Consider the following 55,794-nt stretch of genomic DNA (forward strand, 5'->3'; position numbering starts at 1 on the left):
GGGAGGAGACCAACGAGCGCGTCGGCGCGAACTTCGACCCCTCGCATCTGTACTGGCAGGACATCTCGATCACCGACGCGATCCGCTACCTCGGCGAGCGCGATGCGATCCACCACTTCCACGCCAAGGACACGAAGGTCTACGAGGAGCAGGCTCGAGAGAAGGGCGTCCTCGACACGACGGCCTACGACGACGAGCCGAACCGGTCGTGGCTGTTCCGGTCGGTGGGCTACGGCCACGGCGAGGGCCACTGGAAGGACGTCGTCTCGACGCTGCGGATGGTCGGCTACGACGGCGCGCTGAGCATCGAACACGAGGACTCGCTGACCAGCTCCCGGGAGGGCCTCGAGAAGGCCGTCGAGATCCTCGAGCGGGCCGTCTTCCGCGAACAGCCCGGCGAGGCCTACTGGGCCGAGTAGACGCCCTGCGAGCGATCGTGGCGGTTCGAGACGCGTTCCGACCGCGTCGAACTCACTCTCCGAACTCCTCGATCCGTTCGTGTACCTGCTCGCTCCACTCGTCGACCGCCCGATGCATTCGCGATTTGGTCTCGGGGAGCGGGAGCGCGGTGTACTGGTAGACGTAACCGCCGCCGTCGAGCAGGCGTTGCGTTCGTTCGACGAGCGCTTTCTCCTCGAGGGTCCCGAGCGAACGGCTCACGCTGCTTCGGTCGCGGTCGAGATCCGTCGCCAACTCCGCCGTCGTACTTCCCGGCGCCTTCGACAGTGCGGTGTACGTCCGGCTCTCGTGGGGCTGCACGCCGAACACGCACTCGAGCACTCGCTCGAACTCCGGCTCGTCGACGAGCATGAGCGCCTCGAGATCCCGTTCGCCGTCGGTCATAGGGGATACTGCGTGTCCGACCCAGTTAACGGTACGGTAGCCGGGGGTCGAGCGGCCTCGAGAGCGGACTGGGGCGGGGTTGGACGGTGGCAGCGAACGTCGGAGGGGACGTCCGTGAGAGTTCCGAGGAGGGGTCAGGCCGTGGTGCTCGCCGGCTCGGGCTCTCCCTCCGGGCGCTCGCGCCGTGCCAGGTGGTATCGCTCGAGACAGTCGCGAAGCTCGTCGGACGTGTCGTGCGTGAGAAGTTTCATCGGCGTATCGCAGTAGTAGGTCCCGGCGTTCCGTCTGATGACGACGTCCATCGACTGACCGAGGATCGATAGTTCGATGACGACGCGGCCGCCACGTTCCAGCACAGCGAGGATCTCCGCGGCGGTCAGCTCCTTTCGTGAAACGCGTTTGATCTCTGTCATAGATGGGGCGTGTGGGCTCGGTGCGGTGGCCGTCGTTTCGGCGGTCGAACGGGGTCGCCGTCCGCCGGATCGAGCGCGCTCGTGGTAGTTCGAAGGTCGTTTCGACTAATGAAGGTTGTTCAACGAGACGACAAACTTCCTTGCAACTCTCTCTAGAGTTCACGCCGAACATCGCGTCCCCATCGCTACCCAGCGACCGTCGTGATCCGGGCGGTCGCCGGTCGAGTCCCGACCCCGCCGATTCGGATCCCCTCGCAGGAAGCGCCCTCCGTTCGACGAGGGCGTTACACGAAATCGAGGAGAAAGCCCACGACTTCAGTCGTGGGAGAAGTCACTTGAGGGTGACGTAGACGAGCGAGACCAGTGCCAGGAACTGCAGTCCGCGCAGAACCAGCATCACGCGGTGGACGAGCGGTTCGTATCCGTACAGCATCGCCTCCGCGAAAAAGAAGTAGACGGCGACGAGGTTCTCGAGCATTAGAACGAGGCTAAACAGTAGCAAACCGAGAACGAGCGGCGTGCGGAACCGGCGGTAGTTCTGGGCCCACACGTACGTCAACACGCCGAGTAGGACGAGGTTCCCTCCCGAGAGCGCGGTCGCGACCGTAACTTCCGTCGTAATTGCCATGTCACTCACTCAAGTTTGTCCGTGATCGACTCGAACGCGGCCCTGTGGCCCTCGAACTGCTCGGTCAGGAAGTAGAGCTTGCCGTACTCCTGGCTGCCCTCTTCGACGACGTCGTGTTCCTCGAGCAGGTCGAGGTGGTACCGTACCGTGTTGTACTCGACGTCGAGTTCGTCGGCTAACTGGTTCGCGTTTCGCGGCCGATCGTCGAGCTCCCGAATAATTCGTGCTCGATTTTCGCCCCCGCGCGTACCGGCGATGAGGTACCACAGCGCCTTTTCCATCCGAACGGTCTGGCGTTAGTGTGACTGTGCTAAATAGTTCACCCACTCCCACCCGAGGATTCGGCAGCACCGACCGGGATCGGGGTGGGCTTACTTTAGAGGGGGCTGCCGGGGCTATCTGCGGGGAAGGAACACCGTCGACGGAACCGGGGGAACCGGTAACCATAGCGCCTCGGCCGATGTAGGATACCCCAAGGTGAACGTGTCGCTCCGGCGTGCATGCGGATGCACGACCGCCGAACGATTTTACCGGTCCTCGAGTGAGCCGTCTTTCGAGCAGCCCGCCGAAGCGTACTGGGACAGTAACCGCTCCACCGTTCGATCGGCCGCTCGGTAATCGGAGACGCCCCGTTCGATGTCGACACGGTCTCCGACGGACGGTCGAGCCTTCTCGCTCGCGCACAGGGCTTATCTGGCGCGCAGGGTTTGAGTACCATATGAGTGAGCGGAGCGGATCCAGAATGGCGTTCTGGGACGATGCGGCCGAAGACGATGCCCATCAGCGGTACCAGACGCTTCTTCACACGATCGGCGACGGGATCTTTCAGCTCGACGCCGAGGGCCGCTTCGTCGCAGTGAACGATGTTCTCCGCGAATTAACGGGGTACGCGTACGACGACCTTCTGGGGGAGCAGATCGCCGAGATCCTCGACACCGACGGGTTGGGGATCGAGCGCGAAATCGAGCGACTCCGGACGAACCCCGCCGAACAGAGCGCACTCCTCGAGGTTCCCGTCCGGACCGCCGGCGAGAACGCGGTGCTCTGTGACGTTCGAGTAAATCCGTTCGACGAGGACGAGTCCCTGCGGGGTGCCGTCGGGACCGTCCGCGAGATCGCCGGCCGAAACCGAACGGAGTTCGACTGGGACCAACAGCACCGCGAGTTCGAGTACGAGGGAGAGAGCTACGAGATAACGCGGGACCTCCAGGAGAGCGAAGAGCGACTGCGGCTCGCGCTCCAGGCCGGCGAGCTGGGCATGTGGGAGCTCGATCTCCGGACCCGGAAGTCGCCCGTCCGGTCGCCCCAGCACGATCGGATCTTCGGCTACGAGGAGCTCCGAGAGGACTGGAGCTTCGAAACGTTTCTCGAGCACGTCCACCCGGAGGATCGCGAGTTCGTCGAGCGCAGTTTCGAGGAGGCCTTCGAGACGGGAACGTGGGAGTTCGACTGTCGGATCGTCCGAACCGACGGCGAACAGCGGTGGATCGCGGCCCAGGGCGAGTTCTACTACGATACCGACGGGGAGGCGGTTCGTGCGATCGGAGTCGTTCAGGACGTCACCGAACAAAAGGCGAACGCGAAGTCGCGGCTCGAGGCCGCGACCGACGCCGGCGCCGTCGGGACCTGGGAGTGGCACGTTCCCGACGATCGTATGGTCGTCGGCACGTCGTTCGCCGATCAGTTCGGAGTCGATCCCGACGCCGCCCGCGAGGGCGTCTCGCTCGAGCAGTTCGTCTCGTCGATTCACGAGGCCGACCGCGAGCGTGTCAGAGAAAAAATCGAGACCGCGGTCGAGACCTGTGGGAAGTACGAGGCGGAGTACCGCGTCTGGAACGCCGACGACGAACTCCGGTGGGTGTTCGCCCGCGGCCACGTCGAGTGTGACGAGGACGGGAACGCGCTGACGTTCCCGGGAACGCTCACCGATATCACCGACCGAAAGCGAGCCGAGATCGAGGCCGAAAACCAGTCGCGGCAGCTCGAGACGCTGTTTCAGGTCCTGCCCGTCGGCGCCGTCGTCGCCGACGGGAACGGCTCGTTGCTCAGGGCCAACGACGTTGCCAGGGACATCTGGGGCGGCGACGTGTTCGATGCGCAGTCCGTCGACGAGTACGACAAGTACTCGGCGGTGTGGGCCAACACGGGCGAGTCCGTCGAGCCCGAGGAGTGGACGATGGCCCAGGTGCTTCGCGGCGAGACCGTCACGGAGCCGAACGTGTACGAGATCCGTACGTTCGACGGCGAGCGTCGAATCATTATGGAGCACGGCAAACCGGTAAAAGACGCCAACGGCGACGTGATTCGAGCGATCGTGACGCTCACCGACATCACCGAGCGGAAGACGTACGAGCAGAAACTCGAGGAGTCGAACGAACGGCTCGAACAGTTCGCCTACGCGGCCTCTCACGACCTCCAGGAACCCCTGCGGATGATCACGAGCTACCTCGAGTTGCTCGAGGGTCGGTACGGCGACGAACTCGACGACGACGCCGAGGAGTTCCTCGAGTTCGCCGTCGACGGCGCCGATCGGATGCGAGAGATGGTCGACGGGCTGCTCGACTTCGCGCGCGTCGATACGAAAGACGAGCCGTTCGAGCCCGTCGCGCTCGACGACGTACTCGAGGAGACGCTCGATACCCTCCGGATAAAAGTAGACGAGAGCGAAGCCGAAATCGAGGCGGAGTCGCTTCCCCGCGTGCGAGGCGACGAATCCCAGCTTCGACAGCTCTTCCAGAACCTCCTGAGCAACGCGATCGAGTACTCCGGCGACGGGCCGCCGCGAGTCCGCATCGAGGCCGAACGCGCCGGCGACACCTGGACGATAGTGGTCCGCGACGAGGGGATCGGAATCGATCCCGACGAGCAGGACCGCGTCTTCGGCGTGTTCGAACGGCTCCACGGTCAGGAGGAACACTCCGGAACCGGGATCGGGCTCGCGCTCTGTGAGCGGATCGTCGAACGCCACGGCGGCGAGATCTGGGTCGATTCGGAACCCGATGAGGGAACGGCGTTCTCGTTCACGCTCCCCGCGGCGTAAAACATCGTCTCGGTCCGCCGTACTGTGGTTCGCGGAGCCCGCGAGTGAAACGGCAGGAACCGGACTGGCACCCGAAACGTCGAACTGTCCGGACGACCCCGTTACAGAGAAACAGCGCGAAATCCCACGCTTCAGTCGTGGGAGACGGTCAGGCTACCGTCGCGCTCCGTCCCGCGGCCTCGATCGCCTCGAGGAAGATGCCGATCCCGAGATCGATCTCGCGCTCGCTGGAGTCGAGCGGCGGGAGCAGTCTGATCGTCTTCTTTCCGCAGCCGAGCGTCAACAGCCCGCGGCGCAGCGACTCCTCGACGACGGCGCTGCGGCGCTCGGGGGTGTCGAACTCGACGGCGAGCATCAGTCCCTTCCCTCGGACGTCGACGACGTGGTCGGGCGAATCGTCCCGAAGCAGCTCCTTCGCCTGCTCGCCCCGTTCGGTGGCGTTGTCGAGCAGATCGTACTCGTCGATCGCCTCGAGAGTGAACGCGCCCATCATCGAACCCAGTAAATCGCCGCCGCCGAACGTCGAGCCAAGTCGGTTCTTCTCGCTGGGGAAGATCTCGGATCGGGAGATCGTCGCGCCGACGCGCAGTGCCTTCGCGGCGGAGATGACGTCGGGTTCGATCGGATAGTGATCGGCGGCCCAGAGCTCTCCGGTGCGGCCGACGCCGGACTGGATCTCGTCGACGATCAGCGGAATGTCGTACTCGTCGGTGACGTCTGCTACCTCCTGCATGAACGCCTCGCTGGGGAAGCGGTAGCCGCCGACGCCCTGGATCGGCTCGAGGGTCAGGAAGGCGATCTCGTCGGGGTTGATGTGGCCACCCTCCGGAGACAGCGAGTTCCGAAGCTGCGAGCCCTCGTTCGCGAAGAAGCCACAGTCACAGCTGGCGGCGTCACAGCCCCGATCGGCACAGAACGGGACCGTCTCGATCCCGCTTATTTCGGGGTAGTGACGGGTGTAGACCTCCTTGGATTTGGTGATCGAGAGGGTCCCGAAGGTGCGCCCGTGGAAACTGCCGGCGAAGGCGACGCCGTACTTCGCGGGCGCCCGATGGTCGTGGGCGATCTTCATCGCGTTCTCCATCGACTCCGCGCCGGAGTTCGAGAGAAAGACGGTGTCCATCCCGTACTGGCTCGAGACGTCGACCAGTTTCTCCATCAGGTGGCTCGAGCCCGGCACCTCCGAGTCCTCGGGGGTGGGACCCGCACCGAAGTACATGTCCTGGCCGGCGATCTTCATCGGTTCGACGAGGTCGAACTCCCGCAGTTTGCCGGTGAGCTTCTCGTTGTTGTACCCGAGTGGCGCGGCACCGATGTGACACGTGAAATCGAGCAAGACGTTGCCGTCGACGTCGGTGACGAACGGGCCGTCGGCCTCGCGGGTCACGTCCCACACGAACTCGTGAGAGTACTCGCTGGGTGCCGCGTTCTCCCCGTGGAACTCGACCCACTCCTGGGCGTTAGGGCCGGGGAACGCGTCCACGTTCGGTTCGGCAGTGTCCCTGTCCATACACAGATAATGTGTACGTCGTACATTAAATGTTGTTATAGATGAGCACGGGAGTCGGGAGACGAGGATCGCGACGTCGCGGCGGGCGAGTCGCCCGAACGAAAAGAGAGTCGGTCGAAACGGTCCCGTCAGTCGTCGTCGCCCGGCTCCGCGGTCGTCGTCGGATCGTCCGATCGCCGCTCCGTCGAGCCGACGATCACCGTCTCCTCCTGGAGCAACACGCGGCCGTTGGTGCCGCTCAGGTTCTTGATCAGCGACAGCATCGCGAGGAAACAGACGATCGCGAACGGCGCGCCGGTAATGACGACGGCCTGCTCGAGCGCGCCGGCGCCACCCTCGCCGCCGAGGATCATCAGGATCGCGGCGGTCAGCCCGAGAACGACGCCCCAGAAGACCCGGTTGATCGTCGAGGGCGACTCCTTGCCGCCCGTGGTCATCATCGAGACCGCGAGCGTCGAGGAGTCGGCCGACGTAATGAAGAACGTCGTCACGAGCACGAGGAACGCGACCATGAAGATCGCCCCGAACGGCAGAGCGTCGAACAGGATGAAGCCGGACACCTCCGCGCCGACCTCGCCCGCGATGACTTCGCCGAAGTCAGCGCCGCCCGTATCCTGCAGGAAGACGGCGGTCCCGCCGACGAACGTGAACCAGGGAATGGTCGCGGCTGAGGTCGCGACGATCCCGGTGAAGGCGACCTCGCGGATGGTCCGCCCCTTCGAGATGCGGGCGATAAACAGCCCGGCGAAGGGAGACCACGAGAGCGCCCACGCCCAGTAGAAGACGGTCCAGCTCTCGACCCAGCCGGTGCCGCCGTCGCCGGCACCGGTGTACAGGCTCATCGACACGAAGTTGCTGATCATCCCGCCGATCGCCTGCGAGCCGAGTAACAGCAGGAACATCGAGGGCCCGAGGATGAACGTCGCGAGCATGATTACGACGAACAGCCCCATGTTGAAGTTCGAGAGTCGGCGGATCCCCTTGTCGATCCCCAGCACCATCGAGATCGTAAACAGGATCGTCATCGTGGTCACGACCAGCAGGATACCGGTGTCGCCGAAGCTCAGTCCCCACTGGTACTCGAGGCCGCTGACGAACTGGCTGCCGATGAACCCCAGCGAGGTCGCGACGCCGCCGATCGTCGCGAAGACGGCCAGGATGTCGACGACCTTGGCGACGGGACCGTCGAGGTTATCTTTCCCGATGATCGGCGTCAGCGCAGACGAGGCCCGCAGCGGGACCTTGTCGTAGTTGTACGCGAAGTAGCCGATCGCGATCCCCATGATCGTAAACACCGCGAGCTGAGGGAGCGCCCAGTGGAACAGCGTCTGCTGGACCGCGAGCGGTATCGCCTCGGCCGTCCCCCCCTCGACGCCGAACAGCGGGTTCGGATCGTCGTAGTAGAACAGCCCCTCGGTCGGTCCCCAGAACACGACACCCGCGGCGAAGCCGGCCGAGTACAGCATCGCGAAAAACGAGAGGAAGCTGTACTCCGGATCCTCGTCGCCGAGTTTGAGCTTCCCCCAGGGGCCGACGATCAGGTACAACAGGAAGACGACGACCAGGAACACGATCACCAGCAGCGCCCAGCTCATGTAGCTGAGCATCTCCCCGTGAACCGTTTCGATTCCGCCGGCGACGAAGCTCCGGTCGACGAAGAACGCGACGATCACTCCGACGGTGAGCAACGCGCCGAACACGAAGACGACCGGATCGAGTTCGTCGAGGAACCGACCGACCATCCCTTCCTCGCTGTTACTCACGAGATCTCACCTCCGGCTCTCGAGCCGAGTAGCCGGTTCGATCCACGTCGATCCTCCCACCCGCTCGCCGTGCGCTGCGATGGCATACCGAACCAATTGCCAGTATCTTGCATAAATATTTCCTTTTCGTACCCACCATACACAGATTGCGTTTATTGTACGGATCCCGAACGAAGTCCCTCAACAGTATCTATAATCTAACACTCGTGCAGAGTATATAGATATATCTTCAGGTATTCACGACATAGCGTTCGGTGATCAAATCTGTCGGTCAGAGCCGTATCTGGCCGAACTAATCGGTGTCCGAATTACAAATCGTCGTACTCACGAACTGTATTCGATCTCGCCCCGGCGTCTCCGTCCGAGCCGCGATCGATACGGTACCGGTCAGTTCGTGAGCTCCTCGAGGTTGCGCTCGCGAGCCGTCGCGCTCTCGTCGGCGCGGTCGGCGAACTCGTCGACGCGGTCCTTGATCTCCTCGCGGGTCGCCTCCGGGGAGAAGGAGTCGGACATCGTCAACAGTCGGACGAACGCTCGCAGCTCCTCGTCGGTGAGCTCGGCGAACTCCTCGTTCTCGAGCTTCTCGACGACCTCGTCGACGTCGATCTGGCCGACCGGCTCGACGCTGAACTCGACGTTGACCATCCGGTAGTTCGACCCTGCGAGGCGCTGTTCGGCCTTGCCGACGCCCTCCGAGAGCATGTCCTTGAACGGCGTGTGGTATCCCATCGTGCCGAGGTGGAGGAAGGCGAGCATGTCCGTGATCCCCTGAGTGTAGGCGTCCCGGTCCTCGTCGTCGGGGTCGAACACCGTCTCCCGGTCTCGCTCTTCGAGGTACTCGAAGAGAATGCTGAAATCGAGTACCGCGTTCCGGACCCGGCGACGGATCCGGTTTCGCTTCTGTTTCTTCGAGTGGTCGGTGTAGTCCGTCTTCCGACCGAGCAGAAAGTCGCGATCGGACGGCGTGAGGATCCCGCGGGGTCGGTCCGAGTCGGCCGCGGTTCGAAGCGACTGCGGGACGTCATCCTGGCTCATACTGGCTACTGGTGGAGCGCGCGAATTAACGTTTCTGATCGGGGCAACGTGACGACGATCGGACAGCTTCGGCAGGCCGCGAGCGCGTCAGACCGGTCGACGGGAGAGTTCGGCGATCGTCTCCGAGAGCACTCCCACGCCGATCTCGAGGCTCCGCTCGTCGATGTCGAACGTCGGCGTGTGGTGGTTGGTCGGATGATCGGTCCCGACGAGCATGTAGGAGGCGAGCCCGCCACCGTCCTGGACGCGGTTCATCAGGTAGGTGACGTCCTCGCTGACGCCGAACTCCGTCGAAGGGATCACTCGGTCGACCCCTTCGACCTCCCTGGCGACCGATCCGATCAGCTCGCGCAAGGCAGGGTGGCTGTCGGCCCGCGGGGACTCGCTGATGACCCGCGGCGTGACGTCGCAGTCGTGCATCTCCGCGGCCGCGTACAGTACCCGCTCGAGTTCGGTCCGCATGTACTCCATCAGTCCCGTCGTCTCGCCGCGGACCTCCGCGTCGATCGTGATCTCCTCGGCGATGACGTTGCTCGCGGTTCCCCCCTCGATCCGACCGACGTTGACGCGGGTCTGGCCGTCGCTATGGCGCGGGATCGCGTAGGCGTTCTGGATCGCGGTCGCCGCGGCCTGCATCGCGTTGCCGCCCTCGTTGGGCGCCTTCCCCGCGTGGGCGCTCGCCCCCTCGAACGTCGCCGTCAGGTGGGCCATCGCCAGCGGCTTCTCGACGCCGGCGACGATCTCGCCCGTCGGGTGGTCGAGCCCGACGTGGAGCGCCAGCAGGTAGTCGACGTCCTCGAGGTAGCCGCCCTCGGCCATCGCCTTCCCGCCGCCCGAAATCTCCTCGGCGGGCTGGAAGAAGACCTTCAGCGTCCCCTCGAACCCGCCGTCGGAACGGGGTTCCGACGAGGATCGCGACCCATCGAGTCGATCACCGCTCCCCGCGATCGCCTCGATCGTTCCCAGCGCCATCGCGATGTGGGCGTCGTGACCGCAGGCGTGCATGTACCCCTCGTGTTCCGAGCGAAACCCCTCCGCGGCGGGCCGGTGTTCGGCCAGATCGGACTCGGTCATCGAGATCCCGTCCATGTCGACCCGGAGCCCGATCGTCGGGCCCGACCCCTGCTCGAGGACGCCGACAACGCCGGTGTGGCCGTCCGCCGTCCGCTCGAGGAGGTCCTCTCGAACCCCCGCCTCGCGGGCGCGCTCCAGCCAGGGCTCGAGTTCGCTGGAGTCGGGGACCGCCATGCGCTGGTCGGTCGAGAGCGCCTCGCGACCGACGGCGATCTCGTCGACGCCGATCCGCTCGAGCTCCTCGACGATTCGGGCCGTCGTCCGAAACTCGCGCCACCCCGGCTCCGGACATCGGTGGAACTCCCGTCTGAGCTCCGACAGCCTGCTTCGAACGTCGTGCACCATCTTTCGTGGCGGTAAGAAGCCGGTACACTTAACGATAGTCAATACCGGGATTCGGTTCGAATCTACTCGGCTCGAAAACGGAGACCGTACCCGATCCTACTGCGAGCCGAGGTAGGCGGTCGCGTCCATCTCGACCCGGACGTCCTCGGGCAACCTCGAGACCTCGACGCAGACCCTGGCGGGCGGTTCCTCACCGAATTTCTCGCCGTAGGCCTCGTTGACCCGCTCGTAGTCCTCGAGATCGGTGAGGTAGACGGTGACCTTCACGACGTCCGCGAGACCGTCGCCGCCGGCCTCGCTGACGACCGCGGCGATGTTCTCGAGCACGCGGTCCGTCTGGGCTTCGATGTCGCCGTCGACGGCCTCCCCGGTGTCGGGGTCGACGGGACCGTAGCCCGAGACGTGGAGGGTGTCCCCGGCGCGGACGCCCTGGGAGTAGGGGTTGTCGTTGCTCGGTGCACCGTCGGTGCTGATGGGTTCGGTGTCGGACATCGTTCGAGTCCTCAGGCCGTCTGTTTGGTCTCGGCCGTCGCGTGCTCGATCGCGTCGGCGACGACGTCCATCGCCGTCTCCGCGAGCTCCTCGGTGAGCACGAGCGGCGGCAGCAGCCGGAGGACGTTGCCGTGCCGACCGGCCGTCCAGACGAGGACGCCGTGTTCGAAGCAGTACTGCTGGATCTCGTCGACGAGGTCGTCGGCCGGCGCGCCGTCGCCGTCGACGAACTCGGCGCCGATGAACAGCCCCTGCCCGCGGACGTCGCCGAGGTGATCGTTCCCGGCGGCGACTTCGCGGAGCCGATCGCGGATGTGCTCGCCCAGCTCACGGGCGTGAGCCAGCAGGTCGTGGTCCTGAATGTACTCGATGGCACGGCTGCCGGCCCGCATCGCGACGACGTGGCCCCGGTAGGTGCCGGCGTGGTCGCCCGAGCCCCACGTGTCGAGATCCTCGTGGTACATCGTCGCCGACAGCGGGAAGCCCACGCCGCCCAGTGCCTTCGCCGAGGTCATCACGTCGGGCGTGACGTCGGCCCAGTCGTTGGCCCACCACTCGCCGGTGCGGCCGAACCCGCTCTGGATCTCGTCGAACATGAGCGTGACGTCGTTGTCGTCGGCGAGGTCGCGCAGCCCCTGCAGGAACCCCTCCGGGGGCGTGACGACGCCGCCCTCGCCCTGGATCGGCTCGACGAAGATGCCCGCAGGGTTCGCGAGTCCGCCGTAGGGATCCTCGAGGATCGCCTGAACCTCCTCGAGTGCGTGATCGACGGCCTCCTGTGGTGCCTTCCCCTGCTCGAACGGGTTGGGGTAGGGGGCGTGGACGACGTCGGACAGCAGCGGCGAGTAGTGTTCCTTGAACCCCTTGTTGCCGGTGAGGCTCATCGCGCCGGGCGTCGCGCCGTGGTAGGCCCCGCGGAACGCGATCAGGCCGTCACCGCCGGTGTTGTACTTTGCGAGCTTGATCGAGGCTTCGACGGCGTCGCTCCCGGTCGGACCGCCGAAGACGACCTTCTGGTTGCCCTGCAGTCCCGAGGGGGCGATCTCGTCGAGCTTCTCGATCAGCTCGAGCCGGGCCTCGGTCGGGAAGTCGACCGTGTGGACCAGCTTGTCGGCCTGCTCGTGGACGGCCTCGAGCACGTACGGGTTCGCGTGGCCGACGTTGAGCACGCCGATGCCCGCGAACATGTCGATGTAGGTGTTGCCGTCGACGTCGCGAACGGTCGCGCCCGAGCCCTCCTCGAACGCGACCGGGATGTCCTCGGGGTAGGCGACCGCGCTGCTGTCGATCTCGCGTTGCTTCTCGAGTAGTTCCCGCGAGCGCTGGCCGGGGACGCTGTCGACGTTCGGTGCTTCGTCGTAGTGGAGTTCGTCGATCGGTGGACTGCTCGTCATACGTAGGGCCAGGAGGAACAGTGATAAATAATTTGTCCACAGTAACTATAGAGGACGTACACAGAAATCGGTTCGATAACCGTCGGTCGGGCTGCGCGAACGCTCACCTCGGTAGTCACTCACTACCGATGAGAAGCGGCGACATAAGCGGGCCGAAAGACGCCGGCGAACCGCTGTGGGAACGGGGCGACGAGAACGGCACCCCACCGACTCGAGGGGCTACCAGGGCTCGTCCTTCAGTCCGAGCTGGTAGGCGATCATGTTCGTCGTCACGTGCAGGATCGGGGTGAGCACGACGACGACGGCGATCACGCCCCACGTGAACACCTCAAAGAACCACTCGGTCGCGAGCAGCGCCGTCAGGGGAAGCGAGACGACGACGAAGTCGAGCTGGTCCAGTCCGGGGAACATCGCGCCGCGCTGGCGTCCGGTTCGGCGCTTGAGGAACGAAGCCGTAATGTCGCCGAGCATCGCCCCCGCCGCGAGGCCGACCGCCGCAAGCGGCGTAAACGCCGGGACGTCGAACCCGGTCGCCGCGCTCACGTCGTCGGCGACGAGGGTCAGCGCGCCCGCGAGGAGCACTCCCGCGAGGATCCCCGCGGCGGTTCCCCGCCAGGTCTTCCCGTCGCCGAGCACGCGCTTGTCGTCCCACGTCCGTCCGCCGTCGATCGGCCGACCGCCCCCGGCCAGCACCGCGGCGTTGTTGGGAACGTAGGCGGGCAACATCGCCCAGAAGGCGACGACGATCGTCTCGAGTACTGCCATGTTCGGCGGGACGAACCCGCAGGTCTTAATCGGGGGTGGTTCGTCCTCGACCCGTCGCACCGCCGATAACATCAGCTCCATATAAGCTCGGCGACGTAACTACCGTATGATGCTGCCAGTTGCGAATCGGTTCGTCGCCGGAGAGGGACCAGCCGAGGCCCTCGAGCACGTTCGTCAGCTGAACGAACGGAACGTGAAGGCGATCGTGAACCTGCTGGGGGAGCACTACGACGACCGCGAGGCCGCCGACGCCGACGCCCGGGAGTACCGGGAGCTCGTCGAGGACATCGCGCGGTCCGATCTCGAGGCGACGGTGTCGGTCAAACCCTCCCAGATCGGGCTCGATCTGGGCGAGGACGTCTTCCGGGAGAACCTCGAGGGGATCGTCGAGACCGCGGCCGAGCGTGGCGTGTTCGTCTGGATCGACATGGAAGATCACACGACGACGGACGCGACCCTCGACGCCTACGAGGAGCTGGCTCGAGAGTACGGGGGAGGAGTGGGCGTCTGCGTCCAGGCGAACCTCAAGCGGACCCGGAGTGACGTCGAACGGCTCGCGGACGTCCCCGGAAAGGTTCGGTTCGTCAAGGGTGCCTACGACGAGCCGGTCGAGATCGCCTACAAGGGCAAAGACGCCGTCAACCGGGAGTACGAGGCCCTGCTCGAGTACGCCTTCGAACAGTTCGAGGACGGGATCGCGATCGGCAGCCACGACCCGGCGATGATCGACCGCGCGATCGAACTTCACGAACAGCACGGTACCGACTTCGAGATCCAGATGCTGATGGGCGTGCGCAACGACGCCCAGTTCGAGCTCGCCGAGGAATACGAGGTCTACCAGTACGTCCCCTACGGCGATCGCTGGATGTCGTACTTCTACCGCCGCGCGATGGAACGCAAGGAGAACCTCTGGTTCGCGGTTCGAGCCGTCCTCGGCCGCTAAAGGAAAGGGCTCATTAGCCCCTAGTGTGAGGTGGCGTACATGGCTTCGTGGAAGCGGGATTTCGCAAGCGGGCTGATCGTCCTCGGCCCGATTCTCGTGACCCTCTACGTTATCTACTGGCTCTACGGCCTCATCGCGGGGCTGACTCCGGGGCTCATCCTCGACGAGGCCGCGCTCCGACCGCTGATCCCCGGGGACGGCGGTCAGGCCCAGCAGACCCGCGAGGAAGTCGCCCAGTTCCTCCGGGTGATCGTCGCCCTGACCGTCCTCGTGATCCTGACGTTCTCGGTCGGCTACCTCATGCGGACGACTGTCGGCGGGCTGGTCGAGCGACTGGTCGACAACGTCGCCAACCGGGTCCCCGTGATCCGGGTCGTCTACAACGCCTCGAAGATGGCCGCCGAGACCGCCTTCGGCGAGCAGGACTCCCTGCAGAAACCCGTCAAACTCGAGACCTGGGAAGGGCTTCGGATGACCGCGTTCAAAACCGGCAAGGTGACCGAGGACGGCCGAGAGGTGCTGTTCCTGCCGACGTCGCCGAACATCACCACCGGGTTCGTCATCGAGGTCGAGTCGAGTCGGATCACCGAACTCGACGAGGACGTCGAGGACGCCCTGACCCGCGTGCTGAGCGCCGGCTTCGGCGACTCGAAGCGCAACCGAGACATGGGCGCCGGCGTCTCGATCGACGTCGTCGACGAGGCGACGACCGACGGCGGCGAGAGCGAACCCGACTCCGATCGGAGACGGCTCGAGGACTGACTCCGAGCGGTAGCCGAGATCCCCCGGCGCTCGCCGCACTTTCGACGGGGGAACCAGAACCTTTTGCATCGACGGTCCGCTCCGATCGACCATGCAACGACGTGCAGTTCTCGCCGGCGTCTCGAGTCTCGCCGTGCTCGCCGGCTGTCTCTCCGACGACGACGAGATCGACGACCGGGGCGAGATCGAGATCCTGATCGACGACGAACCGGTGAACCTCTCCGAGGATCGGTACCAGGCCGAACACGCGTCGAACCATTCGATCGACTTCCACCTCCACGAGGGCAGCGACCAGTGGTACATGGAGGGCGAGGAGCGGGTCACGTTCGCCGAAGGGATCGATCTCCTGCCGTACTTCTCGTTCGAAACGGACGACGGTAACCACGTCCTCGAGCACGACGGCGACACCTACGACGAGGCCGACGCCGACACCGAGATGACGTTCCTGATCGACGGCGAGTCCGTCGACCCGACGGAACACACGCTCGAGGACGGCGACGAGATGGTCCTCGAGGTGTCGACCAGCGGATGAGAGCCGAGCCGACGGTCGAGCCAAGAGGCGTCCGCCCGGGTTGATAACGGCTCGAGTTCGAGTACGGGTATGCCAGCTGTCGACGACGCCGCGAGGGTAGTCGACTCCGACGTCGGCCGAGCCGAGATCCGGGAGTTCGCGACGATCCACGACGCCGAGATCGGCGACGGCTGTCGGCTCTACGAGCGGGTTTCGGTCAAGAAATCCCGTCTCGAGGGAGACGTCGACGTCAACGCGGGGACGTACGTCGAGAACGCCGAGATCGGACCCGGCGTACAGATCGGCCCGAACTGCAGCGTCGTCGGCGTCACCCACGAGCTACGCGAGGACGGGATGGTGTTTCGAAACGACGTCTTCGAGCGGGTCGTACTCGGTGCGGGCGCGTTCCTCGGCGCCGGCAGCGTCGTCGGTCCGGGACTCGAGATCGGCGAGGGAACGGTGGTGGCCGCAGGCGCGACTGTCACCGACGACGTCGGTCCCGGGAGGATCGTGCTCGGATCGCCGCCGACACAGCAGGTCGTTCCGCTGGACGAGTGGCTGGATCAGTGAGTCGGAAGTGAAGGGAACGGTCGCCCGAGCGAGTTCCGCGAAAGTCCGATTCACCCGGCACGGCAAACTCACGCGTCAGCCGCATCGGAACCGCTGTTCGGGCCGAACAGCGGTAAGTCGACCTCGATTGTGTCGTACCAGACTGTCGGCCGCCTGGCAGTGCCACGTTCCTCGAAGTCGATGAGCCCCAACGATTCGAGTTCGTTTAGATTTCGGTGGACCTGCCGAACGTCACGATTGACCAACCGAGCGGTCTCTCGAATGCCCGCCGGTTCCTCGGTGGCGATCGTTCGGAGCAACTCGAGATTCTTCGGTCGCGTGACCTGGTGAAGTTGCTCCGGATCGTGGAACGTACACTCGAAGTACGGGTCGACGTCGTCACCGTCGTCGATTGCACGGAGCGTCTCCTCAGTTCGGGTCGTATTGCTCCGTTCAAACCGGATATGCAGGACGCGCTCCGTGTCGGTCGGGTTAGTTCCAGTCGTGGCCATAATCGTTTACCTCGGTTTTGAACTGTTGGTACAGGGGTAGTATTCCGTCAAAGTCGACTTCCTCGACGGTACCATCCTGAGTATGCTTGTGGTGGCGTGTCGAGCCGGGATGGTCCGGAAAGTTATCGTATCGGATCAGTGTCTCGCCCTCGAGGGTGCCGTACTGCAAACTGTATTTTACGCCGTCCGGATACCGATCCGATTCGGGGACATCCCACGCTCGGACTTCTGCATATCGCTCACCGAAGTTCTCTCGCTCGCGTAGGAGCAACGTCCCCGACTCGTCGTCTCCCATCGGCTGTTGCTATCATCTACAACAGTATAACTGTTGCTCCCAGCTCCAACACTAGCCGCTGTTCCGCCCGCCACCATCGACTAATCGGAGCCTTCGATTCCGATGCAAGACATGGGACTACCATGGGTAGTACCTGGTCAGGTCTGTCGGGAGTTGCACGTGTGGCGACGCCGCGGCAGCTCTCGACTCGTCTCCTTCTCGACTATTCTGGATCAACTCTGTTAGATGCGTTGTGGATGGCACACCAACAGCAGCGTCGCCGCCACATCGCGTGAAAGCCGCAGAACGGAGGATTGGTCCCTAGACGTACGTGAACCACTCGTCGTACTCGTCGGTGCGCCGTTCGACGACCTCGAAGAACTTTGACTGGATCTCCTCGGTGACCGGACCGCGGCCGCCGTCGCCGATGACGACGTTGTCGACCTTCCGGATGGGGGTCACTTCTGCCGCCGAGCCGGTAAAGAACAGCTCGTCGGCGGTGTTGAGCTCGCCCCGCGAGATCGAGGCCCTGTCGTGGACGGTGTACCCCAGATCCTCCGCAAGCGTGATCACGGTTCGGCGGGTGATGCCGTCGAGGATCGACTCCGAGAGCCCGGGCGTGTAGATCTCGCCGTCCCGAACCATGAAGATGTTCTCGCCGGGCCCCTCGGCGACGTCGCCCTCCTTGTTCAACACGATCGCTTCGGCGTAACCGTTGCGTCGGGCCTCCTCGCCGGCCAGCAGGCTGTTGACGTACAGCCCCGTCGTCTTCGCGTTCGTCGGGACCTGGCTCGAGGCGTGTTTCCGCCACGAGGAGACCATCACTTCGATCCCGTTCTCGAGGGCATCCTCGCCGAGGTAGGCCCCCCACGGCCAGGCGGCGATCGCGATCCGCGTCGGACAGTCGCCCGGCCCCACGCCGAGGGTGTCGTAGCCGTAGAAGGCGATCGGACGGATGTAACAGGAGGCGAGATCCTGACGCTGAATGAGCTCGAGGGTCGCCTCGGTTAGCTCCTCGATATCGTGGTCGATCTCCATCTCGTAGGGTTTGGCGGACTGGTAGAGCCGTTCGATGTGTTCCTCCCAGCGGAAGATAGCGGGCCCCTTCTCGGTATCGTAACAGCGTGCCCCCTCGAAGATCCCCGTGCCGTAGTGAAGTCCGTGAGTCAGAACGTGGATCTGTGCGTCGTCCCAGTCGACGAACTCACCGTCCATCCAGATCGTGTCGACGTCCATCTCGTCGAATCCCATGATCGTAGGTGTTGAAGACCACGGTACTAAGTGTTCGCTATTCGGGAAGCGGAAAGCGAGTCCCCTCGAGCGATTAGTCGCGGTCGCGAACCCGGAGGGTTTCGACGGCAACCGCAACCGTTCCGACGACGGCGACCGCAACGGCGCCGAACTGGAGGAAGACGGCGAACGCCGAGTCGTCGCTATCGCCGCCGTGATCGTGAGCGTCCTCGTGGTCGTGGGCGTCGTCCCCGTGGTCGTGGGCGTCGTCGCTGTCGTGATCGTGGGCGTCATCGCCATGGTCGTGGTCTCCGTGGCCGTCGGGTGAGACGGCAATCACGTCGACCCACTCGCTGACGTACGAGCCGTCGGGCGCACCGGTTACCCGCAGCTCCCAGCGGCCGTCGTCGGCGAGGGGCTGGACCGTGGCGTACGTGCCGTCGTCGGTCTCCTCGAGTTCGACCTCGATCTCGGTCCCGTCCTCGCTGCTCGCGAGCAACCGAACGGCCTGGTCCGAGGCCATCGGCTCGCCGTCGGCGTCGAGGAACGCGACCTCGAAGACGATCGGTTCGTCCGCCTCGAGCACGAAGTAGTCGTCCCCGTCGGCCTCCTCGGCGGCCGGGAACGCGCCGATCTCGAGGAGACCGTCGTCGTACTCGCGTTCGATCGTCGATTCGACGAGGTCCTCCCCCTCTGCGACGGCGGCCGTCGGTGCCGACGTGAGCAGCCCCGACAGCAGGAGGACGGCGACGAGGACGAGCAGCTCGAGTCGGATCGCTCGACCGATCGTCCGCAGCTGGCCGTCCTCCGAAGCGGAGCCACCGTCCGTGCTCGTCGGCCGCGAGGGAGCTGCCGTATCCGCACCGCCCGACGGCTCGAGCCGACTCAGAAGGACGAATCGCGTCGCGCCGCCCAGTCCGAGTGCGATCGCGATCAGCGCCAGCTTCGCGACGAGGGTCAGCCCGTACGTGGTGTCGGTGAGGCCGTCCGCTTCGGGAACGTGCCAGGAGGCGAGGACGAACCCCGTCGCCACGACGAGGGTGACACCGCTCAGTGCGAGGATCGAGAATCGCCGGATCGCATCGGCGACGAGGGTGGCTCGGTCGCCGACCGCAGTCTCTCGGGCCGTCGGAACGACGGCGAGAGCGAGCACCGCCAGCCCGCCGATCCAGAGCCCGGCACCGACGATGTGAACGAAGTCGACGATCGTTCCCTGAAGGCGATCGATCGCCGTCGCCGAGTGGCTCGTCCAGGCGACCGTTCCCGCGAGGGCGAGCGCTCCGACGAACGTGGCGACGAGCGCGGGCCGACGGGCACCGCCTCGGCTCCGTCGGACGACGACCGCGGTGACGAGCGCCGCCACGGCGAGCTGTGCGAGCCAGGCCTGCCCGAGCGGCGTTTCGACGAACTGCGAGACGGTGTCGACAGAGAGCGGACCCAGGTTCGTGCTCCGGGCGAGCCCGAGTACGAGTGCGCTCGCGAAGGTGAGGACCGCGGCGCCGACGAGCAGTCGGCCGATTCGTCGGTCGAGGGAGGCCCGCCGATCGCCGGCGCCTCGAGCGAAAACGGGTCCGGCAGCGACGGCCGCCGCCGCTGGAATTCCGACTAGACCGACGATTCCGACGAGTAACAGCCCCTTCGAACCCGCTTCGATCGGCGCGATCGATTCGTCGGTCTCGTCTTCCTCGTGCGATTCGAGCACCGCGTCGCGATCGAGGGGTTCGTCGCCGACGGCGAAGAAGAACGAGCCCGACGTGGTGTGGCCGTCGTCGGCGAGGATCTCCCAGTCGACCGCGTACATCCCCTCCTCGTCGGCGTCTTCGATCGGCACGCGAACGATCTGGCTGTCGCCGGGGTCGATCTCGGGTTCGGCCGAGACGACCTCACCGTTCGGGCCCTCGACGGTGATGTCGGCGTTGACGACGCCGTCACCCGAGAAGTAGAGGGTGACCTCCTCGGGGACGTCATCGACCTGCTCGCCGTTCGCTGGGTTCGATTCGCTCAGGTAGGCGTGGGCCGCAACCGGCGTCGCCACCAGCGCCATCGCGAGGCCGGCGACGACGAGACACGCGAGTATCGCCGCGAGAAGCGACCGGCGAGGGGGCGAGTCGTGTTCGCCGAGCGACGATATCGCGTCCATCGGTTATCGGATTCTGCTGGTGTATCCGGTGCCGGAATCGCCGACGTACTGGACCGTATCGACGCCCTCCTCGACCTCGACGTGGTCGACGACCTCCTGGGCTTCCATGTCGAGGATCGCGACGATCCCGTCGGCATCGGCGGGGCTGATGAAGTAGCCGCCGCCCTCGACGCCGGATCGGTGGAGGAAGGGGGCGTCCTCCGGGCGCTCGATGTCACCGATCTCGAGGGTTTCGACGACCTCCGCCGCCTCGACGTCGATGACCGATGCCTCGTCGGTCTGAGTGTGTGCGGTGAACGCGTACAGCGTCCCGTCATCGCTCTCGTGGTACCGGAGCGCGTCCGGGCCTTCGTCGACGTCGACGACACCGAGCTCGTCGCTGTCCTCGCTCGTCGCGTCGAGGAATCGAATACTGTTGCCGTCGAGGACGCCCAGTACCGCCTCGTCCGGCGAGAGGTACATCCCGCCCGCGAACTCGAGGTACTCGACGACCTCGTCGCTCTCGGTGTCGACGACGGCGGTCTCGTCGCCGTGCTCGAAGTACGCCAGCTCCGTCTCGGGGGCGTAGGCCTTGTAGTGGGTTCCCTCCTCCTCGTTCTCGAGTTCGATGTAGTCGGTTCGCTCGTACCCCTCGAGGTCGATGACCAGCGCCGCGGGGTCGTTGACGTTCGTCGCGTACCCCATCGAACCCATGTCCTCGTGGTAGAGCAGCTTGCCGTGGCCCTCCGCCTCGAGGCCCGATTCGACGATCTCGGTGACCTCGTGGGAGGTGGTGTCGATGACGTAGAACGTGCCCTCGTCGTCGGCGTGAGCCCACATCTCGTCGTCGTTCGGGTGATACATGTGCGTCGGATCCGGGCCGATATCGACCTCGTCGACGATCTCGTGGTTCTCGGTGTCGATGACGAGCACCTGCGATGGCGACTCTCTGAGGACGTAGATCTCGCCGTAGTCGGCCGTGATCCGCGGGTCGCCCCATCCCTCGTCCTCGAGTCCGTCGGTGATCTCGTCGACGACCTCGCCGTCCTCGGGATCGATGACCGCGATCGTGTTCGGCGCGAAGGCGTAGATCAGTCCCTCGCCGTCGCCGTTCTCGCTGTCGGTCTCCGACTCCTCGTCGTCGCCGTCGTGGTCGTCGTGATCGTCACCCGCTTCGTCACCGTCGTCGCCGTCCTCGCCATTCTCACCAGCACAGCCCGCGATACCGACGACGAGTCCGCTTCCAGCTACCTGTACGAAACGCCGTCGCTTGACCGATCGGTCCATACTCGACTCTACTCCCGATCGACTACGTTCGTTCTGGTGCGATTATCGAAACTACCGCAAGATCGAGAAAATAAAATATTTCCTCCGGATGTATGTTCGCCTGTCGGCTCTCGAGGCGTCGAACTAGACGTTCAACTTCCGTTGCTACTTCGAACTCGGTTCTCCCTCGAGGAGTCCGTCGACGAGGCGAGTAAACCGGTCGAGCAGCCGGTCGGGAACGGTCGGTTCGACCGTCGACAGCAGTTCGCCGGTCTGCTCGGGGTTCGCCAGTCGGAGAACGACTCGATTGCGCTCGTCGTAGCTCTTCTCGACGACCTCTTGCTCGACCAGGCGGTCGAGGTGGTACTCGAGCGTGCTTCGGGCGATCCCGAGCGCGTCGGTGACCGCACCCGGCCCCGTCGGCTCGTGTTCGATCAGGTGGACGACGATCTCGCGGGCGGTTTCGCGCCGGAACAGCGCCAACATCGCCCGCTCGCGTTCGTCGTGCGTCGGCGGGTAGTAGTGGGTCCGGCCGTAGAACTCGCCGCGTACGAGTTCGCCGTCGTCGATGAGCCGGCGGACGTGGTACTGGATCTGCCCCGGCGCGAACGCCGACTCCCTGACGAGTTCGTTGAAGTGGATGCCGGCGTTGGCGTGGACGTGCGTTCTGATCTGTCGTCGCGTATCGGACATATGGAACGGATCACCGAAATTCCGGCCGAACCGGCTGTTACTGCCGGCTAGCCGTCCGGTACTAATAACGGTTTCCGATCCCCCGTGTGGCGCTGAGGCGGTCGGTGCTCCTCCCGTGACCGAAGAACATAGGTAACGTTCCGACCGACGTAGAGATGCGGAGATGCACCACACGAATCCGTTCGATCTCGGATGGCTGGATCCGCAGGTAGCTCCAGTTTTGCTCGTCGTGATCGTTCTGGCAGTGCTCTGTACGGCGGTGCTGTTTTGCTGTGGCGTCGTCGCGTATCTGCGGCGACGGTCGACTCGCTATCTCCTGATTACGATCGTTCTCGGTTTGCTCCTGGTCCGGTCGCTGGTCGGGCTCTGTACCGTCTTCGGGATCGTACCGATGAGCGCACACCACCTCCTCGAGCACGGTATCGACGTCTCGATCGCCGTGTTGGTCCTGTACGCGGTCTACCGGAGCGGGCCAGGAGCCGAGCGGACGCAGTTCGAGACCGACGGTAACTGACGACCGAAATCAGTCCAGTCGCTCGAGGACGTCCCGGCCCTCGAGGTAGACGTAGTCGTAGCGGTCGGCGTAGGCGCGGGCGTCGGCGGGAGTGAGCGCCTTGCCGGTCTGGTCGTCTAACATCTCGCAGACGACGACCGCGGGCGGGAGGTCGGCGGCGTCGGCGAGCGCGAGGCCGAGTTCGGTGTGGCCCTCCCGCTGGGCGAGCAGGTCGGGAGCCGCTTTCAGGAGGTGGACGTGACCGGGGACGCGAAACTCCGTCGCGAACTCGGTCGCCGACGGCTCGCCCGCGGCCTCGCCCAGCGTCCGAATCGTCAGCGAGCGATCCGCGTCGGTGATCCCGGTGTAGGTGTCGCGGTGGTTGACCGTCAGCGAGAACGACGAGCGCTCGTCGTAGCCGAGTTCGTGGTCGGCCGCGGCGGGATGATCGATCTCCTCGGTGTAGAAGGGGAGATCGAACGCCTCCGCGACCTCGTGAGCGAGGGCGACACAGACCAGCCCGCCGGCGTCGTTTCGCATGTGGGCGACGGCGTCGGGCGTGACCGCGTCGGCGTGGTAGATGATATCGGTCTCGCCCTCGCGGTCGGCCGCGTCGTGGACCAGCACCGGCTCGCCGGCACGCAGCGACTCGAGGGCGCGTTCGAACGCCGCCGGGGCCTGTCCGCCCGCGCCGGCGTTCGCGCTGGCGTGGCGCCCGGTCATCGGCGATCACCCACGGTGACCGTCACGCGGTCCCCGTCTTCGAGGTCGATCTCCTCCCGGAGTTTCTCGGGAGCGATGACTTCGAGCTGGTCCTCGTCGTGGTGAGTGCGCTCGGGGGCGATGATGTGAGCCTCCTCGTAGCGCTCCCCGTCGGCGGTCTCGACGATCGCGGGGTGACAGACCGCGGGCCCGTAGGTTCGATCCTCGTCCTCCCAGCCGTCGATCGACACCGGCTCGAGGGAGGCCATCGCGCTCCGGCGACGAACGCTGTCCTCCCGGAGGTCGACGTTCAGGGTGCCGGGAAACGGCTCGTACCCCAAGCGCTCGGCGAACTGGCGTTTGTACCCCGACAGCGAGATGTAGTGGCGACCCTCGCCCATCCCGCTGGTGACGGTACCCTCGAGTTCGACCTCCGGGTCGCTCTCGAAGATCCGCCGGTAGTCCTCGTACTCGGCGTGGAGGGCCCGTTCGCCCGCGTCCGTAACCGCGACCCACTGGCCGTCGCTGACGGTGTCGCGCTCGAGCAGGTCCGACGCTTCGAGGCGCTGGAGTCGGCGCGAGGCCGTCTGGTTCGACGCCTCGAGTCGGTCCGCGAGGCGGGAACAGGAGATCTTGACGTCACCCTCGAGCCCGCCTTCGAGCGCGAGGAGCTTGAGAACGGCGAGTTCGTCGTGGCCGACGGCGGACTCGGCTGACACTGACATACCTAGAAAATTCGCGGGGGAACTCAAAAGCGTATCGGATGTGGAATGCGTAACAGAACTGTGATGCAGTTGGCGACCGTTTATTCGGTTCGGACTGAACGTCAGCCCGACGTCGGTAAAAGACCTCCGGCTAACACCTTCGCCGCCGGGTGCGTCGACGGGCCGACTGTACGGGTCGACAGTCTGCTCAATCCCCCGTGACAGGATCGCGCGCCCAGAACTCGCTGCCCTGCTCGAGCTTGGGCACCCACGTCTCCTCGTCCTTCGCGAGCAGCGTCACGCGCGAGGGGGGAACGCCCCGGAGTTCGGTGAACTCGGGCATATACTCCTGTACTCGCTCGGTGAAGTCGACGACCTCCTCGTGGTCGGGCATCGACGAGCGGTCGAGTCGCCCCTGGGAGTGGCCGACGTGCATGTACGCCTTCAGCTCGATGAAGTCGGGGTCGGCCTGCTGGTAGAAGCCGGCGTACCAGTCGGGGTGGTGCATGTTCTCGCCCTTGACCAGCGTCGTCCGCAGGACGGTCCGCGTTTCGTCCTTCTGCCGGAGGACGTCCATCGTCTCGAGCAGCCGATCCCAGGCGTCGTCCTCGACGGGCTTGACCACCTGGTCGAAGGTGTGGCGTTCGGCGGCGTCGACGCTGACGTACAGCTGGGTCGGGTCACAGTCCCGGAGCACCTCGGGACGGGTTCCGTTCGAGACGAGGAAGGTGGTGATGTCCCGGTCGTGGAAGGCCTCGAGCAGCTCCGGCAGGTAGGGGTACAGCGTCGGCTCGCCGTCCAGCGAGATGGCGACGTGACGGGGCTCCATCGCCTCCTCGAAGACCTCGCGGGGGACCTCGTCGTTCCCCCCGAAGCCCGACAGCAGCTTCTTCTGGAGTCGGATCGAGGCGTCGACGACCGCCTCGGGGTCGTCCCACTCGACGTCGCCCAGCTCGTAGGCGTGGCCCCGGTGGTCGCGCCAGCAGAAGACGCAGCGCTCGTTGCACTTGACGACGGGCGTCATCTGGATACAGCGGTGGGACTGGATCCCGTAGAAGACGTTCTTGTAACACCGTCCCTCTCCCCGGAGGGCGTTTGCCGTCCAGCCGCAGGTCTGGGCCGCGGTGTGGTTCTCGCTGTGGTAGTTCGGGCTCGAGACCTGTGCGGGGGTGTCATCGGTTCCCCCGTCGTCGGCCTCGGTCGTCCCCGACCCGGTCGCGGGATCCGCGGAGTCGCTCATGTTGACCTCCCTTTCGGCGGCGCGGGCAAAAGCCGTGTGGTGTCGGGAGCTACTCGAGGACGACGGGTCCGCTCGAGGACGTCATTTCTGATTGGGCAACGTTCCGGGTTCGACCGGTTCGCCGTCGTCCTCGTCGCTCTCGCTGGCGATCTCGCGCTCGAACGTGTAGAGCACGATGCCGGTGTTGGCGGTCATGATCACGCCCGTCATCGGCGCCGGAGCGAACAGGTAGAGCCCGACGCCGAGCAGGAACGGGACTGCCGCTATCGCGGCCCACAGCCGCGGCCGGGAGATCTCCTGACCGATCGCGTCCCGGTGAACGAGCGCGAAGATCGCGGCCGTCACGCTGAGACCGAATGCCCCGACCGCGACGTCGAATCCGTCCATACCCGAGAGTCGGGGCGGTCGATAGAAAAGCGTTCTGCGACGGCTCGCTCGAGCGACGCTCCCGGTCTCCTGACCCGATTCCCACGGCCCGGGCTCCGGCAGAACTATCTTGTCGGTTCGGACTGACGCCTCGCACACAGATGGCCGATCAGATCGACGATCCCGACGAACTGCCGTCGACGGCGGGCGAGTTCGCAGACGACTACCCCGAGGTCTGGGAGGCGTACTCCGACCTCGGCGAGGCGTGTTCCGAGGCCGGCCCGATCGACGACGAGACGAAACGACTCGTCAAACTCGCGCTCGCGATCGGCGCCGGGTCCGAGGGAGCCGTCCACTCCCACGTCCGACGCGGGTTAGACGAGGACGCCGACCCCGAGGCGCTCAAACAGGTCGCCGCGCTCTCGATCCCGACGCTCGGCTTTCCGCAGGCGATGGCCGCGATCAGCTGGATCGAGGATCTCACCGACGAAGACGAAGGCTGACCCGGTCGCCGGTCCGTTCCCCGTTCTTTCGTGAGCGCACTCGAGGAAGCTGTGGGTAAAGAGATATGTGTGCTGCGTTTGCACGTTCGCTCGAGAACGGATCGAATGCTCGACGGCTGGCTCGGCGACGGCGGGCGGATCGCTCGGATCGAGTGGCGACGCCACGACCGCGAGTTCGGACGCTCGAGGGGCCGTCGGATCGGGCTGGTTCTGTCGTACTGCGTGGTCGCCGTCGTCCTCGGTTCGGGCGCGTGGGTCGTAGGGGACGATCTGGCGACGACGGAGGCGGCGCCCTCCGCCGCAGGGTCGCTCGCGGTGACGCTCGCGTTCGGCTGGGTCGTCGTCCGCAGCGCCTCGTTGACCCACAGACGCTTCGAGGGACTGTCATCCGACGCGTTGCTGACCGCAGTTCCCGTACGGACCGCCGTCCTCGGGCTGGTGTCGTTCGTCTTCGCTCGAGTCGGCGTCGCGATTGTGCTGCCGACCGTCGGGGTCGCGGTCGGCCTCGCAGTCGGCGCCGGAACGCCGTGGATCGCCCTCTCCGCCGTCGTCGCGATCGCGGCGCTCGCTGCGCTGGCCGTCGCGGTCGGCGTCGCGGGCAGGCTCGCGGGCTCGCTCGTCGGTCGACGGCTGGCGCGAGGCGGCCTGTACCGGAACCTGCTCGTCGTGTTCGGCTGGGTGCCGCTCGTGACGCTCTGGTTCCTCCTCCGGGAGCTGTCGGTGTCGGCCGCGGAGCTGGGAGCGTGGCTCGAGTGGCTGCCGCTGGCGCTGCTGGTCGACCTCGCGTTTCTGGGGGCCGATGGGACTGCCGGGGTCGAACCGCTTCGCGCGCTGGCCGCGGTCGGCGCCGTCGCGGTCGTCGTTCCGGCGTTGCTGGGACTGACGACCAACGTCGCCCGACGTCTCTGGGTGACCGAGTCCGTCGGTTCGACACGATCGACAACCCCCTCGCACTCGCGCTCGCTGGCCGGCGGCGGCCGACTGGACCGTCTACTGGGCGGCTCCGTTTCGCGGCCGACGCGCACCGTCGCTCGAGAGCGGTTGCTCGCGGAGCGGCGCGCTCCGCGAGGACTGCTGTCGACGGGGTACGTCCTCCTGTTCGTCGCCTTGGTCGGACTGCCGGTGTTCGGCGCCCTGCTCGGGACCCCCGGCTTCCTGCTGGTGGTGTTCGGCCTCGGGGTCGCGGCGGGGATCGTCTTCACCGCCGAGCCGATCGGCAGCGCCTATCGCGTCCTCCCGATGCTGCTCACGACGGTCCGAGGACGGCAGTTCGTCGGAGGACTGGTTCTCGCGAGCCTCCTGCTCGGCGTTCCACTCGTCGTCCTCGTGGTCGTCCCGCTCGGGATCGTCAGCGACGCGAGTCTCCTCGAGACGGGCGCGCTCGCGGTGACGGGCGTCGCGCTCTGTGCGTGTACCGCGACGGTCAATGCCGCGATCGAACTGAACGTCGACCGCGCCGATCTCGTCCCCGTTTCCGGCTTTGTCACCGACGGACCGGTGTACTCGGAGCCGGGCTGGGGGGCGTTTTCGGGGCTGGCGAAGAGCTTCGGGATCGTCTCGCTCGTCGCGCTCCCGGCGTTTCTCGGGAACGCACGGTGGGTCTACGAGCGGGCGCCCGCCCTCGGCGTCCCGACCGCGGCCGTCCGCCTCGGCGCACTGTGCTGTACGATCGTCCTCGCGGTCGGCGTCTCGAGGATCGCGTTTCGGATCGCCGTCGCCCGCTACCGCGACTACCGACTCGAGTAATCATGACACAGCCATCACGCGACACCTCCGACGAGTCGAGCGACAAACTGAACGACGAACCCGACGATCCGAGCGACGAACCGAACGGCGAACCCGCCATCGTCGCGAACGGCCTCACGAAGACCTACGGCGAGACGACCGCCGTCGAGGACCTCACGCTCGAGGTCGATCCCGGTTCGATCTACGGCTTCCTCGGTCCGAACGGCGCGGGCAAGACGACGACGATTCGACTGCTGACGGCGCTGACGCTCCCGACGAACGGTTCCGGAGCCGTCGCGGGCGTTCCGATCGCGGATCGGGAGGCGCTGGTCGACCGCATCGGCTACCTCCCCGAGTCGCCGCCGATCTACGAGCAGCTGACCGCCCGCGAGCAACTCGAGTACTACGGCGGACTCTGCGGGATGGACGCCTCGGCGATCGAGGAGCGGCTGGACGAACTGCTCGAGCGACTCGAGCTCGCCGAGGATGCCGACGACCGGATCGTCACGTATTCGAAGGGGATGCGCCAGAAGACAGGACTGATGCAGGCGATCCTCTCCGATCCCGACGTGGTCTTTCTGGACGAGCCGACCTCGGGGCTGGACCCGCGGGCCGCGCGCACGGTTCGGGAGCTGCTGACGGAACTCGCCGCGAACGGGACGACCGTCTTCCTCTCGACGCACGTCCTCCCGGTTGTCGAACGGATCGCGACCGACGTCGGGATCTGCTACGAGGGACGGCTCGTCGAGTCGGGGTCGCCAGAGGAGCTGCTCGAGGGACTCGAGACCAGTGCGGACTCGACGCTCGAGGACGTCTTTCTCGAGGTGACGACCGAAACCGAGTGAGCAGGAGATCCAGCGTCGGTGTCAGTGTCGCTCGAGCAAGTTACTCGGACGCATCGACGCGCTCGAGCGAGCGAAAGAGGACGACGACGGCGGCGAGCGCGACGCTCATCGTCAGCAGTGCAAAGAGGACCTGTTGCTCGTAGCCGCTGACTCGAGTCGTCGTCCAGAGGAGGAGTCCGGTCGCGAGGACCAATCCCAGTCCGACGATTCGTGCTCGAACCATAGTGGCTGGTTGTCTCGTACGGGCAAGTTGTTAACTAATGGCTGGTAGCACGATTTCTTTATTCAGAGTAAGATATGAAACTCACGTTGCGTACAGAGTCTTCGGTCAACAGTCGGGCACTGTTCTACGGGTCAGCGAAACGGAGGCTGCTGGGGTCAGTACAAGAGAGCGGCCCTCCGGAGTCGGTGGTACACTACTTAGAACGAGGATGAACGTGTATCGAAAATCTCTCGTGGAGTTCTCCGGGCGATAATCGTTCTTTTTGTTTGCCTTCGTTGTTCTCACCGCTTCCACCGAGAACCTGCGAAAGTAATCAGAGAAGCATGAAATATTCTAGACCCGATATAAATACATTATTCGATTAAGAGGGAGGGCAATCCGGTCACAGGACGTTATTCACTTTCATGGTACATGGTACCATGTCGATGACCGAGTATTCACTTGTATGACACAGAGATACCATGCTGATGACCGAGGCACCGACACTGAACCAAAGTTCTACCTCCCTACGGGAGTTACCCCGCCGTTCGATACCAGTCCCTTCGGGCGCCTCTGGATGTCGCTATCCAACCATTCCGTTGAATCACCGGAATAGATTACCAATGTCGAGAAACCACCACCCGAACCACCCCAATGTCGACCAATCGGATCGTACTGTTCCCAGAAATCTTCGTCAAACAGGTGCCGCAGACGTTGACCTCGTGACCTCTACCCGGGTTCGGAAGTCGCCGTTCTGGCACCTCTCCGTCGAGGAGGGGTGTCATCAGGCGACGGTTTACAACCACATGTATCACCCCCGCGCGTACATCGACCCCGAAGACGGAGGTGCGGAAGCCGAGTACGAGTTGCTGGTCAACCACGTAGCGCTATGGGACGTCGCGGTCGAGCGCCAGATTCGTGTCGCGGGACCCGATGCCGAGGCGTTCGTCAACTTCGTCATTACGCGAGACGCCACCGACATCGAGACGATGCGTGGCAAGTACGCCATCTGCTGCAACCAGGACGGCGGTATCCTCAATGACTTTGTCCTGTTGCGGCCTGACGACGACGAGTTCTGGTTCTCCATCGCTGACTCCGACCTGCTGCAGTGGTTGCAAGGGGTCACAGTCGGCAACGACTTCGAGGTCGACATCGACGAGATCGACGTCTCGCCGATGCAGATTCAGGGGCCGAAATCGCCCGATGTGATGGAGTCACTCATCGGTGATGCGGTCGAAGACGTTCCGTACTACGGACTGATGGAAGCGACTATCAACGACATCCCGGTGCTGGTGAGTCAGACGGGCTTCTCCGGAGAGGCAGGGTTCGAAATATACGTCCGTGAAGCGACGAAGAACGCCGAAGCAGTGTGGAATCCAGTACTCGAAACGGTCAAAGACCACGGCGGTGCCGCGACGCCAGTAAACGGTCGTCGACGTATCGCTGCTGGAATCCTGTCGTTGGGACAGGACATGGACTACGAGACGTCGCCGTTCCAGGTCAACCTCGGCTATCAGGTCCCCAACGACAAGGACGTGGACTACATTGGCAAAGCCGAACTGGAACGTCAGAAGGACGCCATCGAAAACGGTGCGTTTCCGTTCACTCACAAACTGGTCGGTCTAAAAATGGCAGGCGAACCGATTCTGGAATGGCCCTCGGACTACTGGCTCATCTCGGATCCGGAGACGGGCGATGAATGTGGCTACCTGACGTCGGCGGGGTGGAATCCGGACCTCGAGACCAATATCGGCCTCGGATTCGTGCCAGCGGCGAAACTGCAGGCTGCGACCGACGTTCCGCTCGACGACTCGATATATGACGCGGACCTCGATGTGGAGCTTGCAGTTCACCTCCCGGACGAGTACGCTGAGGTGCCCGGCAAACCCGTATATGCGACGCTGGCGAAAGTTCCGTTCAAAGAGTCAGTCAATCCCAGCGCCCGTGAACAGGCCAAAATTCACGCCAGGGACGATATTGACGATTGAGAGTCGTTTCTCCGAAGACAAGTTGTGATGGACTCAACGGATTACCACTCCAAGACGTGACCCCTATTGACAGTGCTCAGACTCCCTCTGAACAGTGCAGGCGGAGGCGGTGTCACTGCGGTAGCGCCACAATCGCAGCACCCGCGAGCGACTATCGGGAGCGAGCGGCTTTTTAGCGTAGATTTTTGGAGTCGAGTGGGATCGTGGTCCCACTGACCATGCAAACGGGCGCTTCGCGCCCGTAAGCAGAAGAGTGGTGAGCGAGTCCTGCGAGCGAACCCGACGAGAGAAAGGTACGTGGGCATCTGCATGTAACACTTCGGCCGCCTCAGGCCCACGACGCAAACTGGACGACAAAACCGCGGTACGATCTGTCGCTAATCGTCTGTCGATCACGGAAACGGGGAATCGCCACGCCCTCCCCAGTCGACTCGCTCGGTCACTTCGTTTCCTCGCTCGTCCCCTGTCAGAGTTCACTCTGACAAGCCTTCGTTCGCGCTGCTCACGAAGACCTCGCGCAGTACTGCCAGCCAGGATCTCGCTGTCGCTCGATTCTAGCTGACAGCACGCGCCACCGCAGCGTGACGGCGTGATTTGGTCCGTTCGAACGCGTCCCGTCCCGGACGAGCCGTCGGATGTCCTGTCGTCGACGCGGGTCCGAGCATTACCGAGTTCCGCGAACGCGCTCGAGCACTGACAGCGTTCCGTCGGCGTGTTCGGCCTCGAGCACCTCGTCGGCCGCCTCGGTCGCGGCTGCGTCGGCGTTGGCCACCGCGAAGCTCCGGCCGACGGCCTCGAACGTCGAGACGTCGTTGATCGAGTCGCCGACCGCGACCGCCTCCTCGAGGTCGAAGCCGACGTGGTCGGCGATGGTCTCGACGCCGTCGCCCTTGTTCGGATCCGTATCCTTGACGTGGTAGGCGTAACCCGTGTCGACGACCTCGAGGCCGTACTCGGCGGCGATCTCCCGAAGCGGTTCGATCGGTTGCTCGAGGTTGATCGCGACCTCGGTCTCGCGCCAGCGGTTGACCGTGTCCTCCTCGCCCCAGCCCAGTTCGTAGCCCGCCCCCCGGTAGCGCTCGGCGACGGCCTGGGCGGCCTCCCGGTCGGCGGTGAAGAAGACGTCGTCGCCGGTGTAGACGACGCCGCCGTTCTCGGCGACGACGAGTTCGGGGACGCCGACGAAGTGACAGAGCGCGACGGGGTAGGGGAAGGCCTTCCCGGTGGCGATCACGACCGGGGCCTCCCAGTCGCGAATCGGGTCGAAGACACGCGGGTCGATCCCCCAGCCCTCGGGGCGGGTCAGCGTACCGTCGATGTCGAGAACCAGCGGCGGGTCGGCGGTCATACCGGGACGTCGGATCGCGGTCGCCTAAAGCGAACGGATCCGAACGAGCGCGAGTGCGCTCGCTCGAGGCGTTCGAACACGACGGAAAACAACTCGAGGTCAGCGAGCGATCAGAACCACGGAATCCAGACCGTCGTCGGGAAGACCCCGAGAACGTACAGGAGTGCGACGAGGAAGGTTCCGAAGACGATCGCCGCTGCGGGCGGGTCGACGTGGGTATCGCCGTGAGCGAAGAAGGTCCGCTGGAAGACCTCGCCGAACAGCGCGGCGATCACGCCGATGACGAGGCCGACGATCAGGGCGACCTCGGCGCCGGTGCCGGCAAGCAACGCACCGCCGTCGTAGGCGACCGGTGCGCCCTCTGCGATACCGCCGTCAGAAGGCACGTAGACCGCCAGCGCGGCGGTTGCAGCCGGAAGCGTGATGTGGTGGGTCACCGGGATCTTCTCGACACCGCAGTTGAGGAAGACCAGCGACGCCGCACTGATCCCGAACCCGAGGAACGCGCTCCCGGTCACGATCCCGACGTAGGCGCCGAGGATCCCGGCCACGAGTCCGAGCGTTGCGACGTGGTCCCACTTGTACTGGTGGGGGAGCCACGGCTCGACCTTGAGCCGTTCCTTCCGGGTCGCCGCGGTGGGTTTTGGCTGCGTCTCGCCGCTACCGGTCCGTTCACCACCGTCCGTTGCGGATTCGTCGATGGCGCGGACGCGGGTCTCCTCGCGCTCGAACGGGCTCATGTCGAGGATGTTCGCGCCGCGAACCGTGCCGATGATGCTGTAGCCCAGAATCAGTCGGTGGGCAAAGGCCGAGAGGACGACCCCCATCGCGATCGGATCGTACGGCATCCCCAGTTGCGCCGAGATCGTGACGAGCCAGTAGCCCAGGATTCCGAACGCGCCCCCGACCGCCAGCACGTCGGGTTTCGTCCCGAGCGCGTAGGCGATGTTCTTGGCCTCGTGGTAGTCGAATCCGGTGTCCATATACCCTCGACGGGCCGCGTAGGCCGTCGCCGCCACCCCGCCTGCGAAGCTGATCGCCGGCGAGAACGGCGGTCCGAACGCGACCTGGTCGGTGATCGCGGCTGCCTCTGGATCGACGAGCGTCGCGGCCTCGCCCGCGATTACCATAAACCCGGTAAAAATAAACGCCGGCAGCGGTCCGAGTGCGGCACCGAACGCGCCGCCACCGAAGGCGGCGATGATCTCAGCGAGATCGAGGAGTGCGTCGAGCATCCTCAGTCACCTCCCGGACCCAGTTCCGAGTTCGGTCGAGGTGGTCGCTCCAGCGGTCGTGCTTTCGGTCCGCTTTCGCGCAGTCCATCTGCGGATCGAAGACGCGCGGCCCGATCCCCAATCCGTTCGGGCGGATCGGCCTGCTGTCGATATCGCGCACGAACGGCCGGTCGTCGTCCATACTCGTGGATGCTCGAGGGCAGACTAAAGTCGTCTGATTTGTCGGGGTCGAGGACTCTCACCAGTGGTCAGGTTTGTAGGCGTTGATGAGGACGGTCACCGCCGCGAATATCAGCGCCGCGAACAGGCCGCCGACGACCGCCGCGAGCACCCGTTCTCCGAGCGAGCCGTCCGCGTACACGAACAGCAGCAGGATCATGACTCCCGTCGCGAGCATCATATTTCGTCTGTCCCGCCCGTCCAGTCCGAACCGCCAACTCATAGACAACCCGATACATCGAATCAAAATAAGGATTGCGTGTGGGGGTGGCGCCGGTCAGGAGCCGTCGACCGGAACCCGCTCGAGGACGGTCGCCAGCGCGGCGTACACCGCCGCGAGCACGAGGGCGCCGACCCACAGCGCGGTCGTCGAGTCCGCGGTGACGACCATCACGACCACGGCGAGTATCGACGCGACGAACACCGCACCGCCCGCGGCCCCCTGGTGGATCCCCCCCGTTTCGTCGCTACTGTCGGCCCCCTGTTCCGTCGTTGCGACCGATCGTCGGGCCTGATACGGCAGGAAGAACTGGACGCCGATACCCGCTCCCGCGGCGGCGACGGCGCTGAACTGCGGATCGAGGGTCGCCAGCAGGCTGATCGTAAAGAGGCCGATCGTAACCGACATCGCCACGAGCCAGCTCCACTTGTCGACCAGTTGCACCCGTCTCGGACGCTCCACGGCGGTCATGGGGATGGATACTCACGGCACCGAAATAACTGTTGTAACTGGCGGAAGCGGCGAGGTGAGGGTCGCACCTGCCACGAGCACGCCGGGACAAACGCTAATGGCCTCGTCGTGGTACAAAACACCACGGAGTGGTGACTCAATATGTACACCGACATTCTGTATCCGACCGACGGAAGCGCGGGCGCCAGCGCCGCGTTCGACCACGCGCTCGAACTCGGCGAGCAGTACGGTGCCACCGTCCACGTCCTGCACGCCGTCAACTCGGACTACGTCGGCTACATGGCCGGCGGCGGGAGCGAGGACGTCCCGTCGGGGATGATGAGCGAGACGGAAGCGGAGCCCGAGACCGGCATGATGGGCGGGACCGGCAACGGATCACAGACCGGTATGATGGCCGAGGATCACCGTGAACTCAAAGACGCCCTCGAGCGCCACGCGACCTCGGTCGTCGAGTCCATCGCGGGCGAGTTCGGCGACGTCGACACCGTCGCGACGGTCCAGGTCGGCAAACCGTACGAGGCGATCCTCGAGTACGTCGACGACCACGACATCGACATGATCGTCATGGGCACCCACGGACGGAGCGGTCTCGATCGCTATCTGCTCGGGAGCGTCGCCGAGAAGGTCGTTCGGATGTCCGACGTGCCGGTCGTGACGATCAGAGCCGACGAGGATGAAACGGCGAGCGAGTGAGCCGTCGCTCGAGCGTGTGACCGTTTCGTTCGAAAAAACATCGACCGCCTCGGTGTCGCCCCGTTAGAACCCGAAGGTGGGCCAGAACGTGGCGTCGAAGACACCGATGATGACCAGCAGGGTCGCGAGCAGTCCCGACATGAAGATGCCGAACGCCGGCGGGTCGACGTGTGTCTTGCCGTGGGCGTAGAACACCCGGTTACAGAGTTCGCCCATGAACGCACCGAAGAGGCCGAACACGATCGCGAACACCATCGCGGTCGTCGGGCCGAAGCCCGTCGCGGCGGCGCTGAACGCACCGACGGAACCGGGCAGCGTGATGTGGTGGGTGACCGGGAAGTCGTCGATGCCGAGGTTCAGGAACAGCAGGCTGGCCGCGCTGATCCCGAACGACAGCACGACGCTTCCGGTCTCGAGGTAGAGGAATCCCCCGAGTAGCCCCCCGACGAGGCCGATCATCGCGACGCCCTGGGGTTTGTACTGCCAGGGTAGCCAGATGCCGGGCGCATCCTCCTCGCCCCGTTCGGCCGGGCTCATATCGAAGATGTTCTTGCCGGTGATCTCGCCGATAATGCTGTAGCCGAAGACGACGCGGTGGACGAGCGCCGAGACGAACACCATCAGCGCGATGTTGTCGGTCCCGAACTCGACGAAGTTCAGCAATTCGACCGCTGCGAACCCGAACACCCCGAAGAGGCCCCCGACCACCAACACGTCGACGTTGTGTGTGCCGAGGGCGCTCGCGATGTCTTTCCCGTCGTCGAGATACCCCTGTTTCGCCGCGTAGGCGGCCGCGGCGGCACCGCCCGCGAACGAGACGTGCGGGCCGAAGATCGGACCGAACCCGACCAGTCCGGTGACGGCGTCGACGTCGGCAGCGAGAAACAGCATCTCGCCCCCGATGACCATGAATCCAGTGAAGACGAACGCCGGAAGGGCTCCGATCGACGCCGCGAAAGCCCCGCCAGCGAACGCGGCCATCCAGAAGACCGGATCCCCGAGTGCCGTTTCGAGAACCATCTAATCACTCCCGTCGGTCGCCCAGTCGAGTGAGCGCTCGACGGCGTCGCTCCATCGGTCGTACTTCTTGTCGGCCTTGGCGGGGTCCATCTCCGGGTTGAACTCGCGATCGACCTGCCAGTTGTCGCGCAGCCCCTCGGCGTCCTCCCAGTAGCCGACCGCCAGTCCGGCGGCGTACGCCGAACCGAGCGCGGTGGTCTCGTCGACGACCGGACGAACGATCTCCGAGCCGATGATGTCCGCCTGAAGCTGACAGAGGTAGTTGTTCTTGACGGCGCCGCCGTCGACTTTCAGGGACGTCATCTCGATGCCGGAGTCGGCCTCCATCGCCTCGGCGACGTCGCGGGTCTGGTAGGCGATCGACTCGAGCGTCGCCCGGACGATGTGTGCCTTCCCGGTACCGCGTGTCATTCCGACGATGGTGCCGCGGGCGCGCTGGTCCCAGTGGGGGGCACCGAGTCCCGTGAACGCCGGGACGACGTAGACGCCGTCCGTCGAGTCGACGTTGCGGGCCAGTTCGGCGGTCTGTGCCGGGTTGTCGATCAGTGAGATGTCCTCGAGCCACTCGATCGCCGCACCCGTAACGAAGATCGCCCCCTCGAGTGCGTACTGAACGGGTTCGCCCGAACGCTGGAAGCCGATAGTCGTCAGCAGGCCGTGGTCGCTCTCGACGGCCTCGTCGCCCGTGTTCATCAGGAAGAACGAGCCGGTGCCGTAGGTGTTTTTGGCCTCGCCGGCGTCGAAACAGGTCTGGCCGAACAGCGCCGCCTGCTGGTCGCCCAGGGCCCCGGCGACGGGAACCTCGGCCTCGAGGAAGCCGTCCGGGTCGGTCGAGCCGTACGTTTCCTCGTCGCTCGAGGGTCGAACCTCCGGAAGCATCGCCTCCGGGATGCCGAACTCCTCGAGGAGTTCGTCGTCCCACTCGAGGTCGTGGATGTTGTACAGCATCGTCCGCGAGGCGTTCGTCACCTCGGTGATGTGCTCACCGGTGAGGTTGTAGATCAGCCAGGTGTCGATCGTCCCGAACAGCACCTCACCCTGAGACGCCCGGTCCTGGATGTCGTCGGGTCGGGTGCGCTCCATCTTGATCGGATCGGCGTTCTCGAGGAGCCACTCGGCTTTCGTCGCCGAGAAGTAGGCGTCGGCCTCGAGTCCCGTCTTCTCCCGGACGGTCCCGACGAGATCGTCCTCCTCGAGCTGTTCGACCCGATCGGTCGTCCGCCGGTCCTGCCAGACGATGGCGTTGTGGACCGGTCGTCCCGAGTCGGCGTCCCACAGCAGCGTCGTCTCCCGCTGGTTCGTGACGCCGATCGCCTCGAGCTGGTCGGGGCTGACTCCCGCCTGGCCCAGTGCCGTCGTGATGACACTTTTCGTGTTCTCCCAGATCTCCATCGGGTCGTGTTCGACCCATCCCGGTTCCGGATAGATCTGTTCGTGTTTCTCGTAGGCGTTGGCGACGACCTGTCCGCCGTGGTCGAACACCATAAACCTCGTTCCTGTCGTTCCCTGGTCAACCGCACCGACGTATGTTTCTCCTGTCATTGGTGGTCACCCCATCGTTCCGAGCGATCTCTTTACTGCCGATCGCATTCTACTGGTAAACATTTCCTACGATCATTATAAACGTTACCGAACTCATAATATGGCCGACGTGTTTTCGTCGAATCAATATGTACAATACGGCCAGAATCTTCGGCCGACTCGTCCGAACGTCGATATACCGGTGCTTTCTGTACGTGGAGTCAATACCGATCGGAACCGGTCCGATGGCCGAACTATTCGTGTATTACTAGCGATTCCGTGTCGTCGATAAAATAAAGGGAGAGGAGCGCAAGGTACGAACGTAAGGGATGGCATATGACACCGAGGTTCTCGTACTCGGGGGCGGCTCGACCGGCTGTGGCATCGCCAGGGATCTGGCGATGCGCGGCCTCGAGGTTACGCTCGTCGAGCGAGGCAATCTGACCGACGGAACGACTGGCCGAATGCACGGCCTGCTCCACAGCGGGGGGCGATACGCGGTTTCGGACCAGGCCAGCGCGGTCGAGTGTATCGAAGAAAACGAGATCCTTCGGGATATTGCCGGCCACTGCGTCGAGATGACCGGCGGGCTGTTCGTCCAGCGGCCCGAGGACGACGACGACTACTTCCGGGAGAAACTCGAGGGCTGTCGCGACTGTGACATCCCCGCGAAAGTGCTCTCGGGACGGGAGGCCCGCGAGGTCGAACCCTATCTCGCGAAAGACGTCAAACGCGCGATCCAGGTCCCCGACGGGGCGATCGATCCGTTCCGGCTCTGCGTCGCGAACGCGATCGACGCCGAGCGACACGGTGCCCGCATCGAGACCCACGCCGAGGTCGTCGATCTGCTGCGGGAGGGCGACGACATCCACGGCGTGACGGTGCGCCACGACTCCGGGCCTGGCAAGCGCACCCACAAAACGCCCGGAACGACCGAGGACATCACCGCAGAGTACGTCGTCAACGCGACCGGCGCCTGGGCCGGCCAGATCGGTGCGATGGCCGACTTGGACGTCGAGGTCCGTCCCTCGAAGGGCGTGATGACGATCATGAACGTCCGGCAGGTCGACACGGTCATCAACCGCTGTCGACCGAAGGGCGACGCCGACATCATCGTCCCCCACGAGACGACGGCGATTCTTGGCACTACAGACGAAGAGGTCTCCGATCCCGACGACTACCCCGAGGAGCGTTGGGAGGTCGACATGATGATCGACACGCTCTCGGAGCTCGTGCCGATCCTCGAGGAGGCTCGGACGATTCGCTCGTTCTGGGGCGTGCGACCGCTGTACGAACCCCCGGGCCGGGGGACGAAGGATCCCACCGATATCACGCGCGATTTCTTCCTGCTCGATCACGAGGACCGCGACGGCGTCTCGGGCATGTCGAGCATCGTCGGCGGGAAGTTCACCACCTACCGAGCGATGGCCGAGGAGATCTCGAACCACGTCTGCGAGCAACTCGGCGTGCGGGCCTCCTGTGCGACCGCCGAGGAGGCCCTGCCGGGCAGCGAGAACCTCGCCGTCCTCGAGGAAGGAATGGACGACTTCGGGCTTCGCTCGCCGGTCGCCCGCCGGAGTAAACAGCGACTCGGGAGCCGATCCCAGGAGGTCCTGGGTACGGACGAGCCCAACCCGGTGATCTGCCAGTGCGAGGGGGTGACCCGAGCCGAGATTCAGGACGCGATCTCACAGTCCGGCTCGGATCTCAACGCGGTCCGCATCCGGACCCGCGCCTCGATGGGCAACTGTCAGGGCGGCTTCTGCTGTGCGAACATGGCCAACGAGCTCCACCCGGAGTACGACGAGGAGACGACCCGGGAAGCGCTCGACGAACTGTTCCAGGAGCGCTGGAAGGGTGAGCGCCACGCCCTCTGGGGCGAGCAGCTCTCCCAGGCGATGCTCAACTACGCCCTGCACGCGACGACGATGAACCGGGATAACGATCCCGCAAGCCGTACGGGGGGAGTCGACTACGGTGCGTTCGATTCGGGCGACTCGAGCGCGCGGACCCCGTCGCAGCGCCGATCCGGGGGTGACTGAGATGGCGATAGCCGACGACGTCCTCGTGATCGGCGGCGGGATCGCAGGCGCGACCGCGGCGCTCGCCGCGGCCGAGGAGGGCGTCGACGTCCGACTCGTCACGCACAAGCAGAGCACCCTCCGGAACGCGAGCGGACTGATCGACGTGCTGGGCTACACCCACGAGGGCGAGGGCCCGATCGTCGACCCGTTCGAGCGACTCGAGGAGCTCCCGAAGGGCCACCCCTACGAGCGGGTCGGCACCGAGGCGGTCCGCGACGCGCTTTCGTTTTTCGACGAGGTCGCCGGGGACGCCTACGCCGGCGACCACACCGACTCGAACGCGCTGGTGCCGACCCACGGCGGCACCGTCAAACCGACGGCCCGGTATCCGATCTCGACGGCCGCCGGACTGGCGAGCGTCGCCGAGGACACGCTGCTTGTCGGCTTCGAGACGCTGACCGATTTCGAGGCCCCCCTTGCTGCAGCACACCTCGAGGCCGCGGGCGCGCCGTTCTCTGCCCGTGGCGTCACCCTTCGATTCCCCGGCATCGTCCGGGACGACGCGAAGCTCACGCGGTACGCCCACTTGCTCGACCACGAGGAGCCCGTATCGACGGGGTCTGGCGAACGCTCCGCCCGCCAGGCGCTCGCCGCGACCGTGAGACCGCACCTCGAGGGCGAGTCCCGCGTCGGGTTTCCCGCGCTACTGGGCGACGAACACGCCGCGGAGGTCCGAGCCGACCTCGCCGAGTCGCTGGGTGTCGACGTCTTCGAGGTACCGATGGGACCGCCGAGCCTGCCGGGCATGCGCCTCGAGGACCTACTGTACGGGGCGCTCGAGGACGCCGGCGTGCGCGTAACCTCGGGCGTGCCGGTGGTCGACTACGAGACCGACGACGGGGCGATCGACCACGTGCTGGTCGATCGTCACGGCCAGGAGATCCCCCACGAGGCGAGCCAGTACGTCCTCGCGACGGGCGGGCTCGTCGGCAAGGGCGTTCGCAGCGAGCGCGAGCGCGTGTTCGAGCCGATCTTCGACTGTTACGTGCCACACGCCGACGACCGCTACGACTGGTTCGTCGACGACGTCTTCGGCGAGCAGCCCTACGCCCGGTTCGGCGTCGTTCCGGACCGGGAGCTGCGACCGCTCGACGTCGACGAGGAACCCGAGTTTTCCAACCTGCGGGCGGCGGGGGCGGTGCTTGGCGGCTACGACTACGCGGCCGAAAAATCGGGTGCCGGCGTCTCGCTTGCGACGGGGTACGTCGCGGGCGGTCGGGCCGGCACGGAGGCGAGCAGATGAGCGCGACCGCAGCGGTGAGTGCAGTGGCGACAGCCGCCTCGAGCGACTCGAGAAGCGCGAACGACACGAACGAGCGAAACCGACCGATACTGGTGATTCGATGAGTGACGCAGAACAGCCGATGGACGATCACGTACCGGGCGAGGAAGAGGGGTTCGAGCCGATCGAGGTGTTCCCCGAGGCCGAGGAGATGGACCTCCGGCCTGGCGCCGACAACTGTTACAAGTGTTCGACCTGCGACACGAACTGTCCCGTCGCCGAGGTCGACGACGAGTTCCCCGGACCGAAGTTCCAGGGCCCCGAGCAGTGGCGGCTCAAGCGCCAGGAGGACCACGACATCGACGACTCGGTGATGAAGTGTTCGAACTGCATGCGCTGTGACAGCGCCTGCCCCTCCGAGGTTCCCCTCTCCCAGATGCACAACACCGCTCGGGCCGAGTACGTCGAGGAGAACATGAGCAAGCTCTCCCGGGAGTACTGGCGCAACCGGATGCTCTCGAACTACCGAAAGCTGGCGCCGATCGCCGCGACCTTCCCCCGGACCGCCAACTTCGTGATGGGGCTGTCGGTCACCCAGTGGATGGGCGAGAAGGTGATGGGGATCGCCGGCGACCGGGAGTTCCCTGAGTTCGCGACCCAGACGTTCCGCGGCTGGTGGGCCGAGCGCGGCGGCAACGATACCTCGAGGGAGCGAGCGCGGGCGGCTCGAGCCGAACGCGGCGAGGACCTCGAGAACCCTCACAAGCGGATCGCGTACTTCCACGGCTGTTACTCGAACTACAACACGCCGGAGGTCGCAAAGGCGCTCGTCCGGGTCTACGAACAGCTCGGCTACGAGGTGATGGTCCCCGAGCAGGCCTGTTCCGGGACGCCGATGTTCGCCAACGGGATGCTCGAGGACGCCCGCCGAGCCGCCGAGACCAACGTCCGCGAGCTCGCCGACGCGATCGAAGACGGCGCCGATATCGTCGCCTCCTGTAGCTCGTGTTCGATGTCGATCCGCCAGGAGTATCCCGAGCTGTTCGACTTCGAGGGCACCGAAGACGTCGCCGCGAACACCTGGGACGCCGTCGAGTATCTCCGGGTCCACGAGGACCTGACGGGCGAGCTCGAGGGGACCGCTGTCGATGCGGAGTTCGCCTACCACGCGCCGTGTCACGCCCGCAACCAGGGACTGGACGGTCAGACCGTCGAGGTGCTGAGCGCGATCGACGGGATCGACGTCGAAGACGTCGGCGACTCCTGTTCGGGCATCTCCGGAACGTACGGCTGGAAGGAGGAGAACTACGAAACCTCCATGAAGATCGGCGAGGAGATGTTCGAACACATGGAAGACGCGGAAGCGACGACCGGACTCACGGAGTGTCCGACCTGTTCGATGCAGATGGGCCACGGCACCGGCTACGAGATCACCCACACCCTCGAGGTCCTCGAGGCCGCGCTCGTCGACTGATGAACCTCGAGGAGCGTATCGCCAGACGACGATCCGCGCACCGAACGAGCGGGATCGTCGTCAACCGCAACCACCTCAGCCCGGTCGTCCATCGCGCGGAGCCCGTGGGACGAGGGCCCGTGCTCGAGCAGCTGCTCGACGCGCTCGAGCCGGTGTTCGACGACGAGTTGCCCGAACCGGCAGCACTCGTCGGCCCGGCGGGAGCCGGCACGTCCGCGATCGTGACGGCGCTGCTCGAGGCGCTGAACGAACGCCTCGGCGAGCCCACTCGAACGATCGGAACGACGACCCGGGCCGGCAGCTCCGGGACGGTGACGTGGTTCGTCTACGTCGACGCCCGACGCGTCGGAAGCCCCTTCGCGTTCTACCGGACCGTGCTCTCGATGATCTCCCCGGACTCGGTTCCCGAGAGCGGCGTCGGGACCGACGACCTGCGGGAGCGCCTCTGCACCCGGCTCTCGCGACCGGACCGGCGAGCCGTCGTGGCCGTCGATCACCACGACGAGCCGGAAACCCTCTCCTACGACCGGGTTCGCGAGCTCGTCGAGCCGGCGAGCGAGAGCATCTCGACGCTCGCTGTCGGCCAGCACGAGCCCGAGGGCTGGCGCGGGACGACGGTGACGGCGCCGGCCTACCGCCACCACGAACTCGTCGACGTCGTCACCGATCGGACGTCGACGGGGCTGACGGCGGGCGCGCTCGACCACGAGACCGTCCGCGAGATCGCGATCTGGGCCGACGGCAACGCTCACGACGCGCTCGCGGCGCTGTTCGGGGCGGCGGTGCTGGCCGGCGAGGACGACGCGGATCGGATCGAGCGCTCCCACCTCGAGCGGGCGATGGAGAACGTTCCGGATGCCGGGGTCCACGTCGATCGAGCGCTCTCGCTCTCGGAGACGCGCCAGCGGGTGCTGTGCGACCTGAGTACTGTCGATGCGGCAGACCGACCCATTCGAGAGGTCGCGACCGAAATCGCCGACCGATCGGGGTTGACCGCCGGGACGGTCAAACGGTTCCTGTACGAACTCGCCGATCGGGGCGTCATCGAGCGGGTACCGCTCCCGACGAACGGGAGCGGGCGCCGTCCGAGCACGGTGGTTCCCCGGTTCCCGACGATCGTGTTCCGGGCGCTGGCCGCGACGGACGGTGAATCGTCGTGAGCCGATCAGTCAGATTCGACCGACGAAGATGGCCGAAATTCGATGATTCGATGTAGACGTACCCGGTCGACAAACCCGGCGACTGAACGCGATCGTTGGGACCGTTGTCCGGACCGCACCCCAGGTCCGATGACCGCGATCGGAACGAGGTAGTAGACCCATCGTTGGAACCGGTGGTCACACCCGGTACGAGCGTCCGAATCGAGGGTAATCCACTCCATCGCATCGGTGGAGCATCGGTGTCTACGATGTACCAACTCGTCTGGGAGACGGACCGCCGTCTTTCCCGCGTTCACACGGGCGGGATCGGACCGGTACGGTCGTCGCTCCAGGAGGACGATTAGCTAGCTGCTCCGCCGAGGTTTGCTGGAGCACGAGCTCGGCGACCAGTATCTCGAAGGGCGAAGCATCCGAGCCACGCCACGGCAGATCGTGGCGTCCGTTTTCGGCGTACCACTCGAGTAGGGTCTCGACGAAATCGTCCTCACGCATACCGGACCGTAGTCCCCCTCATCGTACTTAGGGGGCCGGCTGCGGTCACTCGCAGAGGCAGTCCCGCGTCCGAGTCAGCTGGACGATTTCGTCGTGGAGTTGCACCGCGAGCCCGTGGATCGTCCGCGCCCGGTACTCGCCGGCGACGCCGGTCCGGTAGTACGACTCCGACCGGTTCTCGATCCAGAGTTCCTCGAGTCGTTCGGCGACCTCCCGTGAGAAGAGCCCAGCTCGTAGACCTCGGTATGGCGCTGTCCGGGAAGCGAAGAGTAACGAGCGAAACGGATGACGGTAGACGTTGGCCGAATATTCTCTCCGCCGCTCCGTCTCCTTCTCTCTCGGTACGCTGGTCGTAGCGTGTCTCGAGCACCTGCTGGCTCGCGCTTGTCCGATCTCCGACGCGGTTTCCGGATCGGTCGGTTCGAGGGTCACGGTTCGGTCAGCGAGAACCGCACGATAACACGATCTCGACACCCCGATCGGCGAATCGCCGATTTTCTCGGCGCGTCGGGTAGCGAGGGTCGTCTAGACGAGACGGCGAGTCGGTGGCGAAGCAAGCTTTCGATACTCGAGCGAGAGAGGAGGGCGGAGTCAGCCCGCGAGCTCGGCGGTGACCGGAGCGATCGAGTCCGCAGTGTCGGCGTCGTTCTCGTCGTCGGCCGCGCCGTCGTCGTCCTCGAGTTCCGTCTCCTCGAGCTCGACCTCGACGGTCTCGCCGTCGACGACCGCGCTCTCGGGGACCTCGAGGTCGCCCTGCTGGGGCGTCTCGCCTTCGACGGTCACGGTGTAGTCGTCGACGGCCTCGACGGCGCTTTCGGTGTAGCCGTCCTCGACGGCGAGCTCGTCGTCGGTCGCGTACGGCACCGTCAGCTCGAACTCGCCGTCCTCGCCGACTTCGGCCGTCTGCTCGTAGGTGAACGTGCCGCGCTCGACTCCGGAGTCGAGCTCGAGTTCGGCGGTCACGACGTCACCCTCGTCGGCGTCGGCGGTGCCAGTGATCGTCGCACCCGCGACGCGCTCGTAGGTTTTGACGCCGGCGCCCTCGCGCTCGTCGACGTACTCGACGTCGACGTCGGGGCTCTGCTCGAACTGCGAGAGCTGGATCTCCGTCTGCTGGTCGAGGGGCTGGTTGATCGCGACCTGGTGCTGGCCGGTCTCGTCGGTGAGCACTTGATCGGTCTCGGGATCGATCAGCGCGTAGCTGACGAAGCCGGCCGTGCGCTCGTCGTTCTCGTGGACGAGTCGGTAGTGGTCCATCCCCGCGGCGTCGTCGAAGTAGAGACCCGCGACCATCGTGTCCTCGTAGGGGACCTCGAGGCGCTCGTCGACCTCGCCGCGGTCGATCTCCTCGCCGGGCTCGACGTCGGGCGTGACGTAGTAGGGGTAGTCGGGACCCGACCAGGCGGTCATCGCGCTGAACTTCCCGCCCGCCATCTGGTCGTCGATCATCACGTACCGCATCTGCTCGTCGGTGTCGTCGTCGACCGCCGCCTCGAGCTCCTCGAGCGGGCGGACGGTATCGTCGCCGTCGAGCGGGTCCTCGCCCGCCGCGATGGCCTCGAGGATCAGTTCGGCCTCCCGCTCGGATTCGGCGGTCAGGAACGCCGAGGCGGTGTCGGCGTTCTGCTGGAACGGGTTCGAGTGGGGGATCCGCTCGCCCTGGGTGGTGATCAGGTGACCGTAGTCCCACCAGGACATCACGCCGTAGGCGCCCGCGGGGTAGCCGAAGTTGCCGCCATCGGGGTAGTCGTAGCTGCCGTAGTACTCGAGTTCGTCGGCGTTGTCGGCCCCCCCGTAGTTACCCGGCTCGGGTGTGTTCGACCCGAGCCAGTGGGTCGACTCCTCCCAGACCATCGCGTCGGGGTGTGGCCCGGTGGCCTCGCCGCGATCGATCGCCGTATCGCCGTCGGCGGCGACGACCGGGAGCAACGGCGCGAACAGCAACAGGACGACCACGAGCAGGATGATGATCTGGTAGGTCTCGATCCCCTCGAGCGACCGCGCGCCGCGCTGGAGGTTCAGATCGAACAACCGCAGGACGTCGGCGACGAAGACGGCGTTGACGACGGCGACCGCGAGCACGAGGTAGTACGAAAAGCGGATCTGGGTCGCGGACATGCTGATCAGGAACAGCGACCAGACGAGGATCAGCGTGTACTCCGCGCGGTACTCGCGGCCGAACAGCGGTCGGGCGACGAGCAGCGCGAGTCCGGCGAGCATCGTGTAGAAGGCGGTGCCGAACTCGTCGAAGACGTGGGCGGTAAAGTCGTCAGGCGGCTGGGCCTCCTGGATCGTCAGCGTCCCCGCGTCGGGATCCAGCGGGATCAGCCGGCCCGTGAGGTTCCCGACGAGCGTATCGTAGAAGTCAGGCAGGACGAGCCACATGACCGCGAACGCGCCGACGATCAGGGCAGCGATCGCGCCCGGGTAGAAGCGGCGGTCGATCCCGCGGGCGTTCCACTGGCGGGCGAACCAGGCCATAAAGAGACAGCCGACGGCGACCAGCGCCGCGGTGCCCGGCTGGAGGTAGCCGAAACTCGTGACGCTCGTGCCGGGCTCTTCGATCAGCAGGGTCGTCGCAATCGCGGTCACGCCCAGGGAGACGGCGCCGACGAACGCGACGTGATCCGGGGAGATTCCCCGGACGTAGTCCAGACAGAGCTGGAGCGCGAAGAAGACGCCGAAGATCCCGATCAGGACGACGCCGGGGGGCCAGACCCAGATGTACAGCGCGAGCGCGACGCCCGCGAGGACGCTGTAGATCGCCGGCTCCCGGAGCGGAGCCCAGTTACGGTCGGCGACGAGTTCGTAGATCGGCTGCTCGCGCTCGGCGACTCGCAGCGCAACCGTCATCGCGAGAACGGCGAGGGCCATGAACAGCACCTCGGCGACGTGGTGTTGAAGCTGGCCCGCGGTGGTGCGAACGAGGAACTGCCCGGGTGCGAGTGCGAGCAAGACGACGGCGACGAGTCCGCCGACGGTCCCGCCCAGCCGTCGGCCCAGAGAGAAGACCGGGATCGCGACCAGCGCCGCCATCGCCGGCACCGCGAGCAGGGAAACGGTGTAGAGCGTGCTCGAGGAGGGATCCCCGAGCCCGACGACCATCGCGGCGGTGACGATCAGCTGGTCGAAGAGGGTCCCGAACTGGCCGACGTAGTTGCCCGTCGGAAAGCCGGTCCAGACTTCGTACGGCATCGTTCGGGGATAGTTCTCGGCCGTCCACTGGATCGTCCGCCAGTGGTACCAGGAGTCGACGCCCGCGAGCGCGGGGGTTCCGTCCTCGGTGACGAAGGCTTCGTACGACTGCGTCCTGACCCAGAACATAAACAGCATCACGGCCCCGACGACGGGAACGTGGTACCACTCCGCCCACGAGCCGAGAACGGACGATTCCGTCCGCTCCTCGGCTCGTTCGGTCTCCGTACTCATTAGGTTTCACGAGAGGGAAGCCACGAATAAGCTTTCTCATACCGTTCAGATTATTTTACAGTCACCTAGTGCGAATTGTTCTCCCCGAGCGGTGGTGGCCGCGCTGGCGATCGGACGACAAAGTTTATTCTTCCCTCATCGAAACGGATCCCTCGATGAAGGTCTCCGCCGTCGTCTGTACGTACGCGATGGAGCGCTACGACGTCTTCTCGGAGTGCGTCGACAGCGTGCTCGCACAGACGTACGACGACCTCGAGGTCGTCGTCGTCGTCGACGGCAACGAGGCCGTCTTCGAGCGCGTCCGCGAGGCGTACGGGGACCGCGAGGAGGTCGTCCTCCGTTGTAACGACGAGAATCGGGGGATCTCCTACAGCCGCACGCGGGGCGCCGAGATCGCCAGCGGCGAGGTCGTCGCCTTTATCGACGACGACGCGGTCGCCGAACCCGACTGGATCGCGGAGCTGGCCCGGGTCTACGAGGAGACCGATGCGATCGCCGTCGGGGGCCACGCGAAACCCGACTGGGTGACCGAGAAGCCCGACTTCTTCCCCGAAGAGTTCTACTGGCTCGTCGGCTGTGACGAGCGCGGGATGGGCGAGCATATGGAAGAGCTGCGCAACACCTACGGCTCGAACATCTCCTTTCGCCGGAGCGTCTTCCTCTCGGTCGGCGGTTACGACGAGAACACGGGCCGGAAGGGCGACCGCCACATCCAGGCCCACGAGGCCCCGGTCTGTATCCGGATGGCAAACAGGTACGGCAAGGGTGTGATCTACAACACCGACGCCGTTGTCAACCACAAGCTGTTCGACTACCGCGGCGAGTTCCGGTGGCTCGTCTTCCGCTCGTTCTGGCAGGGGTACTCCAAGCGGATCATGGACCTCCTCTTGCCCGAGGCCGCGGGCGACAAGAACGAGTATCTCCGACAGCTCACCCTCGAGTTCGTCCCCTCGCGGCTCCGGGAACTCGCCCGCGAGCCCTCGAGTGCGAAGGTCAAACAGCTGGTCGCGATCGTCGTCTTCACCGCAGCGGTCGGTTTCGGCTACCTGTACGGACTCGTTCGGTCCGACGACGCGCTCGTTCGCGAGGAGCTCGAGGAGGCGTCGACCGTCTGAGGGCAGTTCGGAACGGACCGACGTGTCTCAGTGTCGGCCGAACTCGATAGCCGTTTCTTACAGAGTACGAATCTAACGCTGGGATTTCTAGCAGCTATCCTCGATCTCTGCGCTGCCCTGCTGAATACACAGCGGGGTTGCGCGACGTTCTCGAGGGCGTGTTTCGAAGCGTACAGATAGCCTTAGCTGGAGCGTGTGATTGGCCGAAGAATCGAGAGCGTCGGTCGTCGCTGTGAGCGACGGGTGTCTCTCGGTATTACTGCCGGACGACGTTCGCTGCGCGAGGCCCTTTCGGCGAGGACTCGATATCGAACTCTACCTCGGTCCCTTCCGTCAGGTCCTCTCCGCCGACATCCTCCATGTGGAAGAACACGTCTTCGTCGTCGTCGAGGTCGCCGTCGTCAGTCGAAATGAAACCGTAGCCGCCAGTGTCGTTGAAGAAGTCAACCGTTCCGTTTGCCATTACAAACAAACGTTGACCCCAGCGACGGATAACAGTTCCGAGTATCACGGTACCACGGCCCTCGACGTACGCGTGAACGGTTACCATCGCGTACCGTTCGTTCGGAGTTTCGTCCCGGAGGCGTACGGTCACGAGACACGATCAGCGTCCGTGCGGACTGCACGGTCCTCGCCGCGGATACGTGCGCGACGTGTGGACGGTGTAGTATGCGTTCCCCGGAACGAACCCTTCCCCCTGGCTACGGTCAGCGTATCGGTTCGATCGCATCGATCGCAGCCTCACGGCTCACGCTGAATACCGAAGCCGGACCACTGGCTGCTGGTAGGATCTTCCGGGCGCGTCAGAAGGGCCGCGTCGCACCGATTACGTGACGACGACGTCAGGCTGCTCGTCCTCGGGGAACTCCTCGGCCTCGTCGTCCTCGGTGTACTTCTTCGCCGCGACGCCGAGCGCGACGAGGACGACCAACGCGATCAGGGCGCCGATCGCCCCCTTTCCGCCACCCTCCTCGTCGGCTTCCGGCTCGTCCTCGAACTCCTCCTCTCCCTCGAGGTCGGCGGCCTCCTGTTTCTCGCCGAACGGAAGCGCGTCGTCGATCGCTCGTGGTCCGAACTGGTGGTCGCCCTGGAGGTTCAACTCGATGAGGGTGAACTTCTTCTCTCCCATGTCGGGGGAGTCGGCAAGCGGTCACTTAGCCGTTTGGCTTGTTCGGGCGCGTCGACGGCCGTCGACTCGAGGGTTTGGGAGTCTCGACCGGTACGATTAAGTGCGCGTCACTGGCGGTGTGTTGTATGAGTGGACGACCGCTTGACGTCCTCGAGGCGTCGCTCGGCGAACGCGTTACCGTACGACTCAAGAGCGGCGACGAGTACGTCGGCGATCTCGCGGGCTACGATCAGCACATGAACCTCGTGCTCGAGGACGTCTCGAGGGCCGCCGACCGAGAAGTGGACGACGAGGCGCCGGTCGAAGACACAACGATTATACGCGGCGATAACGTCGTTTCGATCACTCCATGACTGGCGCAGGAACCCCGAGCCAAGGAAAGAAGAACAAGACGACACACACGAAGTGCCGTCGCTGCGGAGAGAAATCCTACCACACGAAAAAGAAGGTCTGCTCGTCGTGCGGCTTCGGCAAGTCCGCCAAGCGCCGCGACTACGAGTGGCAGTCCAAGACCGGCGACAACTGAACTTCTGTCTCTTCGGACTCGCTCTTTTCGAGCAGCGTACCCCGCAACCCGTAGTCGCTCGAGCCGACGATCGCTTGATATAGCTGCCGCGCGTAGAACTCTCGATCGATCGCGAGCGACTGCAGTCGGTCGAGAGAATCATGTTATCCGAATCACTCACCTACCTGAAAGACAGCGACGACGCGCTGAAGACGAGCATTATCGGCGGGCTCTGCCTGCTGTTCGGGTTCCTGTTGCTCCCGCTCTTTCTCGTCTGGGGGTACGTCGTTCGCGTGCTGGATCGGACCAGCCGCGACGACGACGAGGCCCCTGGCTTCGAGGACTGGGGCGACCTGACGATCGAGGGAGCGAAGGCGTTCGCGATCCTGCTCGCGTACTCGCTCGTCCCCGCGGTCGTCGGCGCCGTCCTGTTCGGGGGCGTCTGGCTTGTCACGGGCGGGACGCCGGGATCGCTCGGCGCGATCGGGTTCCTCCTCGCCGGGGTCCTCACCCTCGCGGCGTTCGTCGCGGCCGCGTACGTCTCGCCTGCGGCGATCGCGAACTTCGCGAGCGAGCGACGCCTCGGCGCGGGGTTCGACGTCGACGAACTCCGCTCGGTCCTCGCAACGGGAACGTACGCGACGGGGTGGCTGCTGGCGTTCGGGATCGTCGTCGTCGGCTCGTTCGTCTCGGGGATCCTCAACGCCGTCCCGCTCGTCGGGACCGTCCTGGGCGCGATCGTCGCGTTCTACGCGCTCGTCGCGGCCTACTACGTCATCGGCCACACCTGGGGTGACCTCCACCCGGTCTCGCTCGACGACGCGGACGGCGAGCCCTCGAGCGAGCGTCCCGCCGTCTGATCGCAGAACCGGGACCCAGCTCTCGAGTCCGATGAACAGCCATTAGTCCCGCGCCGCGAACACTCCTCTATGGAGATGACAGCCGCCTTCGAGGGCCTCGAGTGCGTCGACTGCGAGTCGACGGTCGACGCCGACGCGGAGACCCACCGGTGTCCGGACTGCGGTGGAATCCTCGATCCGAGCTACGATTACGACGCGGTCGAGCTGGATCGCGAAACGCTCGCCGAGCGTCCGTTCGACTCGCTGTGGCGCTACGAGGAGCTGCTCCCGTTCCCCCGCGAGACCGCGGTGACGATGAACGAGGGGGCGACGCCGCTGGTCGAGTGTCCGACTCTGGCCGACGAGCTGGGCGTCGGTCGGCTGCTGATCAAAGACGAGGGGCGGAACCCGACGGGGACGTTCAAGGATCGGGGCCAGACCGTCGCCGTGACGGCGGCTGCCCAACACGGTGCGACCGACGTCGCGCTGGCGTCGGCCGGCAACGCGGGTCAGGCGGCCGCAGCGTACGCTGGACGGGCGGGAATGGAGTCGAACGTCTACGTCCCCTCGCGTTCGGGCTTTACGAACAAGGCGATGATCAACGTCCACGGCGGCGACATGAACGTCGTCGGGGGTCGAATCGGCGAGGCCGTCGCGGCCTTCGAGGAGGCCTTGGGAGAGCACGACGACTGGTACTCCCTCCAGACGTTCGCCACGCCCTACCGCCACGAGGGCAAGAAGACGATGTTCTACGAGATCGCCGAACGCCTCGAGTGGGAAACCCCGGACATCGTCTCGTACCCGACCGGGGGCGGGGTCGGTCTCGTCGGCATGTACAAGGCCGCCCGGGAGCTCGAGACGCTCGGCCTGACCGACGCCGTTCCGTCCTTCTACGCCGCGCAGGCGTCGGGGTGTGCGCCGATCGTGGAGGCGTTCGAGGAGGGTCGGGACGTCCACGAACCGGTCGAACACCCCGACACGATCTGCGGCGGCATCGAGATCCCCGACCCCGGCGCGAGCCCGTGGATCCTCGAGGCGATCCGCGAGAGCGACGGCGGCGCCGTCGCGACCGACGACCCCGAGATCCTCGATGCCGCGATCGCGGTCGCGAAGCGAGAGGGCCTCGAGATGGCGCCGACCTGCGCCGCGGCGGTCAGCGGTCTCTTCGAGCTGTCCGATCGGGGCGCATTCGACGGCGACGAGACGGTCGTCGCGGTCAACACCGGGACGGGGAACAAGGAGGCCGACGTCTTGCGCAGCCACCTGATGAGCAAGGGAATCTGATCACTCCCGGTCGGCTGCCGGGAGCGTAAACGAAAACGTCGACCCCTCGCCGGGCTCGGATTCGGCCCACATCTCGCCGCCGTGGCGCTCGACGATCCGCCGACAGAGCGCGAGTCCGATCCCCGAGCCTGCGTACTCGTCGTGGGTGTGCAACCGATGAAACACCTCGAAGATGCGTTCGGTCTCGTCGGGGTGGATACCGATCCCCTCGTCTCGAACCGAGATCCGCCACATCGACCCCCGACGTTCAGTTGAGACGGCTATCTGGGGACTGCCGTCCCGCGAGTACGTGAGCGCGTTCGAGAGGACGTTCCGGAAGAGCTGTCGAAGCTGTTTGGAATCGCCCTCGACCCGCGGGAGCGCCTCGGTGCTGATCTCGGCGCTCGACTCTTCGATCCGCCCCCCCAGCGCTCCGCGAACCTCGTCGAACACGTCCTCGAGGTCGACCGGCTCGAGCGGGTCGCCAGCGGTCTCGATCCGGGAGTAGGCGAGCAGGCCGTCGATCATCTCGCGCATCCGGTCGGCGCCGTCGACCGCGAACGCGAGGAACTCCGCCGCGTCGTCCTCGAGTCGGTCGCCGTAGCGCCCCTCGAGCAGCTGAAGGTAGCTCGAGACCATCCGCAGCGGCTCCTGGAGGTCGTGGGAGGCGGCGTAGGCGAACCGCTCGAGGCGTTCGTTCGACGTCTCGAGCTTCTCGATCGTTTCCTCGAGCCGGCGCTGGTACTCCCGGCGTTCCGTGACGTCGGTCTGGGTGATCACGCCGCGACGAACCTCGCCTCGTTCGTTCCTGACTGGCATCCCGTGTGCCAGAACGATCCGTCGGTCGCCGTCGACGGTCTCGATCTCGTGGACGTCGGGCTCGGTCACCTCCTCGCCGTCGAGAACGCGGGCCATCGTCCACTCCTCGGGCTCGATCGGCTCGCTGGTGTCGGCCCACCAGCCGTCGTAGCGGTCGTAGTCGGCGATCGATTCGGCGTCGAAAACGTCCCCGCCCCACAGCTCCCGGGCCGTTTCGTTGGCCTCGATGAGTCGCCCGTCGACGTCGGCGACGATCACCGCGACGGGCAACACCTCGAACAGCGTCTCGAGCTGGCGCTTGTGTGTCTGGAGCTCTCGCTCGGCGCGCTTTCGTTCGGTGATGTCGGCGACCGCGCCGGGGAACGTACGCGGGGTCCCGTCCTCGTCGCACTCGACGTGACCGCGGGCGACGATCCAGCGGAGCTCACCGTCGGCGTTGTAGACGCGATACTCCTCCTCGTACTCGCCGCAGCGCTCGAGGGCGTCCTCGATGCTTCGCTCGACGCGGTCGCGGTCGGCCGGGTGGATCGACGAGACGAAGCGCTCGAGGGGAACACCCTCCCGAGCCTCGTCGGGGTCGACCCCGAACGTCTTGGCGAACGCTGCCCCCGCGATAAACTGGTCTTCCTGGACGTGCCACTCCCAGGTTCCGACGGCGCCGGCTTCCGTGGCGGCCTCGAGCTGGGCCTTCGCGTCCTGCAGGAAGCGCTCGCGTTCCTTCTGGTCGGTGACGTCCTGGGCCATCGTCAGCCCGGCGAGGACGGTCCCTCCGTCGTCGGTTACCGGGACCACGTGGACGAGCCACGTCCGCCCGGCCTGCTCGAGTTCGAACCGCTGTTCCTCGCCCTCGAGGGCCCGCTGGTAGGCCGGACCGACCGTCGCCGCGACCGACTCGTCCCAGACCTCCCGGAAGTGTCTCCCCTCGAGGTCGGCGGGGTCGGCGTCGAGCCGATCGAAGCCGCGACCCGCCGCCAGCGTGTACTCCCCGTCGCGGTCGAAGAGGGCGACGATCCCGTTCGGGAAGTGTTCGGCGAGGGTTCGGTACCGACGCTCCGACACCGTCAGCCGACGCTCGCGTTCGACCTGTTCGGTCACGTCCCGGAAGTACACCGAGATCCCGACCTCGGTCGGGTAGACGTCCATCTGGACCCAGCTATCGAGGGGGTCGACGCGACGCTCGAACGAGAGGGGCTTTTTCGTCGCCATCACGGTCCTGAGTCGCTCCTCGAGGTGGGTGTCGACGAGCGACGGCAGCGCCTCCCAGACGTTCGTCCCGTGTAGCTCCTCGGCCGGCCGGCCGAACAGCTCCGCGGCCCGGTCGTTAACGTAGGTAACCCGCCAGCCGTCGTCGAGGGCGCAGAAGGCGTCGGAGATGCGGTCGAACACCGCGTCGAGTTCGGACGAGAGCTGGTCGACGCTGCGCTCGAGTCGCCTGGTTCGCCGGTCCGGTTCGTCGCTTCTACGACCCGCTTGCGGTGGTGCTCCCGAGTGCCTGACGATGCAGACGGTGCCGTGTTCCTCTCCCTCCTCGACGAGTTGCTCCAGCCGGACCGCACAGTCGATGGTTCGGCCGTCCGCGGTCTCGATCGCCGTCTCGAGGTCCCGTCTGTCGCCCGGGTCGTCTTCGCGCTCGCGCTCGCACTCGAGGACGGCGTCGTCGAACAGGGCCGAGACGTGTTCGTTCACCAGCTGCTCGCGAGCGTAGCCCGCGATCTCGAGCAGGTCGTCGGTGACCGCGACGATCCGCCCGTCGGCGTCGAGTTGCAGCACACCGCCGTCGAGGGCGTCGGCAACCGCCCGAAACCGCTGCCGTTCGACGGCCGGGCTGTCGGTCGACCACCGCAGTTCCTCGGTCGATTCCGCCCGATCGCTCATACGGCGACTACTGTCCGCCGGAAAAAATAAACTCGGTGTTTACCCGGTCGTTCGTCGACGGTGCGGTACGGGGCGGCGAATCGGCTGGTGGCGACGGATTACCGTCTGGCGGCCGTTTCGTAGCGCTTTTCCCGGTTGTCGGGAAACGGAGCGGTATGACTGCCCCCTGGGCCGACTGGAACCATATTCTCAAACTTGACCCCGACAAGGAGCTTCCCGACGGCGTCACCTTCGGCGACCTCTGTGCGACCGGGACCGACGCGATCGAGATCGGGGGGACGATGGGAATGACCGAGGAGAACATGACCGCGGTGATCGAGGCTTGCGCCGAACACGACGTCCCGCTCTACCAGGAGCCCGCCAACCCGAGCGTCGTCGTCCGGAACGACGCCCTCGAGGGCTACTTCATCCCGACGGTGTTCAACGCCGGCTCGCCGTTCTGGATCACCGAGGCCCACAAGGAGTGGGTCCGGATCGACACCGTCGACTGGGAGCGGACGACCACGGAGGCCTACATCGTCATGAACCCCGAGGCCGACGTGGCGACCCTGACGGAGGCCGACTGCGATCTCGGGGCCGACGACGTCGAAGCCTACGCGAAGGTCGCCGAACGGATGTTCGGCCAGGAGATCGTCTACCTCGAGTACTCCGGGATGCTCGGCGACGAGGAGATCGTCCGAGCCGCAAGCGAGGGCGTCGACGCGTCGACGCTGTTCTACGGCGGCGGCATCC

General features: G+C 65.5%; 55 protein-coding genes (2 of these 55 running past the window's edge). 22 read left to right on the plus strand and 33 right to left on the minus strand.

Annotated features, from left to right (window positions below):
* Positions 1-419 carry the end of a sugar phosphate isomerase/epimerase gene (locus QA609_RS08315; protein ID WP_278302129.1) on the plus strand. 550 nt of this gene lie to the left of the window's left edge, so the window shows 419 of its 969 coding nt (coding positions 551-969); its start codon lies off the left edge, out of view; the stop codon is at positions 417-419.
* 52 nt (positions 420-471) lie between these two features.
* Here QA609_RS08315 and QA609_RS08320 read toward each other — a convergent pair whose 3' ends face one another.
* The 4 genes from QA609_RS08320 to QA609_RS08335 form a co-directional block, all read right to left on the minus strand.
* Positions 472-843 carry a helix-turn-helix domain-containing protein gene (locus QA609_RS08320; protein WP_278302130.1) on the minus strand — a complete coding sequence of 124 codons (372 nt, stop codon included), beginning with the start codon at positions 841-843 and terminating at the stop codon, positions 472-474.
* Positions 844-977: 134 nt separating this feature from the next.
* A complete protein-coding gene (locus tag QA609_RS08325) occupies positions 978-1,256 on the minus strand; it encodes a hypothetical protein (RefSeq protein WP_278291026.1) in 279 nt (92 codons plus the stop codon).
* 331 nt (positions 1,257-1,587) lie between these two features.
* Positions 1,588-1,884, minus strand: coding sequence for a hypothetical protein (locus QA609_RS08330; protein ID WP_278302131.1), 297 nt, complete (start codon positions 1,882-1,884; stop codon positions 1,588-1,590).
* A 5-nt stretch (positions 1,885-1,889) separates the two neighbouring features.
* A complete protein-coding gene (locus tag QA609_RS08335; RefSeq protein ID WP_278302132.1) occupies positions 1,890-2,165 on the minus strand; it encodes a winged helix-turn-helix domain-containing protein in 276 nt (91 codons plus the stop codon).
* Between the two features lie 437 nt (positions 2,166-2,602).
* Here QA609_RS08335 and QA609_RS08340 point away from each other — a divergent pair, with 437 nt between their 5' ends.
* Complete coding sequence (locus QA609_RS08340) at positions 2,603-4,924, plus strand: PAS domain S-box protein (RefSeq protein ID WP_278302133.1); 2,322 nt, start codon at positions 2,603-2,605, stop codon at positions 4,922-4,924.
* A 148-nt stretch (positions 4,925-5,072) separates the two neighbouring features.
* Here QA609_RS08340 and QA609_RS08345 read toward each other — a convergent pair whose 3' ends face one another.
* From QA609_RS08345 to QA609_RS08375, 7 genes are all read right to left on the minus strand, one after another.
* A complete protein-coding gene (locus QA609_RS08345) occupies positions 5,073-6,434 on the minus strand; it encodes an aminotransferase class III-fold pyridoxal phosphate-dependent enzyme (protein WP_278302134.1) in 1,362 nt (453 codons plus the stop codon).
* A 128-nt stretch (positions 6,435-6,562) separates the two neighbouring features.
* Entirely contained in the window at positions 6,563-8,197 is a 1,635-nt protein-coding gene (locus QA609_RS08350; RefSeq protein WP_278302135.1) for a BCCT family transporter, read from the minus strand.
* Between the two features lie 387 nt (positions 8,198-8,584).
* Entirely contained in the window at positions 8,585-9,232 is a 648-nt protein-coding gene (locus tag QA609_RS08355; protein ID WP_278302136.1) for a hypothetical protein, read from the minus strand.
* Between the two features lie 87 nt (positions 9,233-9,319).
* A complete protein-coding gene (locus QA609_RS08360; protein ID WP_278302137.1) occupies positions 9,320-10,651 on the minus strand; it encodes an amidohydrolase in 1,332 nt (443 codons plus the stop codon).
* A 96-nt stretch (positions 10,652-10,747) separates the two neighbouring features.
* Entirely contained in the window at positions 10,748-11,143 is a 396-nt protein-coding gene (locus tag QA609_RS08365; protein ID WP_278302138.1) for a Rid family detoxifying hydrolase, read from the minus strand.
* Positions 11,144-11,154: 11 nt separating this feature from the next.
* Complete coding sequence (locus tag QA609_RS08370) at positions 11,155-12,537, minus strand: aspartate aminotransferase family protein (RefSeq protein WP_278302139.1); 1,383 nt, start codon at positions 12,535-12,537, stop codon at positions 11,155-11,157.
* A 219-nt stretch (positions 12,538-12,756) separates the two neighbouring features.
* Positions 12,757-13,302 carry a CDP-2,3-bis-(O-geranylgeranyl)-sn-glycerol synthase gene (locus QA609_RS08375; RefSeq protein WP_278302195.1) on the minus strand — a complete coding sequence of 182 codons (546 nt, stop codon included), beginning with the start codon at positions 13,300-13,302 and terminating at the stop codon, positions 12,757-12,759.
* Between the two features lie 106 nt (positions 13,303-13,408).
* Between QA609_RS08375 and QA609_RS08380 the strand changes: the two genes are divergently transcribed.
* From QA609_RS08380 to QA609_RS08395, 4 genes are all read left to right on the plus strand, one after another.
* Positions 13,409-14,245, plus strand: a complete 837-nt coding sequence (locus QA609_RS08380) for a proline dehydrogenase family protein (RefSeq protein ID WP_278302140.1) — start codon at positions 13,409-13,411, stop codon at positions 14,243-14,245.
* Between the two features lie 39 nt (positions 14,246-14,284).
* The gene (locus QA609_RS08385) at positions 14,285-15,007 is read left to right on the plus strand and encodes a DUF502 domain-containing protein (RefSeq protein WP_278302141.1); all 723 of its coding nucleotides are present in this window, start codon (positions 14,285-14,287) and stop codon (positions 15,005-15,007) included.
* A 91-nt stretch (positions 15,008-15,098) separates the two neighbouring features.
* Positions 15,099-15,539 (plus strand): hypothetical protein, encoded by a 441-nt coding sequence (locus QA609_RS08390; protein ID WP_278302142.1) that lies wholly within the window; start codon positions 15,099-15,101, stop codon positions 15,537-15,539.
* A 69-nt stretch (positions 15,540-15,608) separates the two neighbouring features.
* Positions 15,609-16,088 carry an acyltransferase gene (locus QA609_RS08395; protein ID WP_278302143.1) on the plus strand — a complete coding sequence of 160 codons (480 nt, stop codon included), beginning with the start codon at positions 15,609-15,611 and terminating at the stop codon, positions 16,086-16,088.
* Positions 16,089-16,156: 68 nt separating this feature from the next.
* On the opposite strand, the gene QA609_RS08400 is transcribed toward QA609_RS08395, so the two are convergent.
* The 6 genes from QA609_RS08400 to QA609_RS08425 all read right to left on the minus strand — a co-directional run bounded on the left by QA609_RS08400 (position 16,157) and on the right by QA609_RS08425 (position 22,161).
* Positions 16,157-16,579: a transcriptional regulator gene (locus tag QA609_RS08400; protein WP_278302144.1), complete on the minus strand. Its 423-nt coding sequence runs from the start codon at positions 16,577-16,579 to the stop codon at positions 16,157-16,159.
* A complete protein-coding gene (locus tag QA609_RS08405) occupies positions 16,560-16,874 on the minus strand; it encodes a DUF6516 family protein (protein ID WP_278302145.1) in 315 nt (104 codons plus the stop codon). The genes QA609_RS08400 and QA609_RS08405 overlap by 20 nt, the downstream gene beginning before the upstream one ends.
* 300 nt (positions 16,875-17,174) lie before the next feature.
* Positions 17,175-18,104, minus strand: coding sequence for a branched-chain amino acid transaminase (locus tag QA609_RS08410; RefSeq protein ID WP_278302146.1), 930 nt, complete (start codon positions 18,102-18,104; stop codon positions 17,175-17,177).
* 73 nt (positions 18,105-18,177) lie between these two features.
* A complete protein-coding gene (locus tag QA609_RS08415; protein ID WP_278302147.1) occupies positions 18,178-20,223 on the minus strand; it encodes a FixH family protein in 2,046 nt (681 codons plus the stop codon).
* 3 nt (positions 20,224-20,226) lie between these two features.
* On the minus strand, positions 20,227-21,489 hold the full coding sequence (locus QA609_RS08420) for a hypothetical protein (RefSeq protein WP_278302148.1): 1,263 nt from the start codon (positions 21,487-21,489) through the stop codon (positions 20,227-20,229).
* A 144-nt stretch (positions 21,490-21,633) separates the two neighbouring features.
* A complete protein-coding gene (locus QA609_RS08425) occupies positions 21,634-22,161 on the minus strand; it encodes an ArsR family transcriptional regulator (RefSeq protein ID WP_278302149.1) in 528 nt (175 codons plus the stop codon).
* Between the two features lie 163 nt (positions 22,162-22,324).
* Here QA609_RS08425 and QA609_RS08430 point away from each other — a divergent pair, with 163 nt between their 5' ends.
* The gene (locus QA609_RS08430; RefSeq protein WP_278302150.1) at positions 22,325-22,675 is read left to right on the plus strand and encodes a hypothetical protein; all 351 of its coding nucleotides are present in this window, start codon (positions 22,325-22,327) and stop codon (positions 22,673-22,675) included.
* A gap of 9 nt (positions 22,676-22,684) precedes the next feature.
* Here the strand turns inward: QA609_RS08430 and ribB are convergent, their stop codons facing one another.
* The 4 genes from ribB to QA609_RS08450 form a co-directional block, all read right to left on the minus strand.
* Positions 22,685-23,377 (minus strand): 3,4-dihydroxy-2-butanone-4-phosphate synthase, encoded by a 693-nt coding sequence (gene ribB, locus QA609_RS08435; RefSeq protein WP_278302151.1) that lies wholly within the window; start codon positions 23,375-23,377, stop codon positions 22,685-22,687.
* On the minus strand, positions 23,374-24,081 hold the full coding sequence (locus QA609_RS08440; RefSeq protein ID WP_278302152.1) for a CTP-dependent riboflavin kinase: 708 nt from the start codon (positions 24,079-24,081) through the stop codon (positions 23,374-23,376). Before QA609_RS08440 ends, ribB begins: the two co-directional genes overlap by 4 nt.
* 187 nt (positions 24,082-24,268) lie before the next feature.
* Complete coding sequence (twy1, locus tag QA609_RS08445; RefSeq protein WP_278302153.1) at positions 24,269-25,300, minus strand: 4-demethylwyosine synthase TYW1; 1,032 nt, start codon at positions 25,298-25,300, stop codon at positions 24,269-24,271.
* 81 nt (positions 25,301-25,381) lie between these two features.
* On the minus strand, positions 25,382-25,687 hold the full coding sequence (locus tag QA609_RS08450) for a hypothetical protein (RefSeq protein WP_278302154.1): 306 nt from the start codon (positions 25,685-25,687) through the stop codon (positions 25,382-25,384).
* A gap of 140 nt (positions 25,688-25,827) precedes the next feature.
* On the opposite strand from QA609_RS08450, the gene QA609_RS08455 reads away from it, so the two are divergent.
* From QA609_RS08455 to QA609_RS08465, 3 genes are all read left to right on the plus strand, one after another.
* Positions 25,828-26,169 (plus strand): carboxymuconolactone decarboxylase family protein, encoded by a 342-nt coding sequence (locus QA609_RS08455; protein WP_278302155.1) that lies wholly within the window; start codon positions 25,828-25,830, stop codon positions 26,167-26,169.
* A 105-nt stretch (positions 26,170-26,274) separates the two neighbouring features.
* The gene (locus QA609_RS08460; protein WP_278302156.1) at positions 26,275-27,915 is read left to right on the plus strand and encodes a hypothetical protein; all 1,641 of its coding nucleotides are present in this window, start codon (positions 26,275-26,277) and stop codon (positions 27,913-27,915) included.
* A gap of 2 nt (positions 27,916-27,917) precedes the next feature.
* On the plus strand, positions 27,918-28,739 hold the full coding sequence (locus tag QA609_RS08465) for an ABC transporter ATP-binding protein (RefSeq protein WP_278302157.1): 822 nt from the start codon (positions 27,918-27,920) through the stop codon (positions 28,737-28,739).
* A 40-nt stretch (positions 28,740-28,779) separates the two neighbouring features.
* Here QA609_RS08465 and QA609_RS08470 read toward each other — a convergent pair whose 3' ends face one another.
* Positions 28,780-28,962: a hypothetical protein gene (locus tag QA609_RS08470; protein WP_278302158.1), complete on the minus strand. Its 183-nt coding sequence runs from the start codon at positions 28,960-28,962 to the stop codon at positions 28,780-28,782.
* A 785-nt stretch (positions 28,963-29,747) separates the two neighbouring features.
* Here QA609_RS08470 and QA609_RS08475 point away from each other — a divergent pair.
* Positions 29,748-30,929 (plus strand): glycine cleavage T C-terminal barrel domain-containing protein, encoded by a 1,182-nt coding sequence (locus tag QA609_RS08475; protein WP_343233793.1) that lies wholly within the window; start codon positions 29,748-29,750, stop codon positions 30,927-30,929.
* A 664-nt stretch (positions 30,930-31,593) separates the two neighbouring features.
* Here QA609_RS08475 and QA609_RS08480 read toward each other — a convergent pair.
* The 5 genes from QA609_RS08480 to QA609_RS08500 all read right to left on the minus strand — a co-directional run bounded on the left by QA609_RS08480 (position 31,594) and on the right by QA609_RS08500 (position 34,422).
* Positions 31,594-32,277, minus strand: coding sequence for a phosphoglycolate phosphatase (locus tag QA609_RS08480; RefSeq protein ID WP_278302160.1), 684 nt, complete (start codon positions 32,275-32,277; stop codon positions 31,594-31,596).
* A gap of 110 nt (positions 32,278-32,387) precedes the next feature.
* Positions 32,388-33,512 carry a hypothetical protein gene (locus QA609_RS08485; RefSeq protein ID WP_278302161.1) on the minus strand — a complete coding sequence of 375 codons (1,125 nt, stop codon included), beginning with the start codon at positions 33,510-33,512 and terminating at the stop codon, positions 32,388-32,390.
* Positions 33,484-33,693: a hypothetical protein gene (locus QA609_RS08490; RefSeq protein WP_278302162.1), complete on the minus strand. Its 210-nt coding sequence runs from the start codon at positions 33,691-33,693 to the stop codon at positions 33,484-33,486. Before QA609_RS08490 ends, QA609_RS08485 begins: the two co-directional genes overlap by 29 nt.
* A gap of 57 nt (positions 33,694-33,750) precedes the next feature.
* Entirely contained in the window at positions 33,751-33,954 is a 204-nt protein-coding gene (locus QA609_RS08495; protein WP_278302163.1) for a hypothetical protein, read from the minus strand.
* Positions 33,955-34,008: 54 nt separating this feature from the next.
* Complete coding sequence (locus QA609_RS08500; protein ID WP_278302164.1) at positions 34,009-34,422, minus strand: hypothetical protein; 414 nt, start codon at positions 34,420-34,422, stop codon at positions 34,009-34,011.
* A 141-nt stretch (positions 34,423-34,563) separates the two neighbouring features.
* On the opposite strand from QA609_RS08500, the gene QA609_RS08505 reads away from it, so the two are divergent.
* Positions 34,564-35,115, plus strand: a complete 552-nt coding sequence (locus tag QA609_RS08505; protein ID WP_278302165.1) for a universal stress protein — start codon at positions 34,564-34,566, stop codon at positions 35,113-35,115.
* 63 nt (positions 35,116-35,178) lie between these two features.
* Here the strand turns inward: QA609_RS08505 and QA609_RS08510 are convergent, their stop codons facing one another.
* Both QA609_RS08510 and glpK read right to left on the minus strand, forming a co-directional pair.
* Entirely contained in the window at positions 35,179-36,135 is a 957-nt protein-coding gene (locus tag QA609_RS08510) for a hypothetical protein (protein WP_278302166.1), read from the minus strand.
* Positions 36,136-37,677 (minus strand): glycerol kinase GlpK, encoded by a 1,542-nt coding sequence (gene glpK / locus QA609_RS08515; protein WP_278302167.1) that lies wholly within the window; start codon positions 37,675-37,677, stop codon positions 36,136-36,138.
* A gap of 308 nt (positions 37,678-37,985) precedes the next feature.
* Here glpK and glpA point away from each other — a divergent pair, with 308 nt between their 5' ends.
* The 4 genes from glpA to QA609_RS08535 all read left to right on the plus strand — a co-directional run bounded on the left by glpA (position 37,986) and on the right by QA609_RS08535 (position 43,596).
* On the plus strand, positions 37,986-39,698 hold the full coding sequence (glpA, locus tag QA609_RS08520; protein ID WP_278302168.1) for an anaerobic glycerol-3-phosphate dehydrogenase subunit GlpA: 1,713 nt from the start codon (positions 37,986-37,988) through the stop codon (positions 39,696-39,698).
* 1 nt (position 39,699) lies between these two features.
* Positions 39,700-40,983, plus strand: a complete 1,284-nt coding sequence (glpB, locus tag QA609_RS08525; protein WP_278302169.1) for a glycerol-3-phosphate dehydrogenase subunit GlpB — start codon at positions 39,700-39,702, stop codon at positions 40,981-40,983.
* A gap of 100 nt (positions 40,984-41,083) precedes the next feature.
* Entirely contained in the window at positions 41,084-42,436 is a 1,353-nt protein-coding gene (locus QA609_RS08530; RefSeq protein ID WP_278302170.1) for an anaerobic glycerol-3-phosphate dehydrogenase subunit C, read from the plus strand.
* Entirely contained in the window at positions 42,436-43,596 is a 1,161-nt protein-coding gene (locus QA609_RS08535; protein ID WP_278302171.1) for an AAA family ATPase, read from the plus strand. Before QA609_RS08530 ends, QA609_RS08535 begins: the two co-directional genes overlap by 1 nt.
* Positions 43,597-44,679: 1,083 nt before the next feature.
* Here the strand turns inward: QA609_RS08535 and QA609_RS08540 are convergent.
* Positions 44,680-47,517 carry an oligosaccharyl transferase, archaeosortase A system-associated gene (locus tag QA609_RS08540; RefSeq protein ID WP_278302172.1) on the minus strand — a complete coding sequence of 946 codons (2,838 nt, stop codon included), beginning with the start codon at positions 47,515-47,517 and terminating at the stop codon, positions 44,680-44,682.
* A gap of 155 nt (positions 47,518-47,672) precedes the next feature.
* Here QA609_RS08540 and aglG point away from each other — a divergent pair, with 155 nt between their 5' ends.
* Positions 47,673-48,632, plus strand: coding sequence for a glucosyl-dolichyl phosphate glucuronosyltransferase (gene aglG, locus QA609_RS08545; protein WP_278302173.1), 960 nt, complete (start codon positions 47,673-47,675; stop codon positions 48,630-48,632).
* Positions 48,633-48,888: 256 nt separating this feature from the next.
* On the opposite strand, the gene QA609_RS08550 is transcribed toward aglG, so the two are convergent.
* Both QA609_RS08550 and QA609_RS08555 read right to left on the minus strand, forming a co-directional pair.
* Positions 48,889-49,095 carry a cold shock domain-containing protein gene (locus QA609_RS08550; RefSeq protein WP_114587455.1) on the minus strand — a complete coding sequence of 69 codons (207 nt, stop codon included), beginning with the start codon at positions 49,093-49,095 and terminating at the stop codon, positions 48,889-48,891.
* Between the two features lie 363 nt (positions 49,096-49,458).
* Positions 49,459-49,761 carry a hypothetical protein gene (locus tag QA609_RS08555; protein ID WP_278302174.1) on the minus strand — a complete coding sequence of 101 codons (303 nt, stop codon included), beginning with the start codon at positions 49,759-49,761 and terminating at the stop codon, positions 49,459-49,461.
* 125 nt (positions 49,762-49,886) lie between these two features.
* Between QA609_RS08555 and QA609_RS08560 the strand changes: the two genes are divergently transcribed.
* The 4 genes from QA609_RS08560 to QA609_RS08575 all read left to right on the plus strand — a co-directional run bounded on the left by QA609_RS08560 (position 49,887) and on the right by QA609_RS08575 (position 52,389).
* Positions 49,887-50,114: an LSM domain-containing protein gene (locus QA609_RS08560; RefSeq protein WP_278302175.1), complete on the plus strand. Its 228-nt coding sequence runs from the start codon at positions 49,887-49,889 to the stop codon at positions 50,112-50,114.
* The gene (locus tag QA609_RS08565; RefSeq protein WP_006108486.1) at positions 50,111-50,287 is read left to right on the plus strand and encodes a 50S ribosomal protein L37e; all 177 of its coding nucleotides are present in this window, start codon (positions 50,111-50,113) and stop codon (positions 50,285-50,287) included. Before QA609_RS08560 ends, QA609_RS08565 begins: the two co-directional genes overlap by 4 nt.
* A gap of 140 nt (positions 50,288-50,427) precedes the next feature.
* A complete protein-coding gene (locus QA609_RS08570; protein WP_278302176.1) occupies positions 50,428-51,126 on the plus strand; it encodes a DUF4013 domain-containing protein in 699 nt (232 codons plus the stop codon).
* Between the two features lie 69 nt (positions 51,127-51,195).
* Positions 51,196-52,389 carry a threonine synthase gene (locus tag QA609_RS08575; protein ID WP_278302177.1) on the plus strand — a complete coding sequence of 398 codons (1,194 nt, stop codon included), beginning with the start codon at positions 51,196-51,198 and terminating at the stop codon, positions 52,387-52,389.
* On the opposite strand, the gene QA609_RS08580 is transcribed toward QA609_RS08575, so the two are convergent.
* Positions 52,390-55,062 carry a PAS domain-containing protein gene (locus QA609_RS08580; protein WP_278302178.1) on the minus strand — a complete coding sequence of 891 codons (2,673 nt, stop codon included), beginning with the start codon at positions 55,060-55,062 and terminating at the stop codon, positions 52,390-52,392.
* Positions 55,063-55,217: 155 nt separating this feature from the next.
* On the opposite strand from QA609_RS08580, the gene QA609_RS08585 reads away from it, so the two are divergent.
* Positions 55,218-55,794, plus strand: partial view of a phosphoglycerol geranylgeranyltransferase gene (locus tag QA609_RS08585; RefSeq protein WP_278302179.1) — the 5' portion only. The gene runs 122 nt beyond the window's last position; the window shows 577 of its 699 coding nt (coding positions 1-577); its start codon is at positions 55,218-55,220; its stop codon lies off the right edge, out of view.

The sequence above is a fragment of the Natronococcus sp. A-GB7 genome (assembly GCF_029688865.1).
GTDB lineage: Archaea > Halobacteriota > Halobacteria > Halobacteriales > Natrialbaceae > Natronococcus.

Coding starts and splice junctions, on each gene's coding strand:
- QA609_RS08320 (WP_278302130.1), bottom strand. CDS start 843: ATGACCGACGGCGAACGGGATCTCGAGGCGCTCATGCTCGTCGACGAG.
- QA609_RS08325 (WP_278291026.1), bottom strand. CDS start 1,256: ATGACAGAGATCAAACGCGTTTCACGAAAGGAGCTGACCGCCGCGGAG.
- QA609_RS08330 (WP_278302131.1), bottom strand. CDS start 1,884: ATGGCAATTACGACGGAAGTTACGGTCGCGACCGCGCTCTCGGGAGGG.
- QA609_RS08335 (WP_278302132.1), bottom strand. CDS start 2,165: ATGGAAAAGGCGCTGTGGTACCTCATCGCCGGTACGCGCGGGGGCGAA.
- QA609_RS08340 (WP_278302133.1), top strand. CDS start 2,603: ATGAGTGAGCGGAGCGGATCCAGAATGGCGTTCTGGGACGATGCGGCC.
- QA609_RS08345 (WP_278302134.1), bottom strand. CDS start 6,434: ATGGACAGGGACACTGCCGAACCGAACGTGGACGCGTTCCCCGGCCCT.
- QA609_RS08355 (WP_278302136.1), bottom strand. CDS start 9,232: ATGAGCCAGGATGACGTCCCGCAGTCGCTTCGAACCGCGGCCGACTCG.
- QA609_RS08360 (WP_278302137.1), bottom strand. CDS start 10,651: ATGGTGCACGACGTTCGAAGCAGGCTGTCGGAGCTCAGACGGGAGTTC.
- QA609_RS08365 (WP_278302138.1), bottom strand. CDS start 11,143: ATGTCCGACACCGAACCCATCAGCACCGACGGTGCACCGAGCAACGAC.
- QA609_RS08370 (WP_278302139.1), bottom strand. CDS start 12,537: ATGACGAGCAGTCCACCGATCGACGAACTCCACTACGACGAAGCACCG.
- QA609_RS08375 (WP_278302195.1), bottom strand. CDS start 13,302: ATGGCAGTACTCGAGACGATCGTCGTCGCCTTCTGGGCGATGTTGCCC.
- QA609_RS08380 (WP_278302140.1), top strand. CDS start 13,409: ATGATGCTGCCAGTTGCGAATCGGTTCGTCGCCGGAGAGGGACCAGCC.
- QA609_RS08385 (WP_278302141.1), top strand. CDS start 14,285: ATGGCTTCGTGGAAGCGGGATTTCGCAAGCGGGCTGATCGTCCTCGGC.
- QA609_RS08390 (WP_278302142.1), top strand. CDS start 15,099: ATGCAACGACGTGCAGTTCTCGCCGGCGTCTCGAGTCTCGCCGTGCTC.
- QA609_RS08395 (WP_278302143.1), top strand. CDS start 15,609: ATGCCAGCTGTCGACGACGCCGCGAGGGTAGTCGACTCCGACGTCGGC.
- QA609_RS08400 (WP_278302144.1), bottom strand. CDS start 16,579: ATGGCCACGACTGGAACTAACCCGACCGACACGGAGCGCGTCCTGCAT.
- QA609_RS08405 (WP_278302145.1), bottom strand. CDS start 16,874: ATGGGAGACGACGAGTCGGGGACGTTGCTCCTACGCGAGCGAGAGAAC.
- QA609_RS08410 (WP_278302146.1), bottom strand. CDS start 18,104: ATGGGATTCGACGAGATGGACGTCGACACGATCTGGATGGACGGTGAG.
- QA609_RS08415 (WP_278302147.1), bottom strand. CDS start 20,223: ATGGACGCGATATCGTCGCTCGGCGAACACGACTCGCCCCCTCGCCGG.
- QA609_RS08420 (WP_278302148.1), bottom strand. CDS start 21,489: ATGGACCGATCGGTCAAGCGACGGCGTTTCGTACAGGTAGCTGGAAGC.
- QA609_RS08425 (WP_278302149.1), bottom strand. CDS start 22,161: ATGTCCGATACGCGACGACAGATCAGAACGCACGTCCACGCCAACGCC.
- QA609_RS08430 (WP_278302150.1), top strand. CDS start 22,325: ATGCACCACACGAATCCGTTCGATCTCGGATGGCTGGATCCGCAGGTA.
- ribB (WP_278302151.1), bottom strand. CDS start 23,377: ATGACCGGGCGCCACGCCAGCGCGAACGCCGGCGCGGGCGGACAGGCC.
- QA609_RS08440 (WP_278302152.1), bottom strand. CDS start 24,081: ATGTCAGTGTCAGCCGAGTCCGCCGTCGGCCACGACGAACTCGCCGTT.
- twy1 (WP_278302153.1), bottom strand. CDS start 25,300: ATGAGCGACTCCGCGGATCCCGCGACCGGGTCGGGGACGACCGAGGCC.
- QA609_RS08450 (WP_278302154.1), bottom strand. CDS start 25,687: ATGGACGGATTCGACGTCGCGGTCGGGGCATTCGGTCTCAGCGTGACG.
- QA609_RS08455 (WP_278302155.1), top strand. CDS start 25,828: ATGGCCGATCAGATCGACGATCCCGACGAACTGCCGTCGACGGCGGGC.
- QA609_RS08460 (WP_278302156.1), top strand. CDS start 26,275: ATGCTCGACGGCTGGCTCGGCGACGGCGGGCGGATCGCTCGGATCGAG.
- QA609_RS08465 (WP_278302157.1), top strand. CDS start 27,918: ATGACACAGCCATCACGCGACACCTCCGACGAGTCGAGCGACAAACTG.
- QA609_RS08470 (WP_278302158.1), bottom strand. CDS start 28,962: ATGGTTCGAGCACGAATCGTCGGACTGGGATTGGTCCTCGCGACCGGA.
- QA609_RS08475 (WP_343233793.1), top strand. CDS start 29,748: ATGTATCACCCCCGCGCGTACATCGACCCCGAAGACGGAGGTGCGGAA.
- QA609_RS08480 (WP_278302160.1), bottom strand. CDS start 32,277: ATGACCGCCGACCCGCCGCTGGTTCTCGACATCGACGGTACGCTGACC.
- QA609_RS08485 (WP_278302161.1), bottom strand. CDS start 33,512: ATGCTCGACGCACTCCTCGATCTCGCTGAGATCATCGCCGCCTTCGGT.
- QA609_RS08490 (WP_278302162.1), bottom strand. CDS start 33,693: ATGGACGACGACCGGCCGTTCGTGCGCGATATCGACAGCAGGCCGATC.
- QA609_RS08495 (WP_278302163.1), bottom strand. CDS start 33,954: ATGAGTTGGCGGTTCGGACTGGACGGGCGGGACAGACGAAATATGATG.
- QA609_RS08500 (WP_278302164.1), bottom strand. CDS start 34,422: ATGACCGCCGTGGAGCGTCCGAGACGGGTGCAACTGGTCGACAAGTGG.
- QA609_RS08505 (WP_278302165.1), top strand. CDS start 34,564: ATGTACACCGACATTCTGTATCCGACCGACGGAAGCGCGGGCGCCAGC.
- QA609_RS08510 (WP_278302166.1), bottom strand. CDS start 36,135: ATGGTTCTCGAAACGGCACTCGGGGATCCGGTCTTCTGGATGGCCGCG.
- glpK (WP_278302167.1), bottom strand. CDS start 37,677: ATGACAGGAGAAACATACGTCGGTGCGGTTGACCAGGGAACGACAGGA.
- glpA (WP_278302168.1), top strand. CDS start 37,986: ATGGCATATGACACCGAGGTTCTCGTACTCGGGGGCGGCTCGACCGGC.
- glpB (WP_278302169.1), top strand. CDS start 39,700: ATGGCGATAGCCGACGACGTCCTCGTGATCGGCGGCGGGATCGCAGGC.
- QA609_RS08530 (WP_278302170.1), top strand. CDS start 41,084: ATGAGTGACGCAGAACAGCCGATGGACGATCACGTACCGGGCGAGGAA.
- QA609_RS08535 (WP_278302171.1), top strand. CDS start 42,436: ATGAACCTCGAGGAGCGTATCGCCAGACGACGATCCGCGCACCGAACG.
- QA609_RS08540 (WP_278302172.1), bottom strand. CDS start 47,517: ATGAGTACGGAGACCGAACGAGCCGAGGAGCGGACGGAATCGTCCGTT.
- aglG (WP_278302173.1), top strand. CDS start 47,673: ATGAAGGTCTCCGCCGTCGTCTGTACGTACGCGATGGAGCGCTACGAC.
- QA609_RS08550 (WP_114587455.1), bottom strand. CDS start 49,095: ATGGCAAACGGAACGGTTGACTTCTTCAACGACACTGGCGGCTACGGT.
- QA609_RS08555 (WP_278302174.1), bottom strand. CDS start 49,761: ATGGGAGAGAAGAAGTTCACCCTCATCGAGTTGAACCTCCAGGGCGAC.
- QA609_RS08560 (WP_278302175.1), top strand. CDS start 49,887: ATGAGTGGACGACCGCTTGACGTCCTCGAGGCGTCGCTCGGCGAACGC.
- QA609_RS08565 (WP_006108486.1), top strand. CDS start 50,111: ATGACTGGCGCAGGAACCCCGAGCCAAGGAAAGAAGAACAAGACGACA.
- QA609_RS08570 (WP_278302176.1), top strand. CDS start 50,428: ATGTTATCCGAATCACTCACCTACCTGAAAGACAGCGACGACGCGCTG.
- QA609_RS08575 (WP_278302177.1), top strand. CDS start 51,196: ATGGAGATGACAGCCGCCTTCGAGGGCCTCGAGTGCGTCGACTGCGAG.
- QA609_RS08580 (WP_278302178.1), bottom strand. CDS start 55,062: ATGAGCGATCGGGCGGAATCGACCGAGGAACTGCGGTGGTCGACCGAC.